Genomic DNA, 56,695 nt, shown 5'->3' with positions numbered 1-56,695 from the left:
ACAGCGTCGGTCGCTGGCAGAGAGGTCAGCGTCAACGGCTACGCCAATAAATTGCAAAATATTGAAGTGGTTGCCCAATACCAGTTTGATTTCGGCCTGCGTCCGTCGCTGGCTTACGTTCAGACCAAAGTAAAAGATATTGAGGACGGTATCGGTGATGCCGACTACTACAAATTTGTTGATGTGGGCGCAACCTATTATTTCAACAAAAACATGTCCGCCTTCGTGGATTACAAAATCAACCTGCTGGATGACGATAACAGACTGGCAAAAAACACCGACGATATCGTCGCGCTGGGCTTGACCTACCAGTTCTGATGCACCTGCATCGCCCGCTGGCCTGTCGATCTCCTGATTGCTGCCAGACAGGCTACGCGTGACGATACGGTGCTTAGCTGTTTATGTGCCTTACCTGACAAAAGGGCAGCTGACAGCTGCCCTTTCATCGCTCAGGATGGTCTGTTTTTTGTCTGATCAGACCGTCAGCTTTACCGGCTCCTCAATAAAATCTTTTGCTGGTCTGAGATCCAGATTCAGCTCTGCCAGCTTCGCTTTCAGGCGAACATGAAAGTTACGCAGGGTATCTTCCACTTTTTCGTGATTCTCTTTGCCTTTGATGGCCGATGGTTTCCAGTTGCCCTCTTTGTCGAACAGGCCAAAGTAATATTCATAGGTGAAATGGTCGCTTTGTGCTTCCAGCTCCATCCACCATCCCCAAAACTCACGGCTTTCCGGGGCTGGCTTAACGTTGACACACACGGCCAGGCAATCAAAAAAGAAACGCCCCTCCTCACATTTTCCTTCGCGGATGTAAGGCCCCAGCTCAGTGAAGCGCTTAAGCAGGCGGCTACGGGGATGACCACTTGGTAACGTCATGCTGAATCTCCATAGGATTGACCGTTAAAGGGTAACAAAAACGGAAAGTACACAGTTTATCTTTTTAACTGCTTCAACAGCCAGTCGCAAATTTGATTTAAGGCTTCATCCAGACTTTTCATCGCTGGCGACGAGGGAATAAGCAACGTTTTGCCCTGAGCCGAGGAACTGGCGATCAGACGCGACTCCTCTTCCGGACTGAACAGATCGTCCTCCCAGTAGCCGGACAGCATCGGCGTCGGCGTGCGCCGCCCCAGCAGCCCCTGCACCTTCAGCGAGTAGCGGTTCAGCTCAGTACGCAGCGCCTGATCTGAGGTTGTGGGCATACCAAGCCGACTGGCCAGTACATCCATATACATATCCGGCACCTTTTGTTGCAACTGCTCGTCAGTGAGAAGCGAATGCACAATCGGACCCAGACAGGCTACGGCGCGCAGACGCGGGGCTTCCAGATAGGCCAGGCGAACCGCTACGTTAGCACCAAAACGGTAGCTCAGTGCCGCCACACGGCGATGATCCACCCAGGGGACATTTTCCAGCTCACGTAATACCTGCTGGTGCAGAAAGCTGGAGTCCTGAGTCAGTTTCCATTTACTGCTGAAACCCACTGAAGGCATATCCAGCGTCAACATTGCCATGCCGCGCGGCGCAAGAAAGTCATGAAACAGCCGGTAGTGGTCGCTTTGCAGACGATCCAGCCCACCGCAAATCAGAACACAGGGATAAGGTGCTTCAACGCCTGGCGGCATATGGAGAAACCCGGTGACCGGGCTGCCGCCGCTGATGAAGAACGTCAGCTCTTTCAACTCGCCCGGTAGCCGTTGTGTCGCCTCTTCATAGGCGCGATTTGCCAGGGTTTGCGCCTGTTCGGCCAGCTCGTCACCTTTAATATGCGGCCAGGCAGCCAGGCTATAAAGATTAGCGGCGTGCAGCCAGAACTCTCCCGTGCCGTCATCTTCCCCGCCATCTATCGCCCGCTGCTGCCAGTAGGCTGCCTGCTTTGCCCACTCATAAATCCAGTTGCCACTGCGATAGCCCACCACCGTATCCAGCAGATCATCACGGGTATGGGTTTCACGGCTGATGGCGATACGTGCCAGCACCTCGCTGATTTCCTGTGGCGACAGGCCACGCCAGACCCATAACATCTTATTGATCATCCGGTACCAGCTGCGCTGCGTTTCACCGTCGAGGGTTAAATGTATGGGGGGTGTCGTATGATGCCGACGTCGTACCAGAGTAGAAGTTTCGGGATGTTTGAATTGAGGTTTAAACAGTTCTTCGCTGAGATTTTTACTCGGCATGATTAAGCTCTCCGGCGTCTATGGCTTAATGTAATCTACTCTACGCCAGAAAAGTTCGCGAGGCACTGAAAGTACAACGCCCGGAAAACCGGGCGTTGATTGCGACAGATCAATCAGCTTTTCACGATAGGCGGAATATAGACCACGCCCATATCCCAGGGCTGCTCAATCCAGGTATTCTGCGGGATATCAACGATATAATCATCAACCAGTGCTCGTCCCGCGGGTTTAGCAAAAATGGTCACGAAACGTGCTTTCGGATACATAGCGCGGATCGCCTGTGCGGTGCCGCCGGTGTCTACCAAATCGTCAATCACGACAAAGCCTTCACCATCGCCTTCGGCGCGCTTCAGGACTTTCATTTCGCGCTGATGATCGTGATCGTAGCTGGAAATGCAGACGGTATCGACATAGCGGATACCCAGTTCACGTGCCAGCAGCGATGCAGGAACCAGACCACCGCGGCTCACCGCGATGATACCTTTCCACTGTTCCACAGGAAGCAGGCGCTGGGCCAGTTTGCGGGCATGGATCTGCAACATGTCCCAGGTGACGACGTATTTTTCACTCATAAAAGGAATCCCGGCCAACTGCATTGGCTTAAAAAATGTGCAATGGGAAAAGGTTGCGCGAGATTATAAGGATCTGTCTCATTAAAAACCAGCTTCAGACGCACCAGATGCAGGTTTTTAGCGCGACCAGGTACGCACCTGAGGATAAAGAGTGATATTCTCAGGCCCATCACGTCAGATTCGCTGACGGCGATCTATTACTGGAAACTAGCGTGCGGCCGGTTAACCCGGTTCACTGACACAGGAGACTTGTCGTGTCTGAATTGTCTCAACTCTCTCCCCAACCGCTGTGGGATATCTTTGCTAACATCTGCGCCATTCCGCACCCTTCTTATCATGAAGAAGCGCTGGCTAACCATATTATCGGCTGGGCCAAAGAAAAAGACTTCTGGTGCGAACGTGACCAGGTAGGCAACATTCTGATCCGCAAACCCGCCACGCCGGGCATGGAAAACCGCACGCCGGTGGCGCTGCAGGCGCACCTTGATATGGTGCCGCAGAAAAACAACGACACCGTTCATGATTTCACTAAAGACCCCATCCAGCCTTATATCGACGGCGAGTGGGTAAAAGCGCGCGGCACCACACTGGGCGCGGACAACGGCATCGGCATGGCCTCCGCGCTGGCGGTGCTGGCTGACGATAGCCTGAAGCACGGCCCACTGGAAGTGCTGCTGACCATGACCGAAGAGTCCGGCATGGATGGTGCTTTTGGTCTGCAACCTGACTGGCTGCAGGCGGAAATTTTGATCAACACCGATTCTGAAGAAGAAGGTGAGATCTACATGGGCTGCGCTGGCGGCATCGACTTTATTACCACCCTGCCGCTGACGCGCGAAGCGCTGCCTGCCGACTATGAAACCCTGCGCCTGACGCTGAAGGGACTCAAAGGCGGCCACTCCGGTGCTGAAATTCACCTCGGGCTGGGCAATGCCAACAAACTGCTGGCGCGCTTCCTGAGCGCCCATGCACAGCAGCTGGATCTGCACCTGATCGAATTTAACGGCGGTACGCTGCGTAACGCCATTCCGCGTGAGGCCTTCGCGACTCTCGCCGTGCCCCGTGATAAAGAAGATGCCCTGAAATCAGCGGCAGCGCTGTTCCTCGCCACGCTGCAAAACGAGCTGGGCATCCGGGAAAAAAATATTACGCTGGTGACCGAACCTCTGGCGCATCAGGGCCAGGCGCTGACGACTGACAGTCGCGATCGTTTCCTTAACCTGCTGAACAGTACGCCAAACGGTGTGATCCGCAATTCTGACGTGGCAAAAGGAGTAGTAGAAACCTCGCTGAACGTCGGCGTGGTGACGATGAATGAGCAGGAAGCAGAAATTATCTGCCTGATCCGTTCACTGATCGATACCGGTAAAGATTATGTGGTTGAGATGCTGACCTCACTGGGCAAGCTGGCAGGGGCGAAAACGGAACCCAAAGGCGGTTACCCGGGCTGGCAGCCGGATGCGGACTCGCCGATTATGGCGCTGACGCGTGAAACCTATCTCTCACTGTTTGGTAAAACGCCGAATATCCAGATTATTCATGCAGGTCTGGAGTGCGGTCTGTTCAAAAAACCCTATCCGAACATGGATATGGTGTCTATCGGACCGACCATCACTGGCCCGCACTCCCCCGATGAGCAGGTGCATATTGAGAGCGTTGGTCTCTACTGGCAGCTGCTTACCACTCTGCTGACCGTGGTGCCGGAAAAGCAGGCGGCCTGAGCAAACCAGCTGGCTGCGTCAGTGACGATCGCCTGATCCCCTAACCTCGGGATCAGGCCATATAAAAGGGCGGATGTGCATCATGCGCCCTTTTTTCATGCCGCTGGCATGAAGAAAGCAGGTAGTCCGTTCGCCTGACACAAGCGTTTTAATGTTTCAGCTGCGCCAGTTCCTGCGCAGTTAGTGCGGTCGTTTTTATAATAAATGCCGGATCGGCTCCTTCTCTGAGCATCGCCCGGGCAATGTCTGAACGTGTATCCTGCTCACCTTTCCTTATTCCTTCCCTGATCCCTTCCAGTTTTCCTTCCTGAATCAGTTTCTGTGCAATAGTCATCAACATTCTCTCTTCGTGGAGTAAGAGGCACACCAACGAAGCCTTCTGACGCAAGCACTTTAATGCCTCAGCTTCGCCAGTTCCTGCGCAGTCAGTCCGGTCGTTTTCATAATAAATGCCGGATCGGCTCCTTTTCTGAGCATCGCCCGGGCAATGTCTGAACGTGTATCCAGCTCACCTTTCCTTATTCCTTCCCTGATCCCTTCCAGTTTTCTTTCCTTAATGCCTTCCAGTTTTCCTTCCTGAATCAGTTTCTGCGCGATAGTCATCAACATTCTCTCTTCGTGGAGTAAGAGGCACACCAACGAAGCCTTCTGACGTAAGCACTTTAATGCCTCAGCTTCGCCAGTTCCTGCGCAGTCAGTCCGGTCGTTTTCATAATAAATGCTGGATCGGCTCCTTCTCTGAGCATCGCCCGGGCAATGTCTGAACGTGTATCCAGCTCACCTTTCCTTATTCCTTCCCTGATCCCTTCCAGTTTTCCTTCTTTAATGCCTTCCAGTTTTCCTTCCTTAATGCCTTCCAGTTTTCCTTCCTTAATCCCTTCCAGTTTTCCTTCCTGAATCAGTTTCTGTGCAATAGTCATCAACATCTCCTCTTCATGCGGTAAGCGGCATGCCAACGAAGCCAGCAAAGCTTGCGGCTGGGCGCTATCACCGGTTTGCAGCATCCAGGTGATCAGCGCGGTCAGTTGCTGTTCAGTAGTGTATCCGGCACTCATCAGTGTGACCAGCGGGTCCAGCAATTCTGCCAGATCCCGGCGGCGAATATGCTTGAACAACAGTTCCAGCATCGCCATCGCCCGATGCTGCATGATTTCATCGTCTTCCATGGCGCTAACATCAATCAACGGAAAGGCATTACTGTAGAGCTGCCGCGCAATATCAGGCTCACTGAAAAGATCCAGCCAGTTCATCGGCGACGACCAGGGCGATGCCCGTCCGTGACAGAACAGCAAGGGGATTACCAGTGGCAGATGAGTATAGCCCGCATCGAGGTGTCGCTGCATCGCGGCGATCGCATAGCGCATCAGACGAAAGGCCATATGTTTATCAGGGCTGCTCTGGTGTTCAATAAGCGTATAAACATAGCCATCTCCCTGTCTGGTTTTCAGTGAATAGAGCACATCGGCAAAGTAAGGGCGTAAATCCTCTTCCAGAAAAGAGGCTGACTCCAGCTGCAGCGTGTCCAGATTACACACGGCCAGTAACCTGGGTGGCAGATGGCAAGTCAGAAAATCGCGTGCCGTTGCCGGATGAGTAAGGAAGGTTTTAAACAGCCCATCGTGCCGCATGGATGCGCCAGACATTGTCATCGTCGTCCCTGATGAAAGTGATTTTGCCGCACCTTAGCACAATATTTTTGTAAAAAAATTAGTCGGTCCCCTTACCGGCTTCGCTAAAACCGCCGCTACGGCCTCCCCTGTTTTTTTTCTCTGCCCGCTTTTTGCCGAGCGGGCATCCCAGCATAATGCGCTGCTTTTTCTTGCTTGCTCATTCATTTTACTCTGCCTTTCACGCCAGCCTCAGCTTTAGACACCGTTATGTCTGGATGTCTGGATGGCTAATGAGATTTTATGCTAGCTTATGCGCTTTCTTTCATTGCCGTACCTGAGAGTTCAGGAAAAAATGCGGCTAAAACTTTCCTGAGATTGCGGAGGCTTCGCCCTATGAGTGCGTTAAATCGCCTCGAAATGCGTAACATCTCTATCGCCTTTGGCGGCTTTGCCGCTCTGACCCGGGTAGATTTCACCGCAGAGGGCCACTCGGTACATGCGCTGACCGGGGCCAATGGCGCCGGAAAATCGACGCTGATGGCGGTGCTGTCGGGTGCCTACAGCCATTACCAGGGGGAGATCCTGCTTGATGGTCAGCCGGTTTCCATCCGCTCTCCGCGCGACGCCAAACAGCTCGGCATCCATCTGGTGCAACAGGAAGTTGATGTCGCGCTGGTGCCTCAGCTCAGCGTGGCGGAGAACATTCTGCTTGATCAGCTGGCGGAACCGGGCTGTCGCTACCGCTGGGGTGATATCCGGCGTCAGGCGCGGGAATTGCTGACGCAGCTGGATGTCGCCATCGACGTGAATCGTCTGGTGGAGCGCTGTTCGCTGGCGGAAAAGCAGCAGATTCTGCTGGCGCGCGCCCTGTCCCATCACTGCCGTTTTTTAATCCTTGATGAGCCTACCGCGCCGCTCGACCAGCATGAAAGCGAGCGCCTCTTTACCGTCGTGCGCCGCCTGCAGGCGAATGGCATTGGCATTGTGTTTATTTCGCACCGTATCCATGAGCTGAAGGCGATTTGCGATCGGCTGACAGTGCTACGCGATGGCCATCTGATTGAGAGCGGGCCGATGAAGGCCCTGAGCGGTGAGCAAATTGTGGAGAAGATGCTGGGCCATGCGCTCACTGACGTCTATCCGCCGCGTCGTGAACGCCAGCCGCAGCCGCAGCCGCTGCTGCTGGCGGTCGAAGGATTGCATGACGACCAGCTGTTGCAGGATATCTCGCTGCGTCTGCATAAGGGGGAAATTCTGGGTATCGCAGGGCTGGCCGGTGCCGGAAAAACCGAGCTGTGCAAAGCGCTGTTTGGTGCCAGTAAAAGTCGCGTAACGCGCGGTGAACTGCACGGTAAGGCCTGGCAGCCACGCTCTCCCCATGACTCTGTAAGTCAGCGTATGGCGCTGGTGCCGGAAGAGCGTCGTAAAGAAGGCATTTTTATTGATGAGTCGGTCGCGATGAACCTGAGCGTCAGCGCTGATGACAGTTTTTCCCGCTGGAGCCTGTTTGGTCATCGCGAGGCGTGGCGCTGGGCGGAAGCATTGATCCAGAAACTCAACATTCGCACCACCGGCCCGGCACAGACGCTGCGTCGCCTCTCGGGCGGCAATCAGCAAAAAGTCGCCATCGGCAAATGGCTGCGCAACAACGCCGACGTACTGATTTTTGACGAACCCACCAAAGGGGTCGATATCAAGGCGAAAACGGATCTGTTCAGCCTGATCGACAGCCTGGCGCGCGAAGGCAAAGGCATCATCTACGCATCGGGAGAGTTTTCCGAGCTGGTGGGCCTGTGCGATCGCATTTGTGTGCTCTGGGATGGGCGCATTGTGGCGGAAATGGAAGCCCGTAACGCCACTGAAGAGACGCTTTTGCTTTATTCCACCGGAGGAACCCCTGCGTGAGCAGTAAAGATGTATCCCTGAATCCGCAGCCTGCGCTGCGTCACCAACTGTTCGATTTTCTCTATAAATGGGGCATGTTGCTGACCGTTGTTATCCTGATCGCCGCTTTTGGTCTGGCGTCCGACAGCTTTCTCGATCCCAATAACCTCGTCAATATTCTGCGCTCGATCGCTATTGTCACGGTTATCGCTGTCGGCGTATCAATTTCACTTACCGTCGGAGGTTTCGATCTCTCGGTGGGCTCAACTGCCTCGCTGGCGAACGCACTGGTGATCTCCCTGTTTGTCTGGTACGGCTTCGGCACCACTCAGGCCATTGTGATTACTTTGCTGCTCTGCACCCTGGTCGGCCTGTTTAACGCCTTTTTGATTGTGGTGTTGCGCATCCCGGACATGCTGGCAACGCTGGCCACGCTGTTTGTGATTCAGGGTGTGGCGATGACTTACAGCTTTGGCGGCTCCATCACGGAAAATATGGTGCTGCCGAGCGGCGATATGGCGGAAGGCGTTATCCCGGCCAGCTTCGCCCTGCTCGGTCAGGTGCCCACTATCGTGATTATCATGCTGGTGGTGACGGTAGTCGCGCAGCTCGGCCTGTCGCTGACCAAACAGGGACGACGGATGTATGCGCTGGGGGGCAATCCGGAAGCGGCGCGTCTGTCAGGCATCCGCACCACCCGCTATCGCGTGCTGGCTTATGTCATCGCCTCACTGCTGGCCGGGCTGGGCGGAATTCTGCTTGCCTCGCGCATCGGCTCATCCCAGGTGAATGCTGGCGGCGGCTATCTGATGGATGCAGTGGCCGCGGCCTGGATCGGCTTTTCGCTGGCCGGTTCCGGTAAACCCAACGCCCTGGGCACCCTGGTAGGGGCTGTAATTCTCGGCGTTCTGCAGAACGGGCTGGTGATGCTCTCTGTACCCTATTACGCCATGGATATTATCAAAGGTCTGGTGCTGGCTCTGGCACTGGCAATTACCTATATCCAGCGCCGCTGAGGCGCTGTCACTCTCTTGGGATAAGATGCACCATGAAAAAAATTACCCTTTCTCTGCTGACGCTGAGCCTGCTGAGCGCCAGCGCCGCTTTCGCCGATACGGTTGTGCCGGTACCTGAAGCGATCGCCAGCCACGACGGCCCGGTTCGCATTGCGGTGATCCGCAATCTTGGCTCAGACGACAATACCACCCAGTTTGTCGCCGGTGCCGTGCAGCAAGGACGCCAGCTGGGCTTTAAAGTCAGTACGTTCCTCAGCAACGGCGATGACGCGCGCTTTCAGGATTTTGTTAACCAGGCGATCAGTCAGAAATATGACGGCATCGTGCTGTCTCATGGTAAAGCGCCCTATGCCACCGAGCTGGTGAAACGCATTGCCGATGCCGGTATCAAGCTGTCAGTGTTTGATACCCCGGTCGATACGCCGGTCGCGGGCGTTACCGTGACGGCGCAGGATGACGCCTCGCTGGCACAGCTCTCTCTCAATCAACTGATTAAAGATTTCAACGGCAAGGCGAACATCGTCAAACTGTGGGTCGCCGGTTTCCCGCCGATGGAGCGTCGTCAGGTGGTGTACGAGAAGCTGCTGCAGGAAAATCCAGGTATTCATCAGCTGGAGTCGATCGGTGCCGTCTCTTCTGATGTGCAGGGTGATACCGCGAATAAGATTGGCGCAATTCTGGCGAAATACCCGAAGGGTCAGATCGATGCAATCTGGGGAGCCTGGGATGCCTTCAGCCAGGGGGCATGGAAAGCGCTGCAGGAGAATGGCCGTACCGAGATCAAACTCTACAGTATTGATGTCTCGAATCAGGATCTGCAACTGATGCGGGCTAAAGGCAGCCCCTGGGTACAAACGGTGGCGGTCGATCCAAAAACCATTGGCGCCGTGAATATGCGTCTGGTAGCGAATAAAATCGCTGGAGAAGCGACCCCGGAGAGCTATGAATTCCAGGCCGCCGCGATTTCTCAGCAGCAGCTGAACAGCCAGCAGGGTGCGGTTAACGTCGCGTCACTGAATAAAATCGTGCCCGGCTGGGGGGAAAACACCGATTTTGTCGCTCCCTGGTTTGCCACGCTGGAAGCAAAGTACGGTAAGAAGTAAGTATTTTCCCTTACAAGCTGGCGCTATCTGAACCCCGCACTCCTCTCACAAACCTGCGCCTCCCCCTCTCCCGCCTGCGGGAGAGGGCCGGGGAGAGGGTGAACGTCACACATCCTGTCTGTCTGCTCCCCTCACCCTAACCCTCTCCCGGAGGGAGAGGGGACAGCACGGTGCGGTCTGACGGAACGGGTCCTGTCTGCACAATCAGGTATGTCTGAACCCCGCACTTCTCTCACAAACCTGCACCTCCCCCTCTCCCGCCTGCGGGAGAGGGTCGGGGTGAGGGTGAACGTCGCACATCCTGTCTGTCTGCTCCCCTCACCCTAACCCTCTCCCGGAGGGAGAGGGGACAGCACGGTGCGGCCTGACGGAACGGGTCCTGTCTGCACAATCAGGTATGTCTGAACCCCGCACTTCTCTCACAAACCTGCACCTCCCCCTCTCCCGCCTGCGGGAGAGGGCCGGGGTGAGGGTGAACGTCGCACATACTGTCTGTCTGCTCCCCTCACCCTAACCCTCTCCCGGAGGGAGAGGGGACTGCACGGTGCGGTCTGACGGAACGGGTCCTGCTGCACAATCAGGTATGTCTGAACCCCGCACTTCTCTCACAAACCTGCACCTCCCCCTCTCCCGCCTGCGGGAGAGGGTCAGGGTGAGGGTGAACCCCGCACTCATCTCACAATCCTGCGCCTCCCCCTCTCCCGCCTGCGGGAGAGGGCCGGGGTGAGGGTAAACCCTGCTCCTCTTACAACCCCAGCAGCAACTGCCGTTCCAGCTGCGGATCGACCAGAGTGACATGGAGCCCCACCAGCCGTACGCCGCGGCCGGCGCGCCGTTCATCCCAGGTCTTTTTCGCCACGGCAATCATGTCCTCTTTATGCAGTACCGGCCAGAGATGTTCCTGCGTCGTCTGTTGAAAATCGTTAAATTTCAGCTTCACTCCCTGACGGGCAATCTGCCTGTCGGGACGAATCTGCGTCAACCGCCGCTCCAGTTCGCTGTAGAGATAATCGATAATCTCCAGACACTGTTCCCAGCTGTGAATATCTTCGGCCAGCGTCCGCTCCACGCCCAGCGACTTACGTTCCCGCTCCACCACCACGCCACGTTCATCAATGCCGTGGCTACGCTCCCACAGCACGCGACCAAATTTTCCAAAGCGCTTCAGCAGTTTCGCCAGGTCAGTTTTTTGTACATCACCGCAGGTATAAAGCCCCATCTCCTCCAGCTTCTTTGCTGAGACTTTACCCACGCCCGGAATTTTCGCCAGCGGCAGCGACAGCAGAAATTCAGGCATCGCCTGCGGCGTAATCACATATTGCCCGTTAGGTTTATTCATATCGGAGGCGATCTTGGCGAGAAACTTGACAGGGGCAATACCCGCCGAGGCGGTCAGCCCGGTTTCACGCAGGATAGTGTCACGGATCGCCTGCGCCATCAGGGTGGCGGAACCCTGGCAGTGTGGACTGTCGGTCACGTCCAGATAAGCCTCATCCAGTGAGAGTGGTTCAATCAGCGGCGTATAGCGCAAGAAAATTTCACGAATCTGGCGGGAGGCTTCTTTATAGGCGTCAAAGCGGCCGGGCAACAGCCGCAGATGCGGACAGAGCTTTAATGCCATCGCGGTCGGCATGGCGCTGCGTACGCCATATTCACGCGCCGGATAGTTGGCGGTGCTGATCACCCCGCGTCGCTCCCGGCTGCCACCAATGGCCAGCGGGATATCGCGCAACGAGGGATCGTCACGCATCTCCACTGCGGCATAAAAGCAGTCCATATCGACGTGAATGATTTTCACTTGCTGAAGCGGCCCTTAACGCGGTTCTGTACTCTGCCCTATTATACTGGACAGATGTACAGATACCCAATCCCTGGGACATAAAGTTTAAGCGGGCTGCTCACTGAACCGCAACGGCGGGCGTGAGGCATTGCATGCCCGTCCCGGGGCCTGGCGGGGATTAACGCTGATCTTCCGGCCCTACTGTCCCGTGCAGCGGAAATCGGTACCAGTGGGCGACGTCACGGTCATCGTTTTGTCCTGTTGCATTTTTTTGTTGCTGCCATTGCCCGCCGCTTATCTTCCAGCGTAGGCAGCAAGCGTAGCAATATTTCCGGCGGTTCTACCGCCAGCAGCATGCGCGTATTCGCCTTCAGGATCTCTTCCTGCTCCGGAGAAAACAGCCGTATCATGGTGCCGATAATCAGATCGCTGCTTTTTAATGCGTTCAGGGCAACGGTATTGATTTCCAGCACCGTTTTCCCCACCTGGCCCGCTTTATCCGGGCTAAGCGCCTTCTTGCCGCGCAACAGAATCTTTACGACCAACGGGTCCTGTTCCGTCCGGGAAAGCATCTATTTATCGGGCGGCGTCTTGATAAAAAAACAGACAATGTTAATGTTGCGCAGCGGTAGCGGATATTTCCGATAATGCAAGCAGAGACGCTATCGGAGCGTCATGGTTCTCTTTTAATCCAGGATACACACAGAATGGGCAGAATCGCACTTTTGTTTGCGATGATTCTAATGCCAGCCATCAGCATGGCAATGACCCCCGAGCCAGTCGAGCCACTGGCCCCGGTCAGTAAAGAGTTAAAGAAACAACTGTTAGGCACCCCGGTTTACCTTCAAATCTTCAAAGAGGAGCGGACGCTGGAGCTTTACGGCAAAATTGGCAATGAATATCGCCTGCTGGACAGCTATCGCATCTGCAATTTTTCCGGCGGGCTGGGACCCAAACGTACCCAGGGTGACTTCAAAAGCCCGGAAGGGTTTTACAGCGTCAGGCTGAATCAGCTGAAGCCCAACAGCCGTTTTTATCGCGCCATTAATCTGGGTTTTCCCAACCAGTACGATCGCGAACAGGGCTATAACGGCAACTATCTGATGATCCATGGCGATTGCGTCTCCGTGGGCTGCTACGCCATGACCAATGCCTATATGGATGAGATTTTCACCTATGTGAATGCGGCGCTGCGCAATGGTCAGGCTCAGGTGGATGTGGCTATCTATCCTTTCCGCATGACTGAAAGCAACCTGCAACGCCATCGGTACTCGGTATTTGCTAATTTCTGGCGTGAGCTGCAACCTGGCTATGCCTGGTTTGTTAAATACCGTCAGCCGCCCACGGTCAGCGTCAGCGCCGGTAAGTATGTGCTGAACGGCAGCCCGGTGTCGACCAACCCCGAGACCGCCTCAAAATCATTCCTGGCGCTCTCCCAGACAAAATAACGCCCACTCGCCTGGCGCAATCTTGTGCCAGGTTTCATTGCCGGTCAGCGGCTGCGTGGCAATCACGGTGACGACGTCCTGCGGCGTGGTCTGCTGCTGAAAATCGATCTCCACATCCTGATCCAGCAGCGTGGCTTTGCCAAAAGGCGCACGGCGCGTAATCCAGAACAGGTTGGTAGAGCAGAACGCCATCAGATAGCGCCCGTCCGACAGCAGCATGTTAAACACCCCTTTCTGCCGCAGCTGCGTCGCCAGTTCGGCAATAAAGCGAAACACCGCTGGCCAGTTGCCCGGCGTACGTGGATAGCGCGTGGCGAGCTGATGCAGGATCCAGCAAAACGCCTGCTCGCTGTCCGTTTCCCCCACTGGCCGGAAGTGTCCGGTTTCCAGCTGCCGGTAGCCTTTCAGCTGCCCGTTGTGGGCATATGTCCAGTTACGGCCCCAGAGTTCACGGGTAAAGGGATGGGTATTTTCCAGCGAGACCTTGCCGCGATTCGCCTGCCGGATATGCGCCACCACTGAGTGGGACTTGATGGGATACTCCTGCACCAGGCGGGCGATCGGCGAATGATAGCTGGGCAGCGGATCTTTAAAGGTGCGGCAACCTTTATCTTCATAGAAAGTGATGCCCCAGCCATCTTTATGTGGCCCGGTTCCGCCGCCGCGCTGCACCAGACCGGTAAAACTGAAACAGATATCCGTTGGGACATTAGCGCTCATCCCGAGCAATTCGCACATAGCCACCACCTTATTCGACATTCTCCCGCCAGAGCGGGAGATTCCGTGCGTTACTTCACCATCTCTTTTTCAATCAGCAGCATCAGGATGTGGATCACTTTGATATGGATCTCCTGAATGCGGTCAGCGTAACCGAAATGCGGTACGCGAATCTCAATATCCGCCGTGCCCGCCATTTTGCCGCCATCCTTACCTGTCAGGGTGATCACTTTCATCCCCTGCGCCCGCGCCGCTTCAATCGCCTTAATAATATTGGCGGAGTTGCCAGAGGTGGAGAGCGCCAGCAGCACATCGCCCTGACGGCCTACCGCTTCGATATAGCGGGAAAAGACATAGTCATAGCCAAAGTCATTGCTGACACAGGAGAGGTGACTGACGTCTGAAATGGCGATAGCCGGATAGCCGGGACGATTTTCCCGGTAGCGTCCGGTCAGCTCTTCGGCAAAGTGCATGGCATCGCAATGAGAGCCGCCGTTACCGCAGGAGAGTACTTTGCCGCCCGCTTTAAAACTGTCTGCCAGCAACACGGCGGCGCGCTGAATCGCGTGAATATTCGCCTCATCGCTCAGAAATTTATTCAGCGTATCCGCTGCTTCGTTGAGTTCTGAACGAATAATATCCTGGTACATAGGGAAGTCCTTTAGAGGAAAGATTGACCTCTGCAAGTTTAACGGAATGGCTGGTCAGCGAAAAGCGTCGCTGCGGGGAATGTCCCGCTCAGCACGGCAAAAAAGCGCATCACGACGGAGCGGCGATCTCCGACGAGGCTGCTTTTTTCTGCCGCTCGTCTCAGGGGGCCGATTTTGTGAGTCAGGTAGTAATTATCATGTAAACAGTTTGCTAACTCCGCACTTCTGTTTTAAATCTCTCTGATAACAGGTCAGACCTCTTACAACTTACGGAGCAGTTCACTATGATGGTTCTCAGTATCATTGCGACGATTGCCCTGATCGGCGCGCTTTTCTATCACCGTGTTACTCTCAGCAAAAGCAGCATTATTCTGCTGCTCTGGACCGCTGCGCTCTCGCTGGCCAATCTCTGGACGCCCTGGCTGCTGCTGCCGCTGGTGATTATCCTGCTGCCCTTTAACCTGCCGTCCATGCGTCGCAGCATGTTTTCCCGACCCACGCTGCATACCTTTCAGAAAGTGATGCCGCCGATGTCACGTACGGAAAAAGAGGCGATTGAAGCTGGCACCACCTGGTGGGAAGGCGATCTGTTTCGCGGTAAGCCGGACTGGGAAAAATTGCATAACTATCCACAGCCGCGACTGACGCCGGAAGAGCAGGCCTTTCTCGACGGACCGGTTGAAGAAGCCTGCCGCATGGCGAACGATTTTCAGATCACCCATGAACTGGCCGATCTGCCGCCGGAACTCTGGGCGCATCTGAAAGCGCATCGTTTCTTCGCTATGATCATCAAAAAAGAGTATGGCGGGCTGGAATTTTCCGCTTATGCTCAGGCCTGCGTATTGCAAAAACTGGCGGGGGTTTCCGGCATTCTGGCGATTACCGTCGGCGTACCCAACTCCCTCGGCCCGGGCGAACTGCTGCAGCATTACGGCACCGATGAACAGAAAAATCACTATCTGCCGCGTCTGGCACGTGGCGAAGAGATCCCCTGCTTTGCGCTGACCAGTCCCGAAGCGGGATCCGATGCGGGCGCGATCCCGGATACCGGAGTCATCTGCATGGGCGAATGGCAGGGCGAGCAGGTGCCCGGCATGCGTCTGACCTGGAACAAACGCTACATTACGCTGGCACCGATCGCCACCGTGCTGGGTCTGGCGTTTAAACTCTCCGACCCCGATCATCTGCTGGGCGACGTTGAGGAACTGGGCATTACCTGTGCGCTGATCCCCACCAGCACGCCCGGCGTCGAAATCGGCAAGCGCCACTTCCCACTTAACGTGCCTTTTCAGAACGGGCCGACGCGCGGTAAAGATATTTTTGTGCCGCTCGATTTCATTATCGGCGGGCCGAAAATGGCGGGTCAGGGCTGGCGTATGCTGGTGGAATGCCTCTCGGTGGGCCGCGGTATTACCCTGCCCTCCAACTCAACCGGTACGCTGAAATCGCTGGCGCTGGCGATTGGCGCTTATGCCCATATTCGCCGCCAGTTCAAAGTCTCTATTGGTAAAATGGAAGGGATTGAGGAGCCGCTGGCACGTATTGCCGGTAACGCTTATGTGATGGATGCGGCCGCCACTCTGATCACCAGCGGTATTATGCAGGGTGAGAAACCGGCGGTACTGTCGGCGATCGTCAAATATCACTGCACCCATCGCGGTCAGCGCGCCATTATCGACGCCATGGATATTGCTGGCGGCAAAGGCATTATGCTGGGCAACAACAACTTCCTCGCCCGCGCCTATCAGGGTGCGCCTATCGCCATTACGGTTGAAGGCGCCAATATCCTGACCCGCAGCATGATTATCTTTGGTCAGGGCGCGATTCGCTGCCATCCTTATCTGCTGACAGAAATGGCGGCGGCGCAAAACAACGATCTCGAGGCGTTTGATCGTGCCCTGTTCAGCCATATCGGCCATGTGGGCAGTAACATGGTGCGTAGCTTCTGGCTCGGCCTGACGGGCGGACGCACCAGCACCTCCCCCACCCGTGACGCCACCCGTCGCTACTATCAGCAGCTTAACCGGATCAGCGCTAACCTCGCGCTGCTGGCGGATGTCTCTATGGCGGTGCTGGGCGGCAGCCTGAAGCGGCGTGAGCGTATCTCGGCTCGTCTGGGCGATGTGCTGAGCCAGCTCTATCTCGCTTCGGCGGCGCTGAAGCGCTACGAGGATGAAGGACGTAACGAGGCGGATCTGCCGCTGCTGCACTGGGGTGTACAGGATGCTCTGCATCAGGCGGAAGTGGCGATGGACGAGCTGCTGCGCAACTTCCCGCATCGTCTGGCGGCAGGGCTGCTGCGCGCCACGATTTTTGCCGGCGGCAAACACTGCGCTGCGCCTGCTGATCGTCTCGACCATCAGCTGGCGAAGCTGCTGCAGCTGCCCTCGGCAACGCGCAGCCGTCTGGGACGCGGTCAGTATCTGACCCCCAGCGAGCATAACCCGGCAGGTCAGCTGGAGCAGGCGTTACAGGATGTGATGGCCGCCGAAACTATCCACCTGCGCCTGTGCAAACAGCTGAAGAAAACCCTGCCGTTTACGCGTCTGGATGCGCTGGCGGAACAGGCGTTGCAGGAGGGCTGGATCAATAAAGAGGAAGCGGCGATTCTGTCACGCGCTGAAACCAGCCGTCTGCGGGCCATTAACGTGGATGAGTTTGCGCCGGAAGCGCTGGCAGTGCCCGTGCCCGCAGAAGCGCCTCGTGCGCCGCGCAACAGCGAAGCCGCCTGAACCACCCCCCCGCTCTGATGCGGGGGGGTTCTTTTCCTGTCAGCACGCGGCCAGATGGCCGTCACCAAAATCGGTAAACTGCTGCGGCCCGCTCTGCCAGCCAATGGGTTTAATCGGATCGGGCCGTTCCGGCAGCGCAATAACGTTGCGCGGTTCCCGCTTACGCTCCACATCCGGCATCGGTACGGCGCTGAGCAGATGGCGGGTATAGGGATGGCGCGGATGGTGCAGCACCCGATCACGCGGCCCAATCTCGACAATCTGCCCGCCATACATCACAGCCACCCGATGACAAATGCGCTCTACTACCGCCATATCATGGGAAATAAACAGGTAGCTGAGCTGATACTGCTCACGCAGCTGTTCCAGCAGCTCCAGTACCTGCGCCTGCACCGAAACATCCAGCGCCGACACCGACTCATCGGCGATAATCACTTTCGGGTTGAGCGCCAGCGCACGGGCAATACAGATACGCTGCCGCTGGCCGCCGGAAAACTGATGTGGATAACGGCGCATGGCATCGGCAGGCAAGCCGACCTGTTGCAACAGCTGCGCGACCCGCGCTTCGCGTCCGGCAACCGGCATCTGATCATGGATCAGCAGCGGCTCGCCCACCAGCTCGAAAATGGTTTTGCGCGGATTCAGCGCCGCCCAGGGATCCTGAAACACCATCTGCAGATCGCGGCGTACCGCCCGCAGTGCCTCGCCCTGCAGGCCGCACAGCTCCTGGCCGTCCAGGCGCGCGCTGCCGCTAAAGGGCACCATATTCATCAGCGCTTTTGCCGTGGTGGACTTGCCGCAGCCGCTTTCGCCGACAATCCCCAGGGTTTCGCCAGGGAAAAGATCGAAGCTGACGCGGTTGACGGCGTGCACTTCACGCCGTGCGCGCAGGCCGTCGCCCCGTACCGGAAAACGCACCGTTAAATCGCGCACGCTGAGCAGGGGCTGCGTTGCGGGCACCGGCTCCAGCGCAGGTGCCTGGCCGAGCACCGGCACCGCCTGCAGCAGCTGACGGGTATAAGGCGCCTGAGGGGCGGTAAACAGCGTCCGCACCGGCGCCTGCTCCATGATTTTGCCCTTATTCATCACCACTACGTCATCCGCCATTTCCGCCACGACCCCCATATCATGAGTAATCAGCATCAGGCTGGTGGAGAACTCCTGTTGCAGCTCACGCATTAAATCGAGGATCTGCGCCTGAATGGTGACATCCAGCGCGGTGGTCGGCTCATCAGCGATCAGCACGCGCGGCTGGCAGAGCATCGCCATGGCGATCATCACCCGCTGGCGCATCCCCCCGGAGAGTTCATGGGGATACTGTTCCAGTCGCTTCTCCACCTGGCTGATTTTTACCGCATCCAGCATCGCTTTGACCCGACTGCGACGCTCGCGTCGTCCCAGCGCTTCATGCCGTTGCAGCGTCTCCTCCAGCTGTTGCCCTACCCGCATTAACGGATTCAGCGAGGTCATCGGCTCCTGGAAGATCATCGCTACCGACTTTCCGCGTAGCTGCTGCAGCTGCCGTTCCGGCAGACTGAGCAGATCCTGGTTATCAAACAGAATAGCGCCGCCCGGAATACGCGCTTCCGGGGGCAGCAGTCCCATGATCGCCAGCGAGCTCAGCGACTTGCCGCTGCCTGACTCGCCAGCAATACACAAGGTTTTGCCCGGCCAGAGGGCAAAGCTGACATCATCCACCACCCGATGTGCGCCAAATTCTATCGACAGGCGCTCAACCGAGAGCAGGGGTGCAGGAGGCGTGACGGCTGACATAGTGCTCCTCAGTTAAAAACGCTGTTGGGGAAATAGAAAGAAACCACCCAGTTGGGCTGATCAACGATTTCACTGATACGCAGGTCGCCGCACACCGAGCAGAGCATATAGGCCTCTTCCGCAGACATCCCCTGCTCACGGCACAGGGCATCGATGGTGTAGCTGACGGCATCGCGCGCGGCGGTCATCAGATCCGGGCCGATACCGGTAAAGGCATTGTAACCGTGTTTATCGAGGTGACTGGTCACCGGGCCTGGCGTGGCGAAGCGCGGGGTTTTCAGCGGCATGTTTTTCACCACTTCCAGCTTCACTACCACGTCCATCGCGCTTTCAATCGCCGTACCGCACACTTCACCGTCGCCCTGCGCGGCGTGGGTGTCGCCAACAGAAAACAGTGCGCCCTCTACTTCGACCGGCAGCCAGAGCGTACAGCCGGTGGAAAGATCACGAATATCCAGGTTGCCGCCGACCCGACGCGGCGGGACGACTGAATGGTGACCGGCAGCGGCCGGCGCCACGCCAATGGTACCGGCGAAAGGCTTCAGCGGCACGCGACCATAGCGGCCAAAGGCGCTGGGGGCCATGCTGTCACGATCGTAGTTCCACAGCGTCAGCGCCGGGTCAGGAAACTGATCCGCCAGCAGACCAAAGCCGGGAATATTGGCCGTCCAGCCAAAGCCGCTGGGACGGAATGACTCCAGCGTCACTTTCAGCGCATCGCCCGGCTGCGCTCCTTCCACATAGATCGGGCCGCTGACCGGGTTCAGCTTATCGAAAGGCAGCGTGGTGATATCTGCCGCGCTGGAATCGGCGGAGAACCAGCCATTAGCGGCGTCCAGACAGTGGAATTCCAGCTGACTGCCGGAAGCTACATGCGCAACCGGCGTCAGGCTGTTATCCCAGCCAAAATGGTGTTGCGCGTGATGAATTGTTTTAACCAGACAGTTTTGGCACATCTCTTTTGCTCCTTACGCAGAGGCAGAGCCCCGTCACAAAAGTACGGGACGCTGACAGCCGATTATTTCAGCCCGATATAGTCGTAGTTGACCGGAACATGTACCGGATCGACATAGAGTGCATCCGCGCCGCCCATGCGTGCCGAGCGCACGGTATAACGTTTTTCGTTGAAGATCGGCACCCAGGGCGCATCATCCATCGCAGTGGTGAAGATCTTGCGCCAGGCGTCGATGCGCGCGCTCTGCTGCTCCGGATTTACCATAGCGTCCGCTGCCGCAGCCTGGGCATCCAGCGCCTTGTTACAGTAACGCGCCCAGTTCCAGCCGCCTTCTACTGCGCCCGCACAGCCAAGGATCGGACCGTAGAAGTTAGAGGGATCCGGGAAGTCAGCAATCCAGGCCATACCGCCGGACCAGACCATCGGAGCCTGGCTGGCGGAGCCGCCTGCAGCAATCACGCTCGCCTGCGCCAGCGACTTAATATTCACCTGAATACCCACTTTAGCCAGATCCTGCTGGATAGACTGGGCGATACGCGGCTGCGGATCGGTATTCATGACGTAAAGTTCAGTGGTAAAGCCATTCGGGTGGCCCGCTTCGCTGAGCAATGCCTTCGCTTTTTCCTGATCGTAAGCGAAGCCGTGATAATCTTTGTCGTAGCCCGGCATGGCTGGCGGCAGCGGCTGGTTGGCGGACTTAGCACGGCCGTTGATGATGCGCACAATGCGATCTTTATTGATCGCCATATTGACGGCCTGACGCACTTTCAGGTTATCAAACGGCGGCAGCGTGGTTTTTAACGTGATATAGCCGGTCTGCAGCTGTTCACCGGTAACCAGCAGTTCTTTATAGGCGGCGTTGTTTTTGAACGCCAGGAACTGCGCAGGCGGCACACCATCACCGGCAATATCCACTTCGCCTTTTTGCAGACGCATCAGGGCTACTGAGGGATCCTGACCAATTTCAAATGTAATACGATCCAGCACCGGTACGCCCGCTTTGTAATAGTTCGGGTTTTTGCGTAACACCAGCGCCTGGCCCAGCTTCCACTCTTCCAGCGCAAAGGCGCCACTACCTACCGGATGCTTACCGAAGTCAGCGCCCCATTTCTTCACCTCTTCCTGGGGAACCACGGAGGCGAAGTTAAGCGCCAGCACATGCAGGAAAGTCGCGTTAGGTTCGCTCAGGGTAATGGTCAGCTGATGATCATCGACCACTTTGATGCCGCTCAGCGTCGTGGTTTTGCCGTTCGCAACGTCATCATAACCAGCAATCATGCTGAAGAAGCCAGCGCCCGGGCTTTGCGTTTGCGGGTTAGCCGTACGCTCCAGAGAATATTTCACATCCGCGGCGGTCACTTCACGTCCGTTGTGAAACTTAACGCCTTTACGCAGCACAAAGGTGTAAACGCGGCCATCGGCAGAAATGGTATAGCTTTCCGCCAGGTCGTTCTCCAGTTCGGTGGTGCCGGGACGGTAATCCATCAGGCCATCGAACAGGCTTTTGATCATCGACCAGTTTTGCCAGTCGTAGCCAATGGCTGGATCCAGTGTTGCCACATCATTCTGATAAGTTACTACAATGTCACCGCCCGGTTTGAGCGCCTCTGCCTGTACTCCGAAAGAGAAACAGGCCGCGGTCACCGCCAGCGTCAGTAAAGCTTTTTTCATTATTTTTCCCCTGCTACTTTTTGACATCAATACGCGGATCGACCCACGGCAGTACTAAATCCGCAATAAGGTTGCCGCCAACAATGGCAACCGCTGATACCGTGGTTACCCCGACAATCACCGGGATATCCACCTGTTGAATCGCCTGCCACGCCAGCTGGCCAATGCCCGGCCAGCCGAACACTGACTCCACCACCACCAGGCCGCCCATAAAGATGCCGATATCAATGCCGATCATCGGGATCAGCGGCAGTACGGCATTCGGCAGTACATGACGCAGCAGCACGCGCGTCCGGCCCAGCCCTTTGGCGCGTGCGGTACGGATAAAATCCTGATGCAACACTTCAATCATCGATGAGCGCAACATACGTGAATACCAGCCGCTACCGAGCACGCCCAGCGTCAGGGCGGGCAGCGCCAGATGGCTGAACCCGCCGTAGCCCCCCATGGGAAACCAGTTGAGCACCACAGCAAACAGATAGAGAAACAGCATCGCGGCGATAAACTGTGGCGCCGAGACGCCAATAAAGGAGAGCGCCATCAATATCCGGTCCGCCAGACCGCCCCGCTTGAGCGCCGCCAGGGTGCCCAGCGCAATCCCCAGCACCAGCTCACACAGAATCCCGGCCGCCATTAGCTGCAGTGAGGGCCCGATGCGGGCCGCCATCAGCTCACTGACTTCGCTGCGCTGAATAAACGAGCGACCCAGATCGCCATGCAGCAAGCCTGTCAGATAGCGGTAATATTGCTGATAAAATGGCAGATCCAGCCCCAGCTGATGGCGAATATTCTCGACCACTTCCGGCGTGGCGCTGCGTCCGGCAATCTGGCGCGCCGGATCGGCCGGCAACATAAACAGCAACAGATAACAGATCAGCGTGACCCCGAGCAGGATCAGAGCGGCATGCAGTAAACGCCTTCCCAGAAACAGCATTACATTCTCCTTTTTAAGCTGGGATCGAGGGCGTCGCGCAGGGCATCACCAACGATGTTAAAAGCGAGCGACAGCAGAACGATGGCTGCGCCAGGAAAGAACACCAGCCAGGGTGCGGAGGTAAACCAGGTCTGGCTTTCGAAAATGATGTTGCCCCAGCTCGGCGTGGGTGGCTGTACGCCAACCCCGAGGAAGGAGAGCGTGGCTTCCAGCAGCACCGTGGTGGAGATCCCCAGCGTGGCCCAGACCAGCACGGTGGGCACCAGATGCGGGATCAGATGCACGCCCAGAATACGTAAGGTGCCGGCACCCAGCGTCCGCTCGACGGCAATAAAGTCGCGGGCGCTGAGCGCACTGGTTTCGGCATAAATGACGCGGGCAATCTGTACCCAATTCACCATGGCGATCACCATCGCCACGATCCAGACGCTGGGCTGGAAAATCGCCGCCAGGGTAATCGCCAGCAGCAAAGCCGGAAAGGCCATCATCAGGTCGGTAAAGCGCATCAGCAGACTGCCCACGCGCCCCTGCAGGTAACCGGCACTCAGGCCAATCAGCACGCCGGTAACAACCGCGATGCCGTTGGCCAGTACGCCTATCAGCAATGAGGTGCGTGCGCCATAAATCAGACGCGACAGCAGATCGCGTCCCAGCAGGTCAGTGCCCAGCCAGTAGGTAGCATCGGGCGGGAGTGGAGCCCCCTCCATGCTCAGCCCTTCGGCAAACTGTTCGTTGGGATCGAAAGGGGTAACCCAGGGGGCGAACAGCGCCGCCAGCACTACCAGCACGATAAACAGCAGGGAGAGCGTCAGTGCCGGACGCCGCAGTAAAGGAAGAAGTTGTTTCATGATGAACGCTCCTGCACCGGAAAGTCGTTCTGTTGCAGCCACTGCTGCGCGACCTGCGCCACAGACTGATTACTGCGCATCGATGCGGTGCGCAGGCGGGCCCAGGCCTGCTGTTCATCAATCTTTTCCGCCAGCATCAAGGCTGCCAGCGCCTGGGTAATTTGCGGTGTCGCCTGCAGACGCTGGCGCAGCAGCTGCAGTTGCTGCTGGCTCTCCTGCAGCTGCCGCCGCAGCCCCACCGCCATCATCAGAGTGGTATAGATAGCGCGCTGCGTAATAGGTTTGGGAAGAATGGCCGTGGCTCCCAGCGTCAGCGCACGTTGAACCTGTGACAGCCCTTCGTGCGAGGTCAGCGCAATAACCGGAATCCCGGCCAGGTTAACCTGCTGCAGAATCAGCGGGCTGGCAAAGGTTTCCAGCTCAACCAGTACTGCGCAGGGAGCCAGTGCCGGCGCTGGCTCATCCGCCGCCAGGTGATGCCAGCGGATCCCCATGCGCGTCAGGTTCTTTTCCAGCGCCTCCCGGCTGCGCGCCTCGCAATCCACCAGCAGCAGCGGCTGAGCGTCAAAATCTGGTGACAGTAGCGTTTTCATTTCACAATCCTCAGGACAGGTCTGGCAGGGCTCATGGCAACCGGCAGACCCTGACGCAGGTCGGTTGCAGAGAGATAGGGATCGGGCATCACCGGCTGTGGCTCGCTGTGCAGCAGCTGAAAACGCTCCTGCTGCAGCTCGGCGATATAACAGGGCAGCATGGCGTGATTATTTTTCGCCAGGACTGCGTGCGCGCCCGGTGATGTCTCGTCATACTGGTGATGCAGCGCGGCCAGCAGCGCATCAGGCTGGCTGTCACCCGCCAGGCGCAGACTGTCGGCAAACAGCTTCACCGCACGCCAGGCGCCGACGTAATAATGGGAAATACGTTGCGCGCCGTGTTGCTGGCGCTGGCGCGCGCAAAAGACGGGATCCACGCTTTCAAAGAAGGGGCCACAGGAGAGCAGACGCACCGCGTGCAACGGCGCCACCTCTTCCACTTCTGCTTCAGTAAAGTTGCAGCTCAGCACGGCCAGTCTCTGACCACGACGCAAACAGGCCGCGTCCAGCGCGCGCAAAAAGGCGTAAGAAGAGTCACCCACCAGGTTGTTCAGCACGAAGTCAACGCCAGCATCAAGAATGTTTTCCACCAGCTCCGTGACTTCGCCGTGGCGCAGATGCAGGTATTTTTCTCCCACCACGCTGCCGCCAGCGGCTTCCACCACTTCACGGGCAATGCGATTACTCTCCCAGCCCCAGACATAATTGGAGCCGATAAGCCAGGCACGCTGCCCCATGGTTTCCAGCGCCAGGCGTAATAACGGGATCAGGGTCTGATTAGGGCAGCCGCCCAGATAGATGACCTGTTCGCTGCTCTCAAAACCTTCATAGGGGCAGCCGTACCACAGCAACAGGTTATGCTGTTCCAGATCGGGAATAATCTCTTTGCGGCTGGCCGAAGTGATGGTGCCAAAAATATGGTGAATGCCCGCAGCGATAAAGTGACTGACTGCCTCGCTGTAGGCTGCGAGATTGCCCGCCGGATTGATATGCCGGGCCTGAAGCTGGAACGGATAACGGGGATCGGCATTGATCTCTGCCAGCGCATGGCGTGCGCCCGCCAGTGCGCTTTTCGCCATATGGCTGTAGGTCCCCTCCGTTGACAGCAAAATGCCAATATCAATAGTTTGCACGCACGTTTCTCTCTGCATAAAAAAAGCCTGATTGTCCCCTTGCAGGGCAATCAGGCTTCGTTACCTGTCGACATCAGATATGTTCAAGACTTACAGGGTGATCCCGGCTTGTGGGTAAATCTTATGAAAGATTCATGCCAACCCTGCACTCCCCTGAAATCAATCAGCTCATTCCTAATAACATCGAATAAGCGCACCACATTGATGCATTACTCACCAATATGGTGCACAAAAACTGGGCATCACCCGTTCTGGCGGATACGCGCAATCAGCGCATCGATGTTCTCAATATGCGGCGCGGCAATGATTAAGCGTTTGCCAAGGGTAATCGCGCTGCGAATGCATTCTGTGCGCATCGCTTCATCCCGGATATTTTTCATATCGGCCACGTGCGACATGCCCACCGTGCGCCGAATCAACTCGGTGCCGCAGTAGCCGAGGCTGTCGGCCCATACTTTTTGCAGGAAGGCGTTGACATAGCCGGGCCAGGCGAGCGCCACATCGCGGGTTTCCGCAGCGGCCAGCGCCGTAAAGCGTTCGGCAAAGCGCGTCCAGACTTCACGTACATCGTTCAGACGCAGCTCGCGGCCCTCTGCCGCTTCACGCGGCGATAACAGGCCCGGCAGCGCGCAGTAGTTAATCAGCAGGTTACCCAGTGCGGTTCCCACATCGAAACCGATGGGACCAAAATAGCCAAATTCGGCATCAATCACTTTCAGGCTGCCATCGGCAACAAAAATCGAACCGCTGTGAATATCGCCATGCAGCAACGCTTCAGCATGGGCAAAGAAATGGTGCTTCAAACCCGCCACGGCAATTTTCAGTTCGTTATCGTCCCGCAACTCAGCCGCCAGGGTTTCCAGCGCAACCGGATAGCTGTTGCGCTCATGGTTCATATAGGGATCGTTGAAGAACAGGTCTTCGGTGATCTCGCACAGCTCCGGATTGATAAAACGCGCCACTTCCGCTTTTTTCTGGTGCGGATGCAGACAGAAATCGGACGTATGAAACAGGGTCTGCGCCAGATATTCGCCCAGCTGACGTGCCGCTTCCGGATAATAAGCGCCTCTCACCAGCTCGCCGCGCCAGATACGGTAGCTGGAGAGATCCTCCATCACCATCACCGCCAGCGCCGGGTCGTAATGCGTCACTTTTACCGTATGTTCAGGACAATATTTATAGTGTTCAACCAGCGTTTCCGCCTCAATGCGCGCGCGATCCAGCGTCAGCGGCCAGGATTCGCCCACACAGCGCACGTACGGCAGGGCCTGTTTTACAATGACGCGGCTTTTCCCCTGGCGATCAAAAATTTTAAACACCAGGTTGAGGTTGCCATCACCAATCTCCTCGGCGCTGACCAGCGCAGACGGATCGTCCACGCTGCCAAAACGTTTTGCATATTCCACAGCATCGGCAGCGGTGAACGTACGGTATTGTGACATTGCCTGTTCCTCGTGAATCTTCAGTAATAAGCCGTTCAGACGTCTATACTTCCGTTACGCATGTTGGCACAATACTCCCCATTAACGCAACATGGATTTCACCCACATGCAGACACTTCGTACCACCAGCTTACAGGTTCGTGATAACCAGCTCTGGATCCTTGATCAGCAGGCACTGCCGCAGCAGCAGAACTGGCTGCCCGCCGCAGATGTCGACGCGCTGGTCAGCCATATTCATGCTTTACGTGTGCGCGGCGCACCGCTGATTGGTCTTTCCGCCAGCCTGCTGCTGGCACTGCTGGCGGAACATGGCATGCCGCAGCCGGAACTGGCGCAGGCGCTGGAGACATTGCGCGCCGCACGGCCCACGGCGGTGAACCTGATGAACAATCTCGATCGGATGAAGCTGGCGCTGGGGCAACGCGATTTTGTCAGCGCGCTGAGCCGGGAGGCGCTGCGTCTGGTGGCAGAGGATAAGCAGCTGTGTGACAACATCGCCCGGGCGGGCAGCGCGCTGGTGACGCCCGGCAGTCGGATTCTGACCCACTGCAACACCGGCGGCCTGGCAACCGCTGGCGTCGGCACGGCGCTCGGCGTCATCGCCCATGCGCATCAGCAGGGTAAGGTGAGTCATGTCTGGGTGGATGAGACGCGTCCGCTGTTACAGGGCGGTCGTCTTACTGCCTGGGAGCTGGGTGAACTGGGTATCCCTTATCAGCTGATTACCGATTCGATGGCGGCCAGCCTGATGGCGCGTAAGCAGGTGGATGCGGTCTGGGTTGGTGCCGATCGCATCGCCGCCAACGGCGACGTTGCCAATAAGATTGGCACATACAGCCTGGCGGTGCTGGCGCACTATCACAATATTCCATTCTATGTAGCGGCCCCACACACCACGCTGGATATGCAATGCCCGAACGGCGATGCAATCCCGATCGAACAGCGCGCCGCCAGCGAAGTCACCGGCGTGGCCGGCAGCTTCGGCAGCGTACAGTGGGCACCGGAAGATGCCCGGGTTTATAACCCGGCATTCGACGTGACGCCCGCCGCGCTCATCAGCGCCTGGGTGCTGGATACCGGCGTGGTGACGCCAGAGAATTTCCCTGCTGAAGCAGGGGCTTGAGCGTTAGCCCGAATAGTCTCTTCTCCCTCCGGGAAAGGGTCAGGGTGAGGCGGAAGGCCGCCACTCCGTAAAGTTCCGCCCGCCAGGTGCGCGGCAGTTTCATCGGCTGCGCCACATGCGGCCGGGTTAAGGGGCCTTTTCGCGGGCCCCTTAATAATCCCCGCGACCGACTGCCGTGGCGCAGCGCCCCGGAAGCCGAAGCCGGGGAGCCGTCTGTAAGTCCTCGTTATTTTCTTTGCGCATGGGATGGCCTGGAGGTTGTTAAACGGCTGAGCCAGTACGGTTTTCCCCCTCACCCCGGCCCTCTCCCAAAGGGAGAGGGGGAAAACAGTGCAGGCCCGGAAAAAAGGAGAGGAGGAAAACGGTGCAGGCCCGGAAGAAAGGAAGAGGAGAAAAGCCGCACCGGACAGTCCCCTCTCCCTCCGGGAGAGGGTCAGGGTGAGGGGAAAAAGCGCAACATTGCCCAACGCTCGCAACCCCGGCAGTAACAGGACTGCCTCCCTTCAATCTTTCAGCTATGACTCAGCCGCAAGAACGGCTGCTGGCCGTGCAGCGGCGATGAAGGTGGCCGCAAGCCCGGGGGCAAGGGGGCGTGGCGACTGGCGCCCCTTGTCGGTCGCCCGCAACAGGCGGGCTGAAACTGCCGGTTCGCTCTGGCGAACGAAATCTTCTCCGTGGCCAGCCCGCAGCACCAGCGAACGAAACCTTCTTTGTGGTCAGTTCGCCGCACGGGCGAACAAAAACCTTCTCAGCGGCCTGACCGCAATTCCTTACGCTAATCGCGGATAGGCGTCCGCAATCTTATCCCCGGTAAATTTCGCCACCCAGCCTTCCGGATTATCAAAAATACGGATAGCAGTAAAATTCGGTGAGGATCCCATATCAAACCAGTGCGGCGTACCGGCAGGGACAGAAATCAGATCATTTTTCTCACACAGAATCTGATACACCTGACCATCCAGGTGCAGGCAGAACAGCCCGGCACCTTCGACAAAAAAACGCACCTCATCTTCGCCATGGGTATGCTCAGAGAGAAACTTTTCACGCAGCTCCGTTTTCTGTGGATGATCGGCACGCATGCTAATCACATCCCAGCTCTGGTAGCCATTCTCTGCCACCAGGCGATCGATCGCGTGCTGATAAGCCTGAATCACCGTTTCCGCATCAGGATTTTCACCCAAATCGCGATCGGCTTCCCAGCGTTCAAAACGGACATTTTTGGCGTTTAACCGCTTGCGAATCGCGTCTGCGTCCGTACTGTGCCATATCGGCTGCGTCGCTTCTGTGTCGGTAAAAATGGTTAATTCACTCATCCTGGATAGTCTCCGGCTTAATCTCGGCAAAATGGGGCACCTGGCGATGACGGCTCTCTGGGTCCGCGTCGCCACGTATCAACTGCAGGGTATGCCAGCCCGCTTCGGCGGCTGCGTCCAGCTCCTGGTGAATATCGGAGAGGAACAACAGTTCATCGGCAGGCAGGCCAATCTGGTTAGCAATATTAAGATAGGAGGAGACTTCCCGCTTCGCGCCAACGTGGGTATCAAAGTAACCACTGAACAGCCCGGTGATATCTCCGGCGTCGCTGTAGCCAAACAGCAGCTTCTGCGCGGCCACTGATCCTGAGGAATACACATACAGCCGGATCCCCTGTTGCTGCCACTGCTGCAGTGCCGGCAACACATCCGGATAGAGATGGCCGGTAAAGCTGCCGTTCAGATAGCCTTCACGCCAGATCATCCCCTGTAACGCCTTCAGGCCGGTGGACTTGCGATCCTCATCCATATAGCCGTAAAGAAGGGTGGTCAGTGTGGTCAGATCGGCGTCAGGCGCGCCCGCCTCGGCCCGGACGTCATCCAGCGCTGCCCTGACCGCCGCATCGTTCTGCTGCGCCTGAAGAAAACGCGCCAGATGCTGACGGGCAAACGGGAACAATATGTTATGTACAAAGCGAATATCGCTGGTCGTGCCTTCAATATCAGTAACAATAGCGCGGATCATTAAGCCTCCAGCAGGCGACGTTGTCATTCACATTAAAAAGAAATTCCAGGCTTTCCGGATGACGGCGCGCTTCGCTGAGCAGGCGCTGGTCTGTATCCGGCCACACTACCCTGTTTCCGTGACCCGTTCGTGAAGCGGAAGAAAACCGGTGCAGATAGTTACTCAGGTTTAGGATTTAGCCGTCTAAGCGTCTCGATTGCCAAATACTAGCATCCTGTTTATAGTGGCAGCAACAGAGGGTTACACCGCAACGACATTCGCGCTTAAGGCCAGAGAACAATGACGCAGCACAACCTGATTCCCGAGAGCAAATTACCGGCGCTCGGCACCACCATTTTTACCCAAATGAGCGCTCTGGCGCAGCAGCATAATGCAATTAACCTTTCCCAGGGCTTTCCCGATTTTGACGGGCCGGCGTATTTGCAGGCGCGGCTGGCGCATCATGTCAGCCAGGGGGCGAACCAGTATGCGCCCATGACCGGTGCGCTGGCGTTGCGTGAAGCCATCGCTGCCAAAACCACTGAGCTGTATGGCTATACGCCGGACGTGAACAGCGACATTACCGTCACTGCCGGGGCGACAGAAGCGCTCTATGCAGCGATTACCGCGCTGGTGCGTCCGGGTGATGAGGTAATCTGCTTTGATCCCAGCTACGACAGCTATGCTCCCGCCGTTGAGCTGTCGGGCGGCGTGCTGAAGCGTATTGCGCTGCAGCCGCCCACCTTCCGCGTTGACTGGACAGCTTTTCGTGCGCTGCTGTCGGAAAAAACGCGGCTGGTGATCCTCAATACGCCGCATAACCCTTCCGCCACCGTCTGGCGCAAAAGCGATTATGACCAGCTCTGGCAGGCGATCGCTGATCAGGAAATCTATGTGCTGAGCGATGAGGTATATGAGCACATCTGCTTTGCCGCCGAAGGCCATGCCAGCGTACTGGCGCATGCTGCCCTGCGTGAGCGCGCCGTGGCGGTCTCCTCCTTTGGCAAGACCTTCCATATGACCGGCTGGAAAGTGGGATACTGCGTGGCACCTGCCGCCATCAGCGCGGAACTGCGCAAGGTGCATCAGTACCTGACCTTTTCCGTTAACACCCCGGCCCAGCTGGCGCTGGCGGATATGCTGCGCGCGCAACCTGAACACTACCGCGAGCTACCTGACTTTTACCGGGCACGACGCGATCGTCTGGTCGGAAAACTGGCGAACAGCCGCTTTGAAGTGCTGCCCTGCGAAGGCACCTATTTCCTGCTGGTGGACTACAGCGCCATCTCTGACCTGGACGATGTCAGCTTTTGCCAGTGGTTAACCAAAGAGGTCGGCGTGGCGGCGATTCCGCTGTCGGTATTCTGTGCCGATCCTTTCCCGCATAAACTGATTCGTCTCTGCTTCGCCAAACAGGAAGCGACGCTGGACACTGCTGCGGAGCGCTTATGTCAACTTTAAACATCACCGTTCTACAGGAAACCCTGGCGTGGATGGATGGCGAAGCCAACCTGCGCCACTTTGATCCGTTGCTGAACGGGCTACGCGGCCGCGATCTGATTCTGCTGCCGGAGATGTTTACCACCGGCTTTGCCATGGAGGCGGCAAAAAGCTCGCTGCCGCAGGAGCAGGTGGTAGCGTGGCTCCACGGACACGCGCGTGCCTGCGATGCCCTGATCGGCGGCAGCGCCGCCATTCAGACGGAGAAAGGCGCGGTAAACCGCTTCCTGCTGGTCGAGCCGGATGGCACGCTGCATCAGTATGATAAGCGCCACCTGTTCCGCATGGCGGATGAGCATCATCACTATCTGCCCGGTGAGCAGCGTACGGTGTTCAACTGGCGCGGCTGGCGCATTCTGCCGCAGATCTGCTACGACCTGCGCTTCCCTGTGTTTGCCCGCAACCGCAACGATTACGATCTGGCGCTCTATGTCGCTAACTGGCCCGCACCGCGTGCGCAGCACTGGCAGGCGTTGCTGATGGCACGCGCTATCGAAAACCAGGCTTATGTAGCGGGCTGCAACCGTGTCGGCGAAGATGGCAATCATCACCAGTACAGCGGCAACAGCCAGATTATCAGCCCGCTGGGCGAGATTCTGAGCGAAGCGGAGCCCTTCCGTCAGGCGCAGCTGGATGCAGAGCTTTCTCTGGAGACGCTGAACGCTTACCGGGACAGATTCCCGGCCTGGCGTGATGCGGATGATTTTTCCCTGTAAATCCGCGCGACGTTAACCTGCCACGCCAGTGCGCTCAGGCGGACTGGCTGTTTTTCTCCGACAGCTACTGCCGGGCAAGCTGACAGATCGCCTGCAGATACGCCTGAATCCCTTTTGCCACGTCCGCTTCCAGCACCGACTCTGCCGGATGGTGACTGATGCCGCGATGACAGCGCACAAACAGCATTCCCACCGGCCAGCGCTCAGCAATGGCAATGGCGTCGTGACCAGCGCCACTCGCCAGCGCCAGCGTGCTCCCCTGAACCTCCGCCACTGCCGTGCCCAGCGCCTGTTGCAGTGCGGCGTCGCAGGCGGTAGCCGCGATACGGTAATATTCGTCGGCCTGAAAGCGCAGCCCGCGGCGCAACGCGATTGCTTCTGCCTGCGTCAGCAGGGTGGTGAGCAAGCGTTCCAGCGCCTCATCTTCAGGCCCACGCACGTCCAGACTCAGATGCGCTTCGCCCGGAATAACATTGACCGCATCGGGCGCACAGCGCAGCGTGCCTACCGTCGCTACCAGCTGCGGGCCATGCTCGCGTGTCGTCTGCTCAATAAACACCATCCACTCGGCAGCGGCGGCCAGCGCATCTTTACGGTGTGACATGGGAACGGTGCCCGCGTGCCCCGCTTCGCCAAGGAAACAGCAGTTCAGGCGACGCGCGCCGTTAATGGCGGTGACGACGCCGAGCGCCAGATCCTCCTGCTCCAGGCAAGGCCCCTGCTCAATATGCAGCTCCAGATAGGCGACAATATCGCTCACCTGACGCGCGGCAGCGGCGATGTTCTCCGCATCCAGCCCCACATCCGCCATTGCCTGCGCCACGGTAATGCCGTTGCCATCAGGATGGCTGATCCAGCTCTGCGGCCAGCTGCCGGTAATGCCGCGGCTGCCGAGCAGGGTAATGCCGAAGCGCGTGCCCTCTTCATCGCCAAAGCCGACAATCTCAATCGCCAGCGGCAGTCGCAGATTGCGCTGCTGCAGCCACTGCACGGTTTCAATCGCCGTCAGTACCCCCAGCATGCCGTCGTAGCGGCCAGCGTTGCGCACGGTATCGAGATGCGAACCAAGCAGCAGCGCGGGCGCGTGCGGCTCCTGTCCTTCATAACGACCGCAAATATTCCCTACCGCATCCTGCCAGACCTTCATACCCGCCGCGCGCATCCACTCGCCTACCCGGCTGTTGGCGCGCATCTGTTCGGGAGAGAGATAAACCCGCGTCAGCCCGTCCGGGGTTTCACTGATCTCCGCCAGCGCATCGCAGCGCGCCATCACGCGCGCCGCCGCAGCCTGTGCCTCGTCGGGCGTCATCAGACCACTACTCATGCAGGGCTCCCGCTGGCATAGTGATCCCAGGCCGCCTGCAGCGCCGCCCCCTGAGTGGTGCGGAAACCGAGATGGTTCAGTACCGCCTCCAGCGCAGCCAGGGTTTGCAGCACGCAATCTTTGCGCGCGTTATAGCCCATGGTGCCGATGCGCCACACTTTGCCATGCAGCGGTCCGAAGGAGGTGCCGATCTCAATGCCAAAATCATCCAGCATCAGCTTGCGAACCTGATCGCCGTTAACACCCTGCGGAATCACCACGCCGAGTACGTTATTCATCTTGTGTTTCAGGTTGCCAAAGGTCTCCAGTCCCATCCCCTGAATACCTTTCAGCAGCGCATCGCCATGCAACTTGTGGCGGGCGATGGTGTTATCCAGCCCCTCCTGCAATAGCAGACGGGCGCATTCGCGCGCGCCAAACAGCGCCGTGGTCGCTTCGGTATGGTGATTAAGACGCTCGGGTCCCCAGTAATCCATGATCATGCCGAGATCAAAATAGTTGGAGTAGATCATCTCGTCGTCACCATCCTGATGTTCGGCGGTGCGGATCCCCTCCTCCACGCATTTGCGCTGACGGATCACTTCTGCCATCTGCGGGCTCAGGGTGATCGGCGCGGTGCCGGAGGGGCCGCCCAGGCATTTCTGCATACCGGCGGAGACCGCATCCAGTCCCCAGGCGTCCGTTTCCAGCGCATTGCCGCCCAGCGAGGCAGTGGCGTCGGTGTAGAACAGCACGCCATATTTTTTACAGATCGCCCCCAGCTCCGCCAGCGGCTGCAGCATGGTAGTAGAGGTGTCGCCCTGTACCGTTAGCAGCAGACGCGGCTGCACTTTTTTAATCGCATCTTCAATCTGATCCGGTGTAAACACCTCACCCCAGGGCACCTCAATGGTATGTACTTCGGCGCGGCAGCGACGGGCAATTTCACACAGCAGATGACCAAAGCGGCCAAACACCGGTACCAGCACTTTGTCGCCCGGACGAATGGCCGAAACGAGGATCGCTTCAATCCCGGCGCGCGAGGTGCCGTCAATCAGCATGGTCCAGCGGTTTTCGCTGCGAAACACCGCGCGGTAGAGCGCCATCACTTCGTTCATATAATGCGTCATCGCCGGATCGTACTGACCGATCAGCTGGCTCGACATGGCGCGCAGCACGCGCGGATCGGCATTGATCGGTCCCGGCCCCATCAGCAGGCGCTGCGGTGGATTGATTTGTGGGTAGTGTGTGATATCCATCATCGATTCCTTCTTTTCTCTCTCAGAGACGAACGCTGGAGATAAACTGTTTCAGCTCGGCGGTTTGCGGACTGGCAAACAGTGTTTTGCTGTCGCCCTGCTCCCAGACGCGGCCCTGATGCATAAAAACCAACCGATCCCCGACGTCGCGGGCAAAATTCATTTCGTGCGTCACCAGGATCAGCGTCATGCCTTCCGCCGCCAGCTGCTCCAGCACTTTCAGCACCTCACCCACCAGTTCAGGATCGAGCGCCGAGGTGATTTCGTCGCAGAGTAACACTTTCGGCGACATCGCCAGCGCGCGGGCAATGGCGACCCGCTGCTGCTGGCCACCAGAGAGGCTGGAAGGGTAATAATCCAGGCGATCGCCCAGTCCTACTTTTTCCAGCATCCGGGTGGCCAGCGCCCGGCATTCCGCTTCGCTTTTCTTCAGCACCCGGCGCGGCGCCAACATCACGTTCTCCAGCGCGGTCATATGGGGGAACAGGTTGAAGCTCTGAAACACCATCCCCACGGAACGGCTGATTTCACGCGCCTGCGATTCCTGATCGGTAATCGTCATGCCGCCAAGCTTGATGCTGCCATCCTGATAGCCTTCCAGCCCGTTGATACAGCGCAACAGGGTGCTTTTGCCTGAGCCGCTGCGCCCGATAATCGAGATCACCTCGCCCATTTCGATATCGAGATCGACACCTTTCAGGACGTGGTTTGTGCCGTAATATTTCTGGACCTGATTAATGGTGATGAGCGGCATGGAATTTTTTCTCCAGATACTGGCTGTAACGGGACAGCGGGTAACACATCAGGAAGTAACCGAGTGCCACCAGAGCGAACACTTTAAACGGCTGATAAGTCACGTTATTGAGAATGGTGCCCGCTTTGGTCAGTTCGATAAAACCGATAATGGACGCCAGCGCGGTGCCTTTAATAACCTGCACGGCAAAACCCACGGTGGGCGCAATGGCGATGCGGATCGCCTGCGGCGCAATCACGCGGCAGAGTGTCTGACCAAAGTTGAGGCCAAGACAGCGGGACGCTTCCCACTGCCCTTTCGGCAGCGCCTGGATGCTGCCGTACCAGATGTCGAGCAGAAAAGCGCTGGTGTACAGCGTCAGTGCCAGCGAGGCGGCGGTCCAGGGGGCAACGTCAATGCCAAACAGACCGACGCCGAAAAAGGCCAGAAACAGCTGCATCAGCAGCGGCGTTCCCTGAAACAGCTCGGTATAGGCGCGAATCAGACGCAGCAGCCACTTTCTGCGCAACAGGCGCAGCCAGAGCAGCGGCAGCGTCACCAGGGTGCCGCCGAAAAAAGCCACCAGCGACAACAGCAGGGTCCAGCGCGCCGCCAGCAGCAGGTTGCGCAGAATGTCCCAGTCGGTAAAGGTTGTCATGATGTCTGTACTCCCAACCATTTACGTCCAATCGCCAGCAGCAGCTGACGCATGGCGATCGATAACATCAGATAGATCAGTGTGGTCACCAGATAGACTTCAAAACTCAAAAAGGTGCGCGACTGGATCAGGTTGGCGGCAAAGGTCAGCTCTTCATAAGAGACCTGCGACACCACCGAAGAGCCGAGCATCACGATAATGCACTGGCTGACCAGCGCCGGATAGATGCGTTGCAGCGACGGCGGCAACACCACGCGCAGAAAGGTCTGAGTGCGGGTTAAGCCCAGCACGCGCCCCGCTTCCCACTGCCCTTTCGGCGTCACCTGAATACCGGCGCGAATAATCTCGGTGCTGTAGGCGCCCAGGTTAATCAGCATCGCCAGCAGCGCCGCTTCCCCCGCCGTCAGCTTCAGCCCGAGCGCAGGCAGACCAAACACGATAAAAAAGAGCTGGACCACAAAAGGCGTATTGCGGATCAACTCCACGTAGCAGCCCCACAGGCGGCTGGCCCAGCCCGGTTTACCGCTGCGCAGCGCCGCGCCGAGAATCCCCAGACTGACGCCACCCAGAGTGGCGAGCAGCGTCAGCTGAATGGTGATCCCCAGGCCTGCCAGCAGTTCCGGCCAGTAAGACCAGAGTGCGGGAAAGTTAAGTTGATCGATCATGGACGATCCTTATACGCCCAGGCTGGCGGGCAGCGGCGCTTTCAGCCACTCCTGCGAGAGTTTTTCCAGCGTGCCGTCTTTGATCGCCTGCTCCACCAGCGTATCCACTTTCTCTTTCAGCGCCGGTTCGTTTTTCTTCAGGCCGATAAAGCAGGGAGAATCTTTCAGCATAAACTGGGCCACCGGCGCTTTTTGCGGGTTCTGACGGGAGATGGCCGCAATCACCAGGTTGCCGGTCGCCACGTACTCCACCTGACCAGAGAGGTAAGCAGAGAGCGTGGTGTTGTTATCCTCGTAGCGTTTCACCTGCGCATCTTTCGGGGCCACTTCGCTTAGCACCATATCTTCTACCGCCCCACGGGTGACGCCGACCGATTTACCGCTCAGCGCAGCAGCATCGCTCAGCGTGACCTTCTGTGGGCCAAACACGCCAAGGAAGAAAGGTGCATAGGCGCGGCTGAAGTCGATGACTTTCTCACGTTCGGCGTTTTTCCCCATGCTGGAGATCACCAGGTCCACTTTGTCTGTTTGCAGGTAGGGGACGCGGTTGGCGCTGGTCACCGGCACCAGCTGCAACTTAAGTTTCATCTCTCTGGCAAGGTACTTCGCCATATCGATGTCATAGCCCTGCGGCTGCAGATCGGTGCCCACCGAGCCAAAGGGCGGGAAATCCTGCGGTACTGCTACGCGCAAAACACCGCGTTTCTGAATATCCTGCAGCTGATCCGCCAGCGCGCTGCCGGTCTGCGCCACCATTAACGCTGCGCCCATAACGGCCATCATTATCTTTTTCATCATTCACCCCGGTAAGTTAAGCTGAAACAAAAGGTTCCTGATGAATCATTTTGCAACTAATGTGCCAACTCCAGGGGCAGGACAAAAGAAGCGTAAGATCCCTTATTTAATGGGCGGTGATGCCAGAAAGGAGAAGATCGGGCACGCGATGCACGCTGACCCAAAACAAGGCAAAGCACCAAAAAGGTGCCCCTTAGCGGTGTTCCAGCTCATCCAGCTGCTGGTAGAGCGCGGCGATCTGGTGGATACGCTGCCGTCCCTGCGTCAACATTTCATGTAACAGCGCATTCGCCAGCAGGTTGACCAGACTCATGGCTGCTGAATAGCTGTCAAATGCGGATACGCTGTCGAGCGGCGCACTCAGCTGCCAGCGCGCCAGTGCCATCACGCTCTGCGCCTGTGGTTCGCACAGCACCAGCAGCGGGATCTGCTGGCTCTGCAATTGTTGCATCAGCGGGCGGATAAGGCGCGGACGGCGGCGGAAGGCGACCATCACCACCATATCGTCCGGCGTCACATCCACCAGCTCCTCCGCCAGCGTCTGCCCCGGCTGCGGCAAAATCTGTACCTGCTGCCGCGCCTGCATCAGCTGCTGACGCAGGTGCAGCGCCACCGGATAAGCGTTACGCATCCCGATAATAAAAATGCGTTTTGCCTGCGTCAGCGCCTGAATCACCTCGCCGAACTGCTGCGCATCCAGCGCGTTGACCCACTGCGTCAGATTCGCCATCTCCTGCTTGTAGTGACGCGCCAGCAGCGTATTGCCCTGCACCGCATCGCGGTTGTCCGTGAGCGGCATACCGCTCTGACGCAGGGTGCGCAGCTCGGCGCGCATATCTTTATATTTCTCATAGCCGAGCCGCTTAAACAGACGGCTGACAGTCGCCTTGGAGACGCCGCTGAGGCGCGCCAGCTCCGCGCTGTTATAGCTGATGAGATCGTCAAAATGATCAAACACAAAGTCCGCCACACGCTGTTCCTGCGGGGAGAGACGGGCGTAATGGCTTCTGAGCCGTTCGTCGATCTGTTCCATTGTTGTTCCTGTAACTTTTGTTTCATCTGAGTGATTGCCACTGAAGCTAGCATAAATTGATCCAGGTTGACGTCATTGCCCGCGCGCAGCAGAAAAAAGTGGAACAGCTCTTGCTTAGCTCTGTTACCCCTCACTGGAACGAGCGAATAATGATACAGAGCAATCTGGCCCCGTTGGGCATGGCGGTGACGCCTCATCATCTGGCGAGCGAAAGCGCGCTGGCAGTACTGCGCGAAGGTGGCAACGCGCTGGAGGCAATGGTGGCCGCAGCGGCTACCATTGCGGTGGTCTATCCCCATATGAACGGACTGGGCGGCGACGGCTTCTGGCTGGTGCTGCCGCCACAGGGTGAGCCCATCGCGATTGATGCCAGCGGCGCGGCGGGCTCGCTGGCCCATCGCGATTTTTATCGCGGCGAAACACGCATTCCTCATCGCGGACCGCGGGCGGCGCTGACCGTGGCAGGCACCGTCAGTGGCTGGTCTGAAGCGCTCCAGCTGTCACGGGAGCTGGGCAGCAAGTCACTGCCGCTGACCCGACTGCTGCGCGATGCTATCCGCTATGCCGCTGACGGTATCCCGGTGACCGCCTCTCAGGCGGCGGCCACCGCCGCAAAACAGCATGAACTGCGCGATCAGCCCGGTTTTGCCGCCACCTTTATGCCGGATGGCGAGGTGCCGCGTCCCGGCAGCCGTTTTACCCAGCCCGCGCTGGCCAATACCCTGACTCAGTTAACAGAACAGGGACTGGAGAGTTTCTACCGCGGCGAACTGGCGGTTAAGCTGGCGCAGGGAATGTCGGCGCTGGGGATGCCGATCACCCTGCAGGATCTGCAGCAACAGCGCGCGCGCCGCTGCACGCCGTTGCATCTGGCGCATAGCGAAGGCGATATCTATAACATGACGCCGCCCACCCAGGGCCTGGTGTCGCTGGCGATCCTCGGCATCACGGACAGGCTCGATATGGCCAGGGCCGATGAAGTGCAGACTCTGCATCGCATTGTCGAAGCGACCAAGAGAGCCTTCGCGCTACGCGATCAGCACATCACCGATCCGCGCCATATTGAGACAGATTTGCAGGCGCTGCTGACGTCCGATTATCTCGCCACGCTCGCCAGCCAGATTGATGATCAATGTGCCGCCCCCTGGGGCACCGGACGCGGACCCGGCGATACGGTCTGGATGGGCGTGATGGACAGCAGCGGGCTGTCGGTTTCCTTTATTCAGAGTATTTATCACGAGTTTGGCAGTGGCGTGGTGCTGCCCGACAGCGGTATCGTCTGGCAAAACCGTGGCGCGGCCTTTAGTCTCCAGCCGGATCATTTACTGGCGCTGGCCCCGGGCAAGCAACCCTTCCATACGCTGAACCCGGCGGCGGCGCGCCTGAAAGATGGCCGCACCCTGGTGTACGGCTCAATGGGCGGCGACGGCCAACCGCAGACCCAGGCGGCGATCTTTACCCGTCACGTGATCCAGGGCCTGCCTTTACAGCAGGCGGTTAGCGCTCCGCGCTGGCTGCTGGGGCGCACCTGGGGTCAGGCCTCCGATTCGCTGAAGCTGGAGGGGCGCTTTGCTCCCGAAACCTTTGAGCGTCTGCGTCAGCTTGGTCATGAGGTGGAGCGCCTGGAGGATTACAGCGAGGCGGTGGGACATGCCGGCGCCATCGTGCGCCACAGTAACGGCATGCTGGAGGGCGCGTTCGATCCGCGCAGCAACGGCAGCGCCGCCGGTTTTTAAGGAGAATAATGATGACACAACAGAGTGACTGGAGCGCTTATCTGGCGCAAATGGAGCAAGTGCTGGGCACCAAACTGGATGAGGCGCGGCGAGCCGAACTGCTGACGCAGTTTACCCGCATCGCCGCACTGGCCGCGCCGCTGATGGATTTTCCGCTGGACGAGCGGCTGGAAGTGGCCGGGGTGTATCAGCCATGAATTTCTCAGAGATGACGATCGCCCGCCTGCAGCAGGCGCTGGTCAATGGCGAAGTGAGTGCCCGCGAACTGGCAGAGCAGAGTTTGCAGTCTATCGGGCAGCATAATCCGGCGCTGAATGCCTGGACCCAGGTGACTGCGCAACGAATGCGCGAGGAAGCGGATCGGCTGGACGCCCGACGTCAGCGCGGCGAAGCCTTACCGGCGCTGGCGGGCATTCCCTATGCGGTGAAGAACCTGTTTGACGTGGCGGGACATAGCACCCTGGCGGGCGCACGCCTGTTCAGCGAACGGCCTGTCGCGCAACAGGACGCCTGGGCGGTGGCGCGGCTGAGTCGCGCCGGGGCCTTGCTGTCGGGCATGGTCAATATGGACGCTTACGCTTACGGTTTTACCACGGAGAACAGCCACTACGGTGCTACCCGTAACCCACACGATATGACCCGGGTGGCGGGCGGCTCTTCCGGCGGATCCGCCGCTGCCGTGGCGGCTGGTCTGGTGCACTTCTCGCTCGGCACCGATACCAACGGCTCGATTCGCGTGCCCGCCGCGCTGTGTGGGGTGTTTGGCCTGAAGCCGACCTTTGGGCGTCTGTCACGCAGCGGCAGCCATCCCTTTGTCGCCAGTCTGGATCATATCGGCCCTTTTGCCCGTTGCAGCGAGGATCTGGCGCTGGTGTATGACGTTTTGCAGGGCCGTGACCCTCAGGATGCTTTCCAGGCCGAACGGTCAGTGGAACCGGTGCTGCCTGAGCTGGTGCGTGGCATGGAAGGACTCCGCTGCGGTGTGCTGGGCGGCTATTTCACCACCTGGTGTGATGATCATGCGCGCACGGCGCTGACACGTGCGGCCAAAGCGCTGGCCGCAGAAGATGAAGTGACGCTGCCGGATGCGGAGCTGGCGCGCTCAGCCGCCTTTATCCTCAGCGCCTCAGAGGGAGGCAACCAGTATCTGCCCGCGCTGCGTCAGTCACCTGAATTATTCGAGCCGCAATCGCGGGAACGGCTGCTGGCTGGCGCCATGATCCCCTCCGCCTGGTATATTCAGGCGCAGCGCTTCCGCCGCTATTTCCGTCAGCAGGTGCAGGCGCTGTTCAGCGAGTTTGATGTGCTGATTGCCCCCGCGACACCCTGCAGCGCGACCCGCATCGGCGAGACGACAATGCGCATTAACGGCCAGGATCTGCCGCCGCGCGCCAGTATGGGTATGCTGACACAGCCTATCTCATTCGCCGGACTGCCGGTCTGCACCGTGCCCCTCGCAGGAGCGAATGGCTTGCCCCTCGGCCTGCAGCTGATTGCCGCCCCGTTCAGAGAAGATCGGGCATTGCGTGCCGCCTGGGCACTGGAACAGCAGGGGATCACCCTGCCACAAATTCACTTACGGAATCGCTGAGATGAGACCTGAAGAGATTAATCTGCCCGCCGTGGTTGCCGAGGTGACCGCCGCTTTTCAGCGCTATGAGCAGGCGCTGATCACCAATGATATTGCTGAGCTGGACGCCTTATTCTGGCATGACGATCGCACCGTGCGTCTCGGCGCCGGGGAGAATCTGTACGGCATTGAGGCGATCCGCGCCTTTCGTGCAGCCCGCCCCGCTGCCGGGCTGAATCGCCAGCTGCGTAACACGGTGATTACCACCTTTGGCGAAGAGTATGCCGTCTGCAGCACGGAGTTCAGTCGCGAAGGCAGCGCGCATACCGGCCGTCAGCAGCAAACCTGGGTCAAAATGCCGCAGGGCTGGTGCATTGTCGCCGCACAGGTCAGCCTGATGACCTGAGTCTTGCCTGTCAGCGTGCCCTGCCCGCCACTCACTGACGGACAGGGCCCTTTACTCAGGCTTCCGGCGCGGGATGTGTCTTCAGCCAGTGCTCAGCAATCTGCTGGCGCGTACAGATCCAGACATTGTCATACTGCTGGATATAATCGAGAAAACGCTGCAACGCCCGGAAACGACCCGGTCGTCCCAGCAGGCGACAGTGCATCCCCACAGACATCATTTTCGGCGCCGTTTCCCCCTCTTCATACAACACATCAAAGCTGTCACGCAGATAGGTATAAAACTGTTCAGCAGTGTTGAAACCTTGCGGCGTGGCGAAGCGCATATCATTGCACTCCAGGGTATAGGGAATAATCAGGTGCGGCTTAACCGTGCCATCCTGGCAGGTGACCTGGGTCCAGAAGGGCAGATCGTCGCCATAGTAGTCGCTGTCGTAAAGAAATCCGCCCTGCTCCACCACCAGGCGGCGGGTGTTTGGGCTGTCGCGTCCGGTGTACCAGCCGGTCGGCGCTTTGCCAAACAGATCCATCAGCACATCAACCGCCTGCTGCATATGCTGGCGTTCAGTTTTCGCATCGATGCCCTGATAATGGATCCAGCGCCAGCCGTGGCTGACCACATCGTAACGCGCCTCTTTGATCGCCTGAACGATCTCAGGATGGCGGGCCAGCGCCATGGCGACGCCAAAGATGGTCAGCGGCAAGCCGCGTTTCTGAAACTCATGATGGATGCGCCAGAAGCCCGCGCGCGAGCCATATTCATACAGGGAATCCATCGACATATGGCGATCGCTGTAGCTGGCCGCGCCAATGATATCGGAAAGAAACTGCTCAGAACCCGCGTCGCCATGCAGGACGTTATTTTCCGCGCCCTCTTCATAGTTGAGCACAAACTGCACGGCGATACGTGCATTGCCAGGCCAGGCGGCGTGGGGCGGCCTGGCACCATAACCGACCATGTCACGCGGGTAGTTCTTGTTAAAGCTGTACTCTTTTTTTCCGCTACTTTCACTCATTGTTCAGTTTCCTGTGGTCGGTGCCATCATTATTCCGTTAGTTTAGGTGCTGAAAGGCACCTGTGAGCGTTTTTTGCAGAGGGTAAGCTAAATCACCATGCTTGCTGGTGCCAAAGCCCAGCGCCACCAGCGACTCCACCATCTTCACCGCCGCGCTGACGCCATCAATCACCGGCAGCCCCAGCTCCCGCGTCAGCTCCTGCGCCAGCGTCGCCATCCCGCCGCAGCCCAGTACAATCGCGCCGCTGCCATCCTCACGCTTCGCCTGCAGACAGCGCGCCCGCACTTTTTCCTGCGCCAGCCCGCTGCCATCCTCCAGCGCCAGCACCGGCAAATCAATAGCATGCAGCGCCGCACAGTGATGGCTGAAGCCATATTGCTGCAGCAGATGGCGGGCAATAATCAGGGTGCGCGGCAAGGTGGTGACAATGGAAAAGCGCGTCGCCACCAGCGTGGCGGTATGCATCGCCGCTTCAGCAATGCCGATCACCGGTCCGCTGGCGATTTCCCGCGCCGCCAGCAGGCCCGGATCGCCGAAACAGGCGATGACATGACCGCTGACGCCCTGCTCCCGTCCCAGCCTGACCTGTTCGAGCACGCCGATGGCCGCTATCGCCTCATCAAAATGCCCTTCAATCGACGCGACCCCCTGGGTGGGCGACACCGCCAGAATTTCGGTGCCGGGCGCCGCGACGGCGCGTGCCGCCCGGCCAATGGTTTCCGTCATCGCCAGGCTGGTATTGGGATTGATCACCTGAATCAGGCTCATAAGGTCACTCCTGTAGGGGCAAATATGCGGGCAAAATCAGGCAGGACCTCGCCGCTGCGTTCAAAGTGCAGGCTGGCGAGAATATGATCGAAATGCTGCTGCAACTGCTGCGCAAGCGGCTGCAGCGCCTTTTTCCGCAGCAGCAGCACCAGCCGATCGTGATCGTCACACCGGCAGCCCCGCTGCCAGGGCGCGCCGTAAGCGGCAATCACCAGTGATGAGCGTTGGGTCAGGCGCGTCACCATCTCGGTTAACACCTGGTTGCCGGAAATCGCCTGCAGCTGAATATGAAAGTTGGCAGAAAGACGGATGGCCGCCGCGCCATCATGCTGCTGATGCGCCTGCTGCTCCTGACCAATAAGCGCCTCCAGCGCCACCAGATGCGGGGGCTGCAGATGAGCCAGCACCGCAGGCAGATTTGCTACTTCCAGCAGCGCTCTCGTCTGAAAGATCTCTTTCGCCTCTCCGACGCCCGGCATAGTGACCTGTGCACCGCGTTTGGGCGTCAGGGTGATCATTTGCACTGCCGCAAGGCGTTGCAGCACCTTGCGTATCCCGGTACGGCTGACGCCAAAGACCCGGGAAAGCGCTTCTTCAGGGAGTTTACTGCCTGGCGGCAGCTGGTGTTCCACTATGGCGCTCAGCAGCGCCCGATAGATTGGTTCGTCTTTATCATTCAGGTCTGAGGCCGTTCGCTGGCCCGCTTCACTCTTCATTTACCCGCTCCGCTTACTTAGTGCGCCCCTGCCTTATCGTATACGTGAGAAATTATTTTTGTATACAATAATTCAATTCTGGCCTGAATCCTGCAACTCCCCTTTCAAGCAGTCACTCATCGTTATTTATTGAGAGGAGCAGGTTTCATGCCAAATCATTCAAACGTGACCCGCGCGTCGGCCGCTGAAGCCCACGCACACTACAGCCCTCGTCTCTGTAATGAAGATCTGGCGCCGACACGTCAGCAGAGCTGGAGCTGGTACAACATCTTTTCTTTCTGGATGTCGGATGTACACAGCATGGGCGGCTACGTCGTCGCGGCCAGCTTTTTTACCCTCGGCCTGGCGAGCTGGCAGGTGCTGCTTTGTCTGCTGGCGGGTATCTGTATCGTGCAGATCTGCGCTAACCTGGTAGCGAAACCAAGCCAGATCACCGGCGTGCCTTACGCAGTGATCTGCCGTCAGGCGTTTGGCGTCTTTGGCGCCAATATCCCGGCGGTGATCCGCGGGCTGATCGCCTTTGCCTGGTATGGCATTCAGACTTACCTCGCTGCCAATGCCCTGATGTTGGTAATGCTGAAGTTTTACCCCTCCCTGGCACCGCTGACCCAGAGCAGCTGGCTCGGTCTGTCGCTGCTCGGCTGGATCTGTTTCGGCATTATGTGGTTCCTGCAGGCGCTGGTGTTCTGGCACGGTATGAACGCTATTAAACGCTTTATTGATGTGGCCGGACCGGCAGTATACGTGGTGATGCTGGCGCTGGCCGGGTGGATTGTATACAAGACCGGTTTTGACGGTATCTCCTTTACCCTTGCCAGCAAGTCGCTTACCACGGGTGAACAGGCCTGGCAGATGATCACCGCCACAGCGCTGCTGGTCTCCTACTTCTCTGGCCCGCTGCTCAATTTCGGGGACTTCTCGCGCTATGGTAAAAGCATGGGCGAGATCCGACGTGGCAATCGCTGGGGACTGCCGTTTAATTTCCTGCTGTTCTCTCTCGTGACGGTGGTGATTGTCTCCGGTTCGCAGTCGTTGTTTGGCCGTCTGATCACCGACCCGATTGAAACCGTCAGCCTGGTGGGCAACGATCTGGCCGTGGCGCTGGGCCTGCTGACCATGATTACCGCCACCATCGGCATCAATATTGTCGCTAACTTTGTGTCACCAGCGTTCGACTTTTCTAACTGCTCGCCGCAAAAAATCAGCTTCCGTACCGGCGGTATGATCGCTGCCGTCGGCTCGGTGCTGCTGACGCCGTGGAACCTGTTCCAGTCACCGGAGCTGATTCACTACACGCTGGATGTGCTGGGTGCCTTTATCGGACCGCTGTTCGGTATTCTGCTGGCCGACTTTTATCTGATTAAGCGCGGGCAGGTGTTTGTGGATGATCTGTTTGATGCCACGCCTCGAGGTCGTTACTGGTATCGCAACGGTTTTAACCCGAAAGCGATTGGCGCGCTGATCCCCTCGGTGGGCCTTGGACTGGCAATTAGCTTTACCCCTGCTCTGCATGAGCTGGCTAACTTCAGCTGGTTTATTGGCGTCGCCCTCGGCGCGGGCAGCTACCGCTGGCTGGCGCGCGCCGATCGGACCAGTGTTGCGACACTCAGCTATCCGGCCAGCGTTGCAGTACAGAAAGAGTAAGGTGTTATGCCGCACGCCTGCGCGCGTGCGGCTGTTTTTCCTGCCCTTGCGTCCGACAGGCATCACAAATTGCGCACATAATTTCCCTGTCGATTGAACATCATGACGCAATCTCTTATACCTGCTGTTGCTATCTATCTCCCCCTTTCTCCCCAAAGGAGCTCCCGGATGTCAGCAATCAGTAAGGTGCGTCTCAATCGCCTGTTTAATCAGGGAAAGTGTCTGGATGTGGCGATCGATCACGGCATCGCCAATGAACCCGATTTTCTTATCGGTCTGGAAGATATTACGCGCGTGATGCAGAACCTGATTGTCGCCCGTCCCGATGCGATTCAGGTCAACTATGGTCAGGCCGATCTGCTGCAACAGCACCAGGGCGACAAACCGGCATTAGTGATGCGTACCGATGTAGGTAACGCCTATAACCAGGCGCGTCATCGCGAAATGTGGGCGGTACTGCATAATCCTGAGGAGCCGATCCTGGCGGCACTGCAGATGGATGCGGCTGCCGTGGTGGTGAATCTCTATCTTATCCCCGACGAACCGACCATTTTTCGCATGTGCATTGAGAACATCGGTCGTCTGCGTCACGCCTGTGAACGCTATGGCATGCCGCTGATGGTTGAACCGCTGGTGATGGCCCCCGCCGGGCAAGGTGCCGCCTATGGCTCGCTGGGGGACGTGGAAAAAATCGTGCCGCTGGTGCGTCTGGCTCGGGAGCTGGGTGCCGATATCATCAAGGCTGATCCCACCGATAACCCGGAAGATTTTCATCGGGTGGTGGAAGCGGCCCGCTGCCCTACGCTGGTGCGCGGGGGCGGCAAAGGCGAAATTAGCGCGGTGCTGAATAAAAGCGCGGCACTGATGGCGCAGGGCGCTTCCGGCATGGTTTACGGGCGCAACGTCTATCAGCATGACAATCCCGCTCAGGTCGTGAAGGCCCTGATGGCAATTATTCATCAGGGCGTCAGCGGCGAAGAGGCGCTGGCCATTTATCAGCAAAACGCCTGAGCCCTGCCCACCAGTTTCTGAAACGCAAAAAGCGAAAAGGCCGATTCATTGCTGAATCGGCCTTTCGGAATAAGTTGGCGGTGCGGACGGGACTCGAACCCGCGACCCCCGGCGTGACAGGCCGGTATTCTAACCGACTGAACTACCGCACCGCGCTGTGTTCCCCGTCGGGAACGAGGCGCATATTAATGGGAGCGCGATCGCCCGTCAATGCTTTTCCTGCACAGCCCTTCCGTTTGCTGCTTTTTTCGCCTTCACGTTGATTTAACGCGCAAAAACAGTCTGTTCAGGCGCGCCAGAGGCAGCTGCCTCCTTTTTTCATCACCAGATCCAGACGCGACTCATGCGCCATCAGCTCTTCATCGCTCGCCTGCACTACGCGCAGCGCGGAAACCGGACGGGTAATGCGCTGGATAGTTTCGCCTGTCGCCTGCTGAGCCTGTTCGCTTTCACTGGCAAACGACAGCGAGGTCTGGCCACCGGTCATGGCCAGGAAGACTTCCGCCAGAATTTCGGCATCGAGTAATGCGCCGTGCAGCGTACGCTTACTGTTGTCGATTTCATAACGCGCACAGAGCGCATCCAGGTTGTTACGCTTGCCGGGGAACATCTTACGCGCCATTAACAGGCTGTCGGTGATCTGGCAAAAGGTTTCGGTTTTACCAATACCGCGATTCAGCATGCCAAATTCATAGTCCATAAAGCCGATATCGAACGAGGCGTTATGGATCACCAGCTCAGCACCGCGGATGTAGTCAAGAAACTCATCGGCAATGTCGCTAAACAACGGTTTATCAGCCAGAAACTCATCGGCGATACCGTGTACGCCAAAGGCTTCCGGATCCACCAGCCGGTCCGGCTTCAGATAGATATGGAAATTATTGCCGGTCAGGCGGCGGTTAATCACTTCTACTGCACCGATTTCGATGATGCGATGTCCTTCATAATGGACACCAATCATGTTCATGCCGGTGGTTTCGGTATCGAGAACGATCTGGCGGTTATTTGCAGTGCTCATAAGGCTCGTTTATGTCAGACTTGGCGTTTTTTCAGAAGGAAGTCTACCAGAGATGCGTAAACAGGTAGAAATTTTCACCGATGGATCCTGCCTCGGCAATCCCGGCCCTGGCGGCTACGGCGCTATTCTACGCTACCGTGGCCATGAAAAGCAGTTCAGCGCAGGCTATCGCCTCACTACCAATAATCGCATGGAGCTGATGGCCGCTATCGTGGCGCTGGAAGCCCTGACGCAGCCGTGTGATGTTACCCTCAGCACCGACAGCCAGTATGTACGCCAGGGTATCACCAGCTGGATCCATAACTGGAAGAAACGCGGCTGGAAAACAGCGGACAAGAAGCCGGTAAAAAATGTCGACCTCTGGCAGCGTCTCGATCTGGCACTCAGCCACCATCAGATCCAGTGGGAGTGGGTAAAAGGCCATGCCGGCCACGCCGAAAATGAGCGCTGCGATGAACTGGCGCGCAGTGCCGCCAGCCATCCTGCCTTTGATGATATCGGCTATCAGCCCGAATCCTGATCCTTCATATCACGAAACTGACGCGTGGCGTTGACGACCGGTCGCAGCTGCGCTTTGCTCAGCGCCTTGCGCGCGCGCGTCATGGTCAGGGGGAAAGTCCGCTTGCGGGCGACCACAATATTCAGACAGCCGAGCGCAGGAAGATGGGCGCTGATAATCTTTCCGCCCTGACGGTGCCAGGGAACTACCTGAAAGCGCGTACGGAAGACCACTTCGTAATTCAGCAGGTGCAGCCAGTCCAGCAGACGCACCTGACTGAACATCCGACTGTTCCATGGCGCTTTGCGGTGTAATCCGGGAATGCCCTTGCTGATGCCCAGCAGGCTGAAAGGATTGAAGCCGCTGATGATCATCCAGCCATCATCAATCAGCACCCGATCCACCTCACGCAAGATGCGATGGGGATCCTGGCTCCAGGCCAGGGTGTGCGCCAGCAGACAGGCATCCACGGACTTGGCTTCAAACGGCAGCTGGACGGGATTTGCCACCACCTGCATCAACTCGCCTTCCGGCCCCACATTGACCTGATGGGAAATCGCACAGTTTTCCGTATTGATTTCTGCGCTGAGATTGCCAATTTTAAGCATGTGAAAGCCATACAGCTTCCCGAGGTAAGGCTGGAGCTGCTGCGTTAAGGCGTCGCGAAAGTACTCACCCCACGGCATATCGCGCCAGGAGAGCGGCGCGGTCAGAATTTGGCGTGTCTTAGCTGGCTTCATGCTTTACCATCGTCCTTTTCCTACGGCCTGCGAGAGGTGTCTATGAATCTTACCAGTATTCCTGCCCTTCAGGATAATTACATCTGGACTCTGAATAACGAACAGGGCGACTGCATTATCGTTGACCCCGGTGAAGCGCAAGCGGTACTTGAAAAGGTGTATGCCAACAGCTGGCACCCCGTCGCGATCCTGCTCACACATCATCATCAGGATCATGTCGGCGGCGTAAAAAAACTTTGCGAAAGCTTTCCTGGTCTTGTGGTCTATGGCCCTGCGGAGACACAAGATAAGGGGGCTACCCGGATCGTCAGCGAAGGGGACATTATCAATATTTTGGACTGCGAATTTAGTGTGATTTTTACCCCGGGACACACTTTAGGACATGTCTCATATTACAGTTCGCCTTACCTTTTTTGTGGCGATACCATGTTCTCTGGCGGCTGTGGTCGACTTTTTGAAGGTACGCCAGAACAAATGTATCAGTCTTTTCAGAAGATTAATCAGCTGCCCGATGAGACGTTAATTTGCTGTGCGCATGAGTACACATTATCTAACCTGAAGTTTGCGGCGGCGGTCCTGCCTCATGACGCGCGAATTACAGCTAGTTATCAGCAAATTAAGGACTTACGCGCTGAAAATGGCATTACTCTGCCGACAAAACTGGCCCATGAAAGAGAAATAAATTTATTTCTCCGTACGCAAGATCCTGATTTACAAAAGGCTCTTGGCGTCAATATTCTTCCAGATCAGGTATGGCAAACTTTTGCACTTCTACGCGAGAAGAAAGACCATTTTTGATCTTTTAGGTTGTGTTGTGTCAGTACGTCACGTATCATTGCTCGTCTTTTAAGCAAACTATTGACACACACATGAAGGCTAAAGCGATCTTACTCGCCTCGGTCTTGCTGGTGGGATGTCAGGCATCAAGGAATGACGCCCCTCTTCCCGAACAGCATGCACAGAGCCTGTCTTCAGCTGGTCAAAGTGAAAATGACAAGTTCAGAGACCGATTGTTATCGCCGCGCTGGCAGGATGATGGAACAAGCCTCGCAGAAGATACCGATCTCTGGAAATTCATTAGTGACGAGTTGAAGATGGGGATTCCGGAAAACAGCCGGATTCGCGAACAAAAAAGAAAATATTTAAAAAATAAGAGCTATCTCCACGATGTAACATTACGGGCAGAGCCGTACATGTACTGGATAGTCGAGCAGATACAGAAACGTAAGATGCCGATGGAACTGGTACTGCTACCCATAGTGGAGAGCGCTTTTGACCCCCATGCCACGTCGTCCGCCAATGCCGCAGGCATCTGGCAGATCGTGTCAAGTACGGGGCGTAATTATGGTTTAAAGCAAAACCAATGGTACGATGGCCGCCGCGATGTGGTCGCCTCGACGAAGGTTGCGCTGGATATGATGCAGCGTCTTAACAAGATGTTTGACGGTGACTGGTTGTTGACCATCGCTGCCTATAACAGCGGTGAAGGACGCGTATTAAAAGCGATAAAACAGAACAAGGCGCGCGGAAAGCCGACCGACTTCTGGAACCTGTCGCTGCCACGCGAAACCACGCTCTATGTACCGAAAATGTTGGCCTTGAGCGAAATTCTCAAGAACAACAAGCGTTACGGTATCAGGCTGCCGACACCAAACGAAAGCCGTGCGCTGGCACGAGTGGAAGTGGGTCAGCAGATGGAGTTGACGCAGGCTGCTGAAATGGCCGGTATGTCGTTAAACAAGCTGAAAAGCTTTAATACGGGCTATAAACGCGGCACCACGGCACCGAACGGACCGCACTATATTTTAGTGCCGAAGTCACATGTTGCGAAGCTGCGTAACTCACTGGCTTCCGGTGACATCGCTGCCGTACAGCCGACACGGCTGGCTAAAAACAGCACGTCTGCCAGCTACAAGGTGCGTCAGGGGGATACGCTGTCCGGTATCGCCAGTAAGCTGGGCGTCAGCGTCAGCACGCTGAAGCAGCGTAACAACCTGCAAAGTGCCAGTATCAAACCCGGTCAGATTTTGAGTCTGGGTGAGGAAGGCAGTCAGCTGGCCGATAATGGCAACAGCATCACCTATCGGGTACGTAAAGGTGATTCTCTTTCCAGTATCGCGCGACGCCACGGTGTGAATATCAAGGACGTGATGCGCTGGAATACGGTGCTGAATACGTCCAAAGATATACAGCCAGGCGATAAGCTCACGCTGTACGTGAAGAATAGCGCAACGCCAGATACCTAATCGTTCAAAAAGGCTGATTTTTATCAGCCTTTTCTTTTTTTACGCTCCTGTTTTTCTCTCCGCTACGTCTGCTGAGCTCATAGCTATATTGCCAGCCCCCTGCTGCCCTGCTGCAGACGATCCCGGAAGCAATGGAGACTGAACGCACCAGTGCATATTAAAACAGCCTGAGAGCCACGCTAAAAGACGATACGGGCTTATCTGTATCGGCACAGGGTATAAACGCAATTCGCGCAACTGCGCCGCATTCAGAGAGTTGAAGCCGTACTCAACATCATGGCTCAAACTCAACCAGCAGAGGATTATGATCGGAAGCGCGGGTAACCAGTACCGACGCTTCGCTGACTTTCATTGCGCGGTAAAAAACAAAATCGAGTGGACGGCCAAAGGCTTTACGGCGGTGGTCGTCAGTAAATTTTACCTCTTCCAGCGTCATCGCCTCAGCAAAACGATAAAGTGCATTGATACGCTGGCGGCTCCAGGCATTGAAATCGCCCGCCATAATTACCGGGCCGCGATGATGAAGAATTTGCTCGCCAATCGGTCCCAGCTGCTTGCTATAGACATCAATGCCAAGACTGAAGTTCACGGCGTGGACATTGACTACCATCAGCATCTCACCGGTCGGAAGAGGATAGGCGGTTACCAGCGCAGATTTTGCCAGACGCAGCAGCGGCTCTCGCTCACGTAGCGGGCAACAGTAGATAGGATGGGCAGAAGCCAGCGTCATCACCCCCGACGGGTGCTGCGGCAGAACAAAAGCGGGGACCTGGTCGGCAGCCAGATAGTTGCTGGTAGCGAACTGAATCAGCTCAGGCGTGGTTTGCGCCTCCTGCAGCAGTACCAGATGAGCATCTTTGCCAAATCCCTGCAGTACAGACATCCAGTCTGCGCGTTGTTGCTTAAAGATGTTCCATACCAGAACTTTTAATGTTGACTGTGCGGGCAGAGGCTCACCGGGTGGTAGCGCTTGTCCGAGATGCAGCATCGCACCAGGAGGAAATATCCTTTCTACCGGCTGTCCCGCCACATACCGCATTGCATAGGTTTTTTTCCGCACTTTCCCGCCTGAAACTGGTTGCTGATAAGATACAAAGCTTGCTGTCAGTTATAGGGATTTTAGTACGCTGTTTCAATCGATGTTGTTGATTGTAAAAATCCGTCCTGGAGCTTATTCGTTACGCAATGGGCCTGTTTGGCTGATGTGACTGCCGGTGATCAGCTAAGCGGAATAGTAACGGTAAGGGTGAGGTGTCTCTGCTCGTCCGGGCAGAAGAGGTAAGAAAAGCACAAGTAAAAATCCGCCTTCATAGAAGGCGGCTTTGATTGCACCCCATAGGGGTGTACCAAAAACCTTAAAAAGCAGTCTCTGCCTGTTCCGTAAGATTCAAATCCAGAGACGATAAGGCAGAGCCAAAACGTATTGATGACCACGCCCGCAGGACGTGGTTTTAAGCTGGCAATGAAAAAGCCCTGACATTGCTGTCAGGGCTTATCATATAGAGTGGCGGTGCGGACGGGACTCGAACCCGCGACCCCCGGCGTGACAGGCCGGTATTCTAACCGACTGAACTACCGCACCACCGAATACTGCATTACCAGCGGGGTCTCGCTGATAACCGGTGTTACCTTTTCAGGTAATAACCAAATTGGATGCCTGGCAGTTCCCTACTCTCGCATGGGGAGACCCCACACTACCATCGGCGCTACGGCGTTTCACTTCTGAGTTCGGCATGGGTTCAGGTGGGACCACCGCGCTCTGGCCGCCAGGCAAATTCTGTTGTCGCGCCGCCCGCAGGCCGCACAACGTATCCGGGTAACAAACTGAAAATCGCGTCTCTCACCAAAACGCCTCTGGCGTTGTAAGGTTAAGCCTCACGGGTCATTAGTACCGGTCAGCTCAATGCATCGCTGCACTTACACATCCGGCCTATCAACGTCGTCGTCTTCAACGTCCCTTCAGGACCCTTAAAGGGTCAGGGAGAACTCATCTCGGGGCAAGTTTCGTGCTTAGATGCTTTCAGCACTTATCTCTTCCGCACTTAGCTACCGGGCAATGCCACTGGCGTGACAACCCGGACACCAGCGGTGCGTCCACTCCGGTCCTCTCGTACTAGGAGCAGCCCCCCTCAGTTCTCCAGCGCCCACGGCAGATAGGGACCGAACTGTCTCACGACGTTCTAAACCCAGCTCGCGTACCACTTTAAATGGCGAACAGCCATACCCTTGGGACCTACTTCAGCCCCAGGATGTGATGAGCCGACATCGAGGTGCCAAACACCGCCGTCGATATGAACTCTTGGGCGGTATCAGCCTGTTATCCCCGGAGTACCTTTTATCCGTTGAGCGATGGCCCTTCCATACAGAACCACCGGATCACTAAGACCTGCTTTCGCACCTGCTCGCGCCGTCACGCTCGCAGTCAAGCGGGCTTATGCCTTTGCACTAACCTCACGATGTCCGACCGTGATTAGCCCACCTTCGTGCTCCTCCGTTACGCTTTGGGAGGAGACCGCCCCAGTCAAACTACCCACCAGACACTGTCCCCACGCCGGATCACGGCGCCAGGTTAGAACATCAAACATTAAAGGGTGGTATTTCAAGGATGGCTCCACGCAGACTGGCGTCCGCGCTTCAAAGCCTCCCACCTATCCTGCACATCAAGGCTCAATGTTCAGTGTCAAGCTGTAGTAAAGGTTCACGGGGTCTTTCCGTCTTGCCGCGGGTACACTGCATCTTCACAGCGAGTTCAATTTCACTGAGTCCCGGGTGGAGACAGCCTGGCCATCATTACGCCATTCGTGCAGGTCGGAACTTACCCGACAAGGAATTTCGCTACCTTAGGACCGTTATAGTTACGGCCGCCGTTTACCGGGGCTTCGATCAGGAGCTTCGCCTTGCGGCTGACCCCATCAATTAACCTTCCGGCACCGGGCAGGCGTCACACCGTATACGTCCACTTTCGTGTTTGCACAGTGCTGTGTTTTTAATAAACAGTTGCAGCCAGCTGGTATCTTCGACTGGCTTCGGCTCCGGGAGCAAGTCCCCTCACCTACATGCCAGCGTGCCTTCTCCCGAAGTTACGGCACCATTTTGCCTAGTTCCTTCACCCGGGTTCTCTCAAGCGCCTTGGTATTCTCTACCTGACCACCTGTGTCGGTTTGGGGTACGATTTCGTGTTACCTGGAGCTTAGAGGCTTTTCCTGGAAGCAGGGTATCAGTTACTTCAGCACCGTAGTGCCTCGTCATCACGCCTCAGCCTTGATTTTCCGGATTTGCCTGGAAAACCAGCCTACACGCTTAAACCGGGACAACCGTCGCCCGGCTAACCTGACCTTCTCCGTCCCCCCTTCGCAGTAACACCAAGTACAGGAATATTAACCTGTTTCCCATCGACTACGCCTTTCGGCCTCGCCTTAGGGGTCGACTCACCCTGCCCCGATTAACGTTGGACAGGAACCCTTGGTCTTCCGGCGAGCGGGCTTTTCACCCGCTTTATCGTTACTTATGTCAGCATTCGCACTTCTGATACCTCCAGCATGCCTCACAGCACACCTTCAGCGGCTTACAGAACGCTCCCCTACCCAGCAACACACAGTGTCACTGCCGCAGCTTCGGTGCATGGTTTAGCCCCGTTACATCTTCCGCGCAGGCCGACTCGACCAGTGAGCTATTACGCTTTCTTTAAATGATGGCTGCTTCTAAGCCAACATCCTGGCTGTCTGGGCCTTCCCACATCGTTTCCCACTTAACCATGACTTTGGGACCTTAGCTGGCGGTCTGGGTTGTTTCCCTCTTCACGACGGACGTTAGCACCCGCCGTGTGTCTCCCGTGATAACATTCTCCGGTATTCGCAGTTTGCATCGGGTTGGTAAGCCGGGATGGCCCCCTAGCCGAAACAGTGCTCTACCCCCGGAGATGAATTCACGAGGCGCTACCTAAATAGCTTTCGGGGAGAACCAGCTATCTCCCGGTTTGATTGGCCTTTCACCCCCAGCCACAGGTCATCCGCTAATTTTTCAACATTAGTCGGTTCGGTCCTCCAGTTAGTGTTACCCAACCTTCAACCTGCCCATGGCTAGATCACCGGGTTTCGGGTCTATACCCTGCAACTTAACGCCCGGTTAAGACTCGGTTTCCCTGCGGCTCCCCTATACGGTTAACCTTGCTACAGAATATAAGTCGCTGACCCATTATACAAAAGGTACGCAGTCACCCCATAAAGAGGCTCCCACTGCTTGTACGTACACGGTTTCAGGTTCTGTTTCACTCCCCTCGCCGGGGTTCTTTTCGCCTTTCCCTCACGGTACTGGTTCACTATCGGTCAGTCAGGAGTATTTAGCCTTGGAGGATGGTCCCCCCATCTTCAGACAGGATATCACGTGTCCCGCCCTACTCATCGAGCTCACAGCATCTGTGCCTTCGTGTACGGGACTGTCACCCTGTACCGTGCGCCTTTCCAGACGCTTCCACTGACACACATGCTGATTCAGGCTCTGGGCTGCTCCCCGTTCGCTCGCCGCTACTGGGGGAATCTCGGTTGATTTCTTTTCCTCGGGGTACTTAGATGTTTCAGTTCCCCCGGTTCGCCTCGCAACACTATGTATTCATGTTGCGATGATGCACTGAGTGCACCGGGTTTCCCCATTCGGACATCGCCGGGTCAAAGGTTCATATCACCTCGCCGGCGCTTTTCGCAGATTAGCACGTCCTTCATCGCCTCTGACTGCCAGGGCATCCACCGTGTACGCTTGTTCGCTTAACCTCACAACCCACAGACGTTTCGCTGTCGCGACCCGT

Annotated in this window: 52 protein-coding genes, 2 tRNA genes and 2 rRNA genes (1 of these 56 cut by a window edge); 19 read left to right on the top strand and 37 right to left on the bottom strand. The window is 57.2% G+C overall.

Annotated elements, in window-relative coordinates; genetic code table 11:
• Positions 1-318, top strand: the 3' portion of a protein-coding gene (locus tag E0E17_RS11200; protein ID WP_130834146.1) for a porin. The gene continues 792 nt to the left of window position 1, outside the view; the window shows 318 of its 1,110 coding nt (coding positions 793-1,110); its start codon lies off the left edge, out of view; its stop codon occupies positions 316-318.
• A gap of 156 nt (positions 319-474) precedes the next feature.
• Here the strand turns inward: E0E17_RS11200 and crl are convergent, their stop codons facing one another.
• The 3 genes from crl to gpt form a co-directional block, all read right to left on the bottom strand.
• Positions 475-876 carry a sigma factor-binding protein Crl gene (gene crl / locus E0E17_RS11195; RefSeq protein ID WP_130834145.1) on the bottom strand — a complete coding sequence of 134 codons (402 nt, stop codon included), beginning with the start codon at positions 874-876 and terminating at the stop codon, positions 475-477.
• A 56-nt stretch (positions 877-932) separates the two neighbouring features.
• The gene (gene frsA, locus E0E17_RS11190; RefSeq protein WP_130834144.1) at positions 933-2,180 is read right to left on the bottom strand and encodes an esterase FrsA; all 1,248 of its coding nucleotides are present in this window, start codon (positions 2,178-2,180) and stop codon (positions 933-935) included.
• 113 nt (positions 2,181-2,293) lie between these two features.
• The gene (gene gpt, locus E0E17_RS11185) at positions 2,294-2,752 is read right to left on the bottom strand and encodes a xanthine phosphoribosyltransferase (protein ID WP_130834143.1); all 459 of its coding nucleotides are present in this window, start codon (positions 2,750-2,752) and stop codon (positions 2,294-2,296) included.
• 254 nt (positions 2,753-3,006) lie between these two features.
• Here gpt and pepD point away from each other — a divergent pair, with 254 nt between their 5' ends.
• Positions 3,007-4,473, top strand: a complete 1,467-nt coding sequence (gene pepD, locus E0E17_RS11180) for a beta-Ala-His dipeptidase (RefSeq protein WP_130834142.1) — start codon at positions 3,007-3,009, stop codon at positions 4,471-4,473.
• Between the two features lie 148 nt (positions 4,474-4,621).
• On the opposite strand, the gene E0E17_RS11175 is transcribed toward pepD, so the two are convergent.
• From E0E17_RS11175 to E0E17_RS11165, 3 genes are read right to left on the bottom strand one after another with little or no spacing between them, the layout of a single operon-like run.
• The gene (locus E0E17_RS11175) at positions 4,622-4,813 is read right to left on the bottom strand and encodes an Rpn/YhgA-type helix-turn-helix domain-containing protein (protein WP_130834141.1); all 192 of its coding nucleotides are present in this window, start codon (positions 4,811-4,813) and stop codon (positions 4,622-4,624) included.
• Positions 4,814-4,866: 53 nt separating this feature from the next.
• Positions 4,867-5,082 (bottom strand): Rpn/YhgA-type helix-turn-helix domain-containing protein, encoded by a 216-nt coding sequence (locus E0E17_RS11170; protein ID WP_130834140.1) that lies wholly within the window; start codon positions 5,080-5,082, stop codon positions 4,867-4,869.
• Between the two features lie 53 nt (positions 5,083-5,135).
• A complete protein-coding gene (locus tag E0E17_RS11165; RefSeq protein WP_165446219.1) occupies positions 5,136-6,122 on the bottom strand; it encodes an Rpn family recombination-promoting nuclease/putative transposase in 987 nt (328 codons plus the stop codon).
• Positions 6,123-6,476: 354 nt separating this feature from the next.
• Between E0E17_RS11165 and E0E17_RS11160 the strand changes: the two genes are divergently transcribed.
• Genes E0E17_RS11160 through E0E17_RS11150 form a run of 3 tightly spaced genes read left to right on the top strand, consistent with a single transcriptional unit; the run spans position 6,477 to position 10,086 of the window.
• The gene (locus E0E17_RS11160; protein WP_130834139.1) at positions 6,477-7,988 is read left to right on the top strand and encodes a sugar ABC transporter ATP-binding protein; all 1,512 of its coding nucleotides are present in this window, start codon (positions 6,477-6,479) and stop codon (positions 7,986-7,988) included.
• A complete protein-coding gene (locus E0E17_RS11155; protein WP_130834138.1) occupies positions 7,985-8,983 on the top strand; it encodes an ABC transporter permease in 999 nt (332 codons plus the stop codon). Before E0E17_RS11160 ends, E0E17_RS11155 begins: the two co-directional genes overlap by 4 nt.
• A gap of 32 nt (positions 8,984-9,015) precedes the next feature.
• Positions 9,016-10,086 carry a sugar ABC transporter substrate-binding protein gene (locus E0E17_RS11150; protein WP_130834137.1) on the top strand — a complete coding sequence of 357 codons (1,071 nt, stop codon included), beginning with the start codon at positions 9,016-9,018 and terminating at the stop codon, positions 10,084-10,086.
• Positions 10,087-10,831: 745 nt separating this feature from the next.
• Here E0E17_RS11150 and dinB read toward each other — a convergent pair.
• Together dinB and E0E17_RS11140 are read right to left on the bottom strand one after the other, a co-directional pair.
• Positions 10,832-11,884, bottom strand: coding sequence for a DNA polymerase IV (gene dinB, locus E0E17_RS11145; RefSeq protein ID WP_130834136.1), 1,053 nt, complete (start codon positions 11,882-11,884; stop codon positions 10,832-10,834).
• Between the two features lie 227 nt (positions 11,885-12,111).
• Positions 12,112-12,411, bottom strand: coding sequence for a 2,5-dihydroxypyridine 5,6-dioxygenase NicX family protein (locus E0E17_RS11140; protein WP_130834135.1), 300 nt, complete (start codon positions 12,409-12,411; stop codon positions 12,112-12,114).
• 162 nt (positions 12,412-12,573) lie between these two features.
• Between E0E17_RS11140 and dpaA the strand changes: the two genes are divergently transcribed.
• Complete coding sequence (dpaA, locus tag E0E17_RS11135; RefSeq protein ID WP_130834134.1) at positions 12,574-13,314, top strand: peptidoglycan meso-diaminopimelic acid protein amidase; 741 nt, start codon at positions 12,574-12,576, stop codon at positions 13,312-13,314.
• On the opposite strand, the gene E0E17_RS11130 is transcribed toward dpaA, so the two are convergent.
• Both E0E17_RS11130 and lpcA read right to left on the bottom strand, forming a co-directional pair.
• Positions 13,285-14,052 (bottom strand): class II glutamine amidotransferase, encoded by a 768-nt coding sequence (locus E0E17_RS11130; protein WP_130834133.1) that lies wholly within the window; start codon positions 14,050-14,052, stop codon positions 13,285-13,287. The genes dpaA and E0E17_RS11130 overlap by 30 nt on opposite strands.
• A gap of 50 nt (positions 14,053-14,102) precedes the next feature.
• Entirely contained in the window at positions 14,103-14,681 is a 579-nt protein-coding gene (gene lpcA / locus E0E17_RS11125; RefSeq protein WP_130834132.1) for a D-sedoheptulose 7-phosphate isomerase, read from the bottom strand.
• Between the two features lie 284 nt (positions 14,682-14,965).
• On the opposite strand from lpcA, the gene fadE reads away from it, so the two are divergent.
• Positions 14,966-17,413, top strand: coding sequence for an acyl-CoA dehydrogenase FadE (gene fadE / locus E0E17_RS11120; RefSeq protein ID WP_130834131.1), 2,448 nt, complete (start codon positions 14,966-14,968; stop codon positions 17,411-17,413).
• Positions 17,414-17,452: 39 nt separating this feature from the next.
• Here the strand turns inward: fadE and E0E17_RS11115 are convergent, their stop codons facing one another.
• The 8 genes from E0E17_RS11115 to mtnK all read right to left on the bottom strand — a co-directional run bounded on the left by E0E17_RS11115 (position 17,453) and on the right by mtnK (position 26,762).
• Positions 17,453-19,186 carry an ABC transporter ATP-binding protein gene (locus E0E17_RS11115; RefSeq protein ID WP_130834130.1) on the bottom strand — a complete coding sequence of 578 codons (1,734 nt, stop codon included), beginning with the start codon at positions 19,184-19,186 and terminating at the stop codon, positions 17,453-17,455.
• Between the two features lie 8 nt (positions 19,187-19,194).
• Positions 19,195-20,142 (bottom strand): acetamidase/formamidase family protein, encoded by a 948-nt coding sequence (locus tag E0E17_RS11110; protein WP_130834129.1) that lies wholly within the window; start codon positions 20,140-20,142, stop codon positions 19,195-19,197.
• A gap of 62 nt (positions 20,143-20,204) precedes the next feature.
• The gene (locus E0E17_RS11105; protein WP_130834128.1) at positions 20,205-21,812 is read right to left on the bottom strand and encodes an ABC transporter substrate-binding protein; all 1,608 of its coding nucleotides are present in this window, start codon (positions 21,810-21,812) and stop codon (positions 20,205-20,207) included.
• A 13-nt stretch (positions 21,813-21,825) separates the two neighbouring features.
• The gene (locus tag E0E17_RS11100; RefSeq protein WP_130834127.1) at positions 21,826-22,746 is read right to left on the bottom strand and encodes an ABC transporter permease; all 921 of its coding nucleotides are present in this window, start codon (positions 22,744-22,746) and stop codon (positions 21,826-21,828) included.
• Positions 22,746-23,594 carry an ABC transporter permease gene (locus E0E17_RS11095; RefSeq protein WP_130834126.1) on the bottom strand — a complete coding sequence of 283 codons (849 nt, stop codon included), beginning with the start codon at positions 23,592-23,594 and terminating at the stop codon, positions 22,746-22,748. The genes E0E17_RS11100 and E0E17_RS11095 overlap by 1 nt, the downstream gene beginning before the upstream one ends.
• Positions 23,591-24,187, bottom strand: a complete 597-nt coding sequence (locus E0E17_RS11090) for an ANTAR domain-containing response regulator (RefSeq protein ID WP_130834125.1) — start codon at positions 24,185-24,187, stop codon at positions 23,591-23,593. The genes E0E17_RS11095 and E0E17_RS11090 overlap by 4 nt, the downstream gene beginning before the upstream one ends.
• Positions 24,184-25,320, bottom strand: a complete 1,137-nt coding sequence (locus tag E0E17_RS11085) for a transporter substrate-binding protein (protein ID WP_130835523.1) — start codon at positions 25,318-25,320, stop codon at positions 24,184-24,186. The genes E0E17_RS11090 and E0E17_RS11085 overlap by 4 nt, the downstream gene beginning before the upstream one ends.
• Before the next feature lie 242 nt (positions 25,321-25,562).
• Positions 25,563-26,762 (bottom strand): S-methyl-5-thioribose kinase, encoded by a 1,200-nt coding sequence (gene mtnK / locus E0E17_RS11080; protein ID WP_130834124.1) that lies wholly within the window; start codon positions 26,760-26,762, stop codon positions 25,563-25,565.
• Between the two features lie 106 nt (positions 26,763-26,868).
• Here mtnK and mtnA point away from each other — a divergent pair, with 106 nt between their 5' ends.
• A complete protein-coding gene (mtnA, locus tag E0E17_RS11075; RefSeq protein ID WP_130834123.1) occupies positions 26,869-27,885 on the top strand; it encodes an S-methyl-5-thioribose-1-phosphate isomerase in 1,017 nt (338 codons plus the stop codon).
• 770 nt (positions 27,886-28,655) lie between these two features.
• Here mtnA and E0E17_RS11070 read toward each other — a convergent pair.
• Both E0E17_RS11070 and mtnC read right to left on the bottom strand, forming a co-directional pair.
• A complete protein-coding gene (locus E0E17_RS11070) occupies positions 28,656-29,198 on the bottom strand; it encodes a 1,2-dihydroxy-3-keto-5-methylthiopentene dioxygenase (protein ID WP_130834122.1) in 543 nt (180 codons plus the stop codon).
• Positions 29,191-29,883 carry an acireductone synthase gene (mtnC, locus tag E0E17_RS11065; protein ID WP_130834121.1) on the bottom strand — a complete coding sequence of 231 codons (693 nt, stop codon included), beginning with the start codon at positions 29,881-29,883 and terminating at the stop codon, positions 29,191-29,193. The genes E0E17_RS11070 and mtnC overlap by 8 nt, the downstream gene beginning before the upstream one ends.
• Before the next feature lie 279 nt (positions 29,884-30,162).
• Between mtnC and E0E17_RS11060 the strand changes: the two genes are divergently transcribed.
• Both E0E17_RS11060 and E0E17_RS11055 read left to right on the top strand, forming a co-directional pair.
• The gene (locus E0E17_RS11060; RefSeq protein WP_130834120.1) at positions 30,163-31,323 is read left to right on the top strand and encodes a pyridoxal phosphate-dependent aminotransferase; all 1,161 of its coding nucleotides are present in this window, start codon (positions 30,163-30,165) and stop codon (positions 31,321-31,323) included.
• Positions 31,311-32,078 (top strand): amidohydrolase, encoded by a 768-nt coding sequence (locus E0E17_RS11055; protein ID WP_130834119.1) that lies wholly within the window; start codon positions 31,311-31,313, stop codon positions 32,076-32,078. Before E0E17_RS11060 ends, E0E17_RS11055 begins: the two co-directional genes overlap by 13 nt.
• A gap of 64 nt (positions 32,079-32,142) precedes the next feature.
• On the opposite strand, the gene hpxK is transcribed toward E0E17_RS11055, so the two are convergent.
• The 7 genes from hpxK to hpxU form a co-directional block, all read right to left on the bottom strand.
• Positions 32,143-33,402 carry an allantoate amidohydrolase gene (gene hpxK / locus E0E17_RS11050; protein WP_130834118.1) on the bottom strand — a complete coding sequence of 420 codons (1,260 nt, stop codon included), beginning with the start codon at positions 33,400-33,402 and terminating at the stop codon, positions 32,143-32,145.
• Positions 33,399-34,640: a pyridoxal-phosphate-dependent aminotransferase family protein gene (locus E0E17_RS11045; RefSeq protein WP_130835522.1), complete on the bottom strand. Its 1,242-nt coding sequence runs from the start codon at positions 34,638-34,640 to the stop codon at positions 33,399-33,401. The genes hpxK and E0E17_RS11045 overlap by 4 nt, the downstream gene beginning before the upstream one ends.
• A gap of 22 nt (positions 34,641-34,662) precedes the next feature.
• A complete protein-coding gene (locus E0E17_RS11040; protein ID WP_130834117.1) occupies positions 34,663-35,394 on the bottom strand; it encodes an amino acid ABC transporter ATP-binding protein in 732 nt (243 codons plus the stop codon).
• On the bottom strand, positions 35,375-36,031 hold the full coding sequence (locus E0E17_RS11035) for an amino acid ABC transporter permease (RefSeq protein WP_130834116.1): 657 nt from the start codon (positions 36,029-36,031) through the stop codon (positions 35,375-35,377). Before E0E17_RS11035 ends, E0E17_RS11040 begins: the two co-directional genes overlap by 20 nt.
• A complete protein-coding gene (locus E0E17_RS11030; protein WP_130834115.1) occupies positions 36,028-36,696 on the bottom strand; it encodes an amino acid ABC transporter permease in 669 nt (222 codons plus the stop codon). Before E0E17_RS11030 ends, E0E17_RS11035 begins: the two co-directional genes overlap by 4 nt.
• A gap of 9 nt (positions 36,697-36,705) precedes the next feature.
• Positions 36,706-37,491 carry a transporter substrate-binding domain-containing protein gene (locus E0E17_RS11025; RefSeq protein WP_130835521.1) on the bottom strand — a complete coding sequence of 262 codons (786 nt, stop codon included), beginning with the start codon at positions 37,489-37,491 and terminating at the stop codon, positions 36,706-36,708.
• Positions 37,492-37,684: 193 nt separating this feature from the next.
• The gene (gene hpxU, locus E0E17_RS11020; RefSeq protein ID WP_130834114.1) at positions 37,685-38,524 is read right to left on the bottom strand and encodes a MurR/RpiR family transcriptional regulator HpxU; all 840 of its coding nucleotides are present in this window, start codon (positions 38,522-38,524) and stop codon (positions 37,685-37,687) included.
• A gap of 149 nt (positions 38,525-38,673) precedes the next feature.
• On the opposite strand from hpxU, the gene E0E17_RS11015 reads away from it, so the two are divergent.
• From E0E17_RS11015 to hpxZ, 4 genes are read left to right on the top strand one after another with little or no spacing between them, the layout of a single operon-like run.
• Positions 38,674-40,260: a gamma-glutamyltransferase family protein gene (locus E0E17_RS11015; protein WP_130834113.1), complete on the top strand. Its 1,587-nt coding sequence runs from the start codon at positions 38,674-38,676 to the stop codon at positions 40,258-40,260.
• A gap of 8 nt (positions 40,261-40,268) precedes the next feature.
• Complete coding sequence (gene hpxX / locus E0E17_RS11010) at positions 40,269-40,457, top strand: oxalurate catabolism protein HpxX (protein WP_130834112.1); 189 nt, start codon at positions 40,269-40,271, stop codon at positions 40,455-40,457.
• Positions 40,454-41,851 carry an AtzE family amidohydrolase gene (locus tag E0E17_RS11005; RefSeq protein ID WP_130834111.1) on the top strand — a complete coding sequence of 466 codons (1,398 nt, stop codon included), beginning with the start codon at positions 40,454-40,456 and terminating at the stop codon, positions 41,849-41,851. Before hpxX ends, E0E17_RS11005 begins: the two co-directional genes overlap by 4 nt.
• A 1-nt stretch (position 41,852) precedes the next feature.
• Entirely contained in the window at positions 41,853-42,236 is a 384-nt protein-coding gene (hpxZ, locus tag E0E17_RS11000; protein WP_130834110.1) for an oxalurate catabolism protein HpxZ, read from the top strand.
• 55 nt (positions 42,237-42,291) lie between these two features.
• Here hpxZ and puuE read toward each other — a convergent pair whose 3' ends face one another.
• The 3 genes from puuE to E0E17_RS10985 are packed head-to-tail and all read right to left on the bottom strand — an operon-like array spanning position 42,292 to position 44,736.
• A complete protein-coding gene (gene puuE, locus E0E17_RS10995) occupies positions 42,292-43,251 on the bottom strand; it encodes an allantoinase PuuE (RefSeq protein WP_130834109.1) in 960 nt (319 codons plus the stop codon).
• 37 nt (positions 43,252-43,288) lie between these two features.
• A complete protein-coding gene (gene hpxA, locus E0E17_RS10990) occupies positions 43,289-44,020 on the bottom strand; it encodes an allantoin racemase (protein WP_130834108.1) in 732 nt (243 codons plus the stop codon).
• Positions 44,017-44,736: a GntR family transcriptional regulator gene (locus E0E17_RS10985; protein ID WP_130834107.1), complete on the bottom strand. Its 720-nt coding sequence runs from the start codon at positions 44,734-44,736 to the stop codon at positions 44,017-44,019. The genes hpxA and E0E17_RS10985 overlap by 4 nt, the downstream gene beginning before the upstream one ends.
• Before the next feature lie 147 nt (positions 44,737-44,883).
• Here E0E17_RS10985 and E0E17_RS10980 point away from each other — a divergent pair, with 147 nt between their 5' ends.
• Positions 44,884-46,380, top strand: coding sequence for an NCS1 family nucleobase:cation symporter-1 (locus E0E17_RS10980; protein ID WP_130834106.1), 1,497 nt, complete (start codon positions 44,884-44,886; stop codon positions 46,378-46,380).
• A gap of 168 nt (positions 46,381-46,548) precedes the next feature.
• Positions 46,549-47,391: a class I fructose-bisphosphate aldolase gene (locus E0E17_RS10975; RefSeq protein WP_130834105.1), complete on the top strand. Its 843-nt coding sequence runs from the start codon at positions 46,549-46,551 to the stop codon at positions 47,389-47,391.
• 75 nt (positions 47,392-47,466) lie between these two features.
• Here the strand turns inward: E0E17_RS10975 and E0E17_RS10970 are convergent.
• Both E0E17_RS10970 and dnaQ read right to left on the bottom strand, forming a co-directional pair.
• A tRNA-Asp gene (locus E0E17_RS10970) sits at positions 47,467-47,543 on the bottom strand.
• A gap of 134 nt (positions 47,544-47,677) precedes the next feature.
• The gene (gene dnaQ / locus E0E17_RS10965) at positions 47,678-48,409 is read right to left on the bottom strand and encodes a DNA polymerase III subunit epsilon (protein WP_130834104.1); all 732 of its coding nucleotides are present in this window, start codon (positions 48,407-48,409) and stop codon (positions 47,678-47,680) included.
• Here dnaQ and rnhA point away from each other — a divergent pair.
• Entirely contained in the window at positions 48,363-48,929 is a 567-nt protein-coding gene (gene rnhA / locus E0E17_RS10960) for a ribonuclease HI (RefSeq protein ID WP_165446259.1), read from the top strand. The two genes, dnaQ and rnhA, sit on opposite strands and share 47 nt — an antisense overlap.
• Here the strand turns inward: rnhA and E0E17_RS10955 are convergent.
• Positions 48,914-49,648 (bottom strand): class I SAM-dependent methyltransferase, encoded by a 735-nt coding sequence (locus tag E0E17_RS10955; protein ID WP_130834102.1) that lies wholly within the window; start codon positions 49,646-49,648, stop codon positions 48,914-48,916. The genes rnhA and E0E17_RS10955 overlap by 16 nt on opposite strands.
• 42 nt (positions 49,649-49,690) lie before the next feature.
• On the opposite strand from E0E17_RS10955, the gene gloB reads away from it, so the two are divergent.
• On the top strand, positions 49,691-50,446 hold the full coding sequence (gene gloB / locus E0E17_RS10950) for a hydroxyacylglutathione hydrolase (protein WP_130834101.1): 756 nt from the start codon (positions 49,691-49,693) through the stop codon (positions 50,444-50,446).
• Positions 50,447-50,517: 71 nt separating this feature from the next.
• Complete coding sequence (mltD, locus tag E0E17_RS10945) at positions 50,518-51,894, top strand: murein transglycosylase D (protein ID WP_130834100.1); 1,377 nt, start codon at positions 50,518-50,520, stop codon at positions 51,892-51,894.
• Between the two features lie 274 nt (positions 51,895-52,168).
• On the opposite strand, the gene E0E17_RS10940 is transcribed toward mltD, so the two are convergent.
• From E0E17_RS10940 to E0E17_RS10925, 4 genes are all read right to left on the bottom strand, one after another.
• Positions 52,169-52,954 carry an endonuclease/exonuclease/phosphatase family protein gene (locus tag E0E17_RS10940; RefSeq protein ID WP_130834099.1) on the bottom strand — a complete coding sequence of 262 codons (786 nt, stop codon included), beginning with the start codon at positions 52,952-52,954 and terminating at the stop codon, positions 52,169-52,171.
• Positions 52,955-53,399: 445 nt separating this feature from the next.
• Positions 53,400-53,476: transfer RNA gene (locus E0E17_RS10935), tRNA-Asp, on the bottom strand.
• Between the two features lie 73 nt (positions 53,477-53,549).
• Positions 53,550-53,665 (bottom strand): 5S ribosomal RNA (rrf, locus tag E0E17_RS10930).
• A gap of 93 nt (positions 53,666-53,758) precedes the next feature.
• Positions 53,759-56,660 (bottom strand): 23S ribosomal RNA (locus tag E0E17_RS10925).
• Positions 56,661-56,695: the final 35 nt, after the last annotated feature.

It is taken from the genome of [Erwinia] mediterraneensis, assembly GCF_900604315.1.
Lineage (GTDB): Bacteria > Pseudomonadota > Gammaproteobacteria > Enterobacterales > Enterobacteriaceae > Pantoea > Pantoea mediterraneensis_A.
Note: the sequence above shows the minus strand (reverse complement) of the source record. Positions and strands in the feature narration are given on the sequence as shown.

Bases quoted from the DNA above. Each gene is read 5' to 3' on its own strand.
- crl (WP_130834145.1), bottom strand. From the start codon at position 876: ATGACGTTACCAAGTGGTCATCCCCGTAGCCGCCTGCTTAAGCGCTTC.
- E0E17_RS11165 (WP_165446219.1), bottom strand. From the start codon at position 6,122: ATGACAATGTCTGGCGCATCCATGCGGCACGATGGGCTGTTTAAAACC.
- mtnK (WP_130834124.1), bottom strand. From the start codon at position 26,762: ATGTCACAATACCGTACGTTCACCGCTGCCGATGCTGTGGAATATGCA.
- E0E17_RS10980 (WP_130834106.1), top strand. From the start codon at position 44,884: ATGCCAAATCATTCAAACGTGACCCGCGCGTCGGCCGCTGAAGCCCAC.
- E0E17_RS11030 (WP_130834115.1), bottom strand. From the start codon at position 36,696: ATGATCGATCAACTTAACTTTCCCGCACTCTGGTCTTACTGGCCGGAA.
- E0E17_RS11095 (WP_130834126.1), bottom strand. From the start codon at position 23,594: ATGAAACAACTTCTTCCTTTACTGCGGCGTCCGGCACTGACGCTCTCC.
- E0E17_RS10985 (WP_130834107.1), bottom strand. From the start codon at position 44,736: ATGAAGAGTGAAGCGGGCCAGCGAACGGCCTCAGACCTGAATGATAAA.
- E0E17_RS10975 (WP_130834105.1), top strand. From the start codon at position 46,549: ATGTCAGCAATCAGTAAGGTGCGTCTCAATCGCCTGTTTAATCAGGGA.
- gloB (WP_130834101.1), top strand. From the start codon at position 49,691: ATGAATCTTACCAGTATTCCTGCCCTTCAGGATAATTACATCTGGACT.
- E0E17_RS11170 (WP_130834140.1), bottom strand. From the start codon at position 5,082: ATGTTGATGACTATCGCGCAGAAACTGATTCAGGAAGGAAAACTGGAA.
- E0E17_RS11130 (WP_130834133.1), bottom strand. From the start codon at position 14,052: ATGTGCGAATTGCTCGGGATGAGCGCTAATGTCCCAACGGATATCTGT.
- E0E17_RS11060 (WP_130834120.1), top strand. From the start codon at position 30,163: ATGACGCAGCACAACCTGATTCCCGAGAGCAAATTACCGGCGCTCGGC.
- E0E17_RS11015 (WP_130834113.1), top strand. From the start codon at position 38,674: ATGATACAGAGCAATCTGGCCCCGTTGGGCATGGCGGTGACGCCTCAT.
- E0E17_RS11150 (WP_130834137.1), top strand. From the start codon at position 9,016: ATGAAAAAAATTACCCTTTCTCTGCTGACGCTGAGCCTGCTGAGCGCC.
- E0E17_RS11035 (WP_130834116.1), bottom strand. From the start codon at position 36,031: ATGACAACCTTTACCGACTGGGACATTCTGCGCAACCTGCTGCTGGCG.
- dnaQ (WP_130834104.1), bottom strand. From the start codon at position 48,409: ATGAGCACTGCAAATAACCGCCAGATCGTTCTCGATACCGAAACCACC.
- hpxA (WP_130834108.1), bottom strand. From the start codon at position 44,020: ATGAGCCTGATTCAGGTGATCAATCCCAATACCAGCCTGGCGATGACG.
- E0E17_RS10955 (WP_130834102.1), bottom strand. From the start codon at position 49,648: ATGAAGCCAGCTAAGACACGCCAAATTCTGACCGCGCCGCTCTCCTGG.
- frsA (WP_130834144.1), bottom strand. From the start codon at position 2,180: ATGCCGAGTAAAAATCTCAGCGAAGAACTGTTTAAACCTCAATTCAAA.
- E0E17_RS11110 (WP_130834129.1), bottom strand. From the start codon at position 20,142: ATGTGCCAAAACTGTCTGGTTAAAACAATTCATCACGCGCAACACCAT.
- fadE (WP_130834131.1), top strand. From the start codon at position 14,966: ATGATGGTTCTCAGTATCATTGCGACGATTGCCCTGATCGGCGCGCTT.
- E0E17_RS11175 (WP_130834141.1), bottom strand. From the start codon at position 4,813: ATGTTGATGACTATTGCACAGAAACTGATTCAGGAAGGAAAACTGGAA.
- hpxK (WP_130834118.1), bottom strand. From the start codon at position 33,402: ATGAGTAGTGGTCTGATGACGCCCGACGAGGCACAGGCTGCGGCGGCG.
- dpaA (WP_130834134.1), top strand. From the start codon at position 12,574: ATGGGCAGAATCGCACTTTTGTTTGCGATGATTCTAATGCCAGCCATC.
- E0E17_RS11025 (WP_130835521.1), bottom strand. From the start codon at position 37,491: ATGAAAAAGATAATGATGGCCGTTATGGGCGCAGCGTTAATGGTGGCG.
- E0E17_RS11045 (WP_130835522.1), bottom strand. From the start codon at position 34,640: ATGGATATCACACACTACCCACAAATCAATCCACCGCAGCGCCTGCTG.
- E0E17_RS11115 (WP_130834130.1), bottom strand. From the start codon at position 19,186: ATGTCAGCCGTCACGCCTCCTGCACCCCTGCTCTCGGTTGAGCGCCTG.
- E0E17_RS11160 (WP_130834139.1), top strand. From the start codon at position 6,477: ATGAGTGCGTTAAATCGCCTCGAAATGCGTAACATCTCTATCGCCTTT.
- E0E17_RS11105 (WP_130834128.1), bottom strand. From the start codon at position 21,812: ATGAAAAAAGCTTTACTGACGCTGGCGGTGACCGCGGCCTGTTTCTCT.
- E0E17_RS11070 (WP_130834122.1), bottom strand. From the start codon at position 29,198: ATGAGTGAATTAACCATTTTTACCGACACAGAAGCGACGCAGCCGATA.
- hpxU (WP_130834114.1), bottom strand. From the start codon at position 38,524: ATGGAACAGATCGACGAACGGCTCAGAAGCCATTACGCCCGTCTCTCC.
- hpxX (WP_130834112.1), top strand. From the start codon at position 40,269: ATGATGACACAACAGAGTGACTGGAGCGCTTATCTGGCGCAAATGGAG.
- E0E17_RS11100 (WP_130834127.1), bottom strand. From the start codon at position 22,746: ATGCTGTTTCTGGGAAGGCGTTTACTGCATGCCGCTCTGATCCTGCTC.
- E0E17_RS11090 (WP_130834125.1), bottom strand. From the start codon at position 24,187: ATGAAAACGCTACTGTCACCAGATTTTGACGCTCAGCCGCTGCTGCTG.
- E0E17_RS11055 (WP_130834119.1), top strand. From the start codon at position 31,311: ATGTCAACTTTAAACATCACCGTTCTACAGGAAACCCTGGCGTGGATG.
- mltD (WP_130834100.1), top strand. From the start codon at position 50,518: ATGAAGGCTAAAGCGATCTTACTCGCCTCGGTCTTGCTGGTGGGATGT.
- gpt (WP_130834143.1), bottom strand. From the start codon at position 2,752: ATGAGTGAAAAATACGTCGTCACCTGGGACATGTTGCAGATCCATGCC.
- mtnA (WP_130834123.1), top strand. From the start codon at position 26,869: ATGCAGACACTTCGTACCACCAGCTTACAGGTTCGTGATAACCAGCTC.
- puuE (WP_130834109.1), bottom strand. From the start codon at position 43,251: ATGAGTGAAAGTAGCGGAAAAAAAGAGTACAGCTTTAACAAGAACTAC.
- hpxZ (WP_130834110.1), top strand. From the start codon at position 41,853: ATGAGACCTGAAGAGATTAATCTGCCCGCCGTGGTTGCCGAGGTGACC.
- mtnC (WP_130834121.1), bottom strand. From the start codon at position 29,883: ATGATCCGCGCTATTGTTACTGATATTGAAGGCACGACCAGCGATATT.
- E0E17_RS11005 (WP_130834111.1), top strand. From the start codon at position 40,454: ATGAATTTCTCAGAGATGACGATCGCCCGCCTGCAGCAGGCGCTGGTC.
- lpcA (WP_130834132.1), bottom strand. From the start codon at position 14,681: ATGTACCAGGATATTATTCGTTCAGAACTCAACGAAGCAGCGGATACG.
- E0E17_RS11040 (WP_130834117.1), bottom strand. From the start codon at position 35,394: ATGCCGCTCATCACCATTAATCAGGTCCAGAAATATTACGGCACAAAC.